The following is a 57,439-nucleotide window of genomic DNA, read 5'->3' as shown; positions in this document are numbered from 1 at the left end:
ACCATAGCTCGTGCCCCTCTCTGTTGCGTGCATTCTCACGTATCTTGCCGTTGTAGGCACAAAGCCTATATCGTCTACACCTCCGTTGCCTGTCGTTGTCGAGTACACATCGGTCCAATTGACCGCATCATCCGATACTTGAATTTTGTAGCTCTTGCCGTAAGCATACTCCCAGTTAAGTTTGACGCGTTTGATGTTGTAGGCTTGCCCGAGATCGACGTAAATCCACTCTGTACTTGAATACTGTTGGCTTGACCACCGTGTACCCGGCAAATTGTCAACAGCTTTAGCAGCGGATAGAGAAGAACTTTGGTTGGAAGAGGCTACTGCCGATTTACCGCTTGCAAGATTAGCTGGAATGGTATACGTTCCTTTAACAAATTTGTAGATATCTTCATACATCTGTCTCCCGTCATAAACTCCGTTTACACCGTTGTTATTCTTGTTTTTATACAAGTTATATATCCCAAAAATATCTTGATACCAACCCTTGACCGCTCCCGTCATGTATCCGTATTCTACGCCGGCCTTTAAGTAATTATCGAATCGGTTTTTAAAATCGGGGTCGAACATCGCTCTTTCGTCAAACTCCATTTCGATGCCCTTATTATATGTTTGAGCTTGGGTCGATACATTCGTCATTCTCGAATAATCAGTCTCCGGAACGAAATAGTGATTGGGCTGCTGGATGCTAAAATCGATTGCATAATTATTCCAGTTATTGCTTTGTCCGGCACCAAAGTATGGAATCCAGGCAAGTTTCAGACCCAGCGTATGAAGATAGTTACCAGAGTTATTAATTGCATTTACTTCACCCGGATTGCCGGGATCAATATCTTCATGGAACCAGTAGAAGCCTTTTAATTCAAGGTTGCTGTATTGGGCTTGATTCCATCTGCTTAATACGGTGTCGATATACCATTTGGTTACCTTCGTCATATTGCTAGGCGTCGAATTCAGATTTTCGCTGATTCCGTCGTTATCGACATCTCCGAAATTGGTGATTTCACTATTAGGATAAGGCATCATAATATATACTTTGGATTTGTAATTTGTTAGGTTTAGTGTGGTTGCAACTTGCTGGGTTGCTTGGTTGAGGGCATCGAGCTGTTGATTAGCGGTGAAAATGCGGTTTATATACCATTCCCAATCCGCCTTATAGGTCCACTTGGCAGGGTCCGCTGTATCACCAAAATCTCTATAGTCAGATGTGTTGATTCCTAGAAATAGAAATGAATCGAAAAAGGTGTCATCCATCACATTATTACTGTTGTAGTGCGCAACATAGGGCAAAAGCGTATTCTTGTCATACGTGCCGATTTCTCTTCCCTCGTATGTCGTTCGTCCACCGTAATATCCAGTATAAAGCAAGGCCATGTTCTTCACATTCCCAGATGCCGCGGTATTTGGTGGGAAATATCCTGTTGCAGCAGCAGCGGCAAGCGGCTGTTCTAAGTTAGACTGGGGTTGTTGCTCGAGATCAGGATCGGACTTTTCTTGTTGTCCCTGCTGATTAGGAACTTGAAGTAAAGGCATTTGATCCTCCTGCCCCTGCGAAATCTTCGGCGACCTATCCCCTTCTCCCTTCACTACTGATGGTTGAACAGAAAAAACAATCGATAAGATTAACAAAAATGATAACAACAAGGAACTTCGTCTTGGACACCTCTGACTTCGCTTCATCTTTCATCCCCATTTCTTAGGTTTAAATGATTTTAACAAGTCTGGTACATGGTCTTGATCCGAGTGTCCATTTTATCCAAGCTCCAAACGGCCTCTTTACGACTAATTCTATGAGGCAATTTTATGCTTGGAAATAGATTTTTGTTTACTTTCATATACACCTTTTTACAAATCAAAAAAATCAACCGATGCACCTTTCTCTCGTTTCTTCGCATGTGACCTAAGCACATATATTCAAACCCATACGCCGCAAGGAATTCACCAAAAAAAACTTGCCCTTATTTGTGGTACGGTTCACCGCGTTTGATCTTAAACTATCCTGCCCGTAAGCTAAATGGCCTGCAGAACATAGTTACAAAATTCAATTAATGCTAATTGAAGGTATTATCAACGAATTCCAAAAAGCACTAAATAAATGAAAAGTCCCTTTTTACCATTTTCTCTTTGTAGTCGATTTTGGTTTGATTGTGAAATATGCAGAACACTTGAAAAAATAGCTCATCGGCAATCGCTATACGTTCTTGGCCTTTTTCGGCATTCGGTACATATTCTTGACATTGCACATTGCCAAGAATATGTACCGATAAAATAAAAAAACCGCGATTTACGCGGTAATTAATCGGCTCATATTCTTGTCATCCGACATTAGCTTGTGTCACAATCTATCTTGTATTCTCAGCATTGTTATTTTGTCACTTCCTCTTAAGTTAGTGATTTTGGCATTTGATTAAACCTCTTCTAATAAAAAAGCTGAATCCATACCCTACCTGGACTCAGCATTTTAATACTAATTATATTTATTGGAATCAGTTATTGATTTGTACTTCAATGGATGTTTTGTTATTGGAAGTTTGAAACCAATTGTTTCAGTTGTAGGATCGCTGGAACGATTCGAATTGAAAAAAATATTGTGCCGTTGGAGTAAGCGGCTGCGGCGAGCGGCGATAGCGTTAAGAAAGACAATGGTAGTTTTTTCGCGCCGCGAGTCAGTGCTTTCGTCTTCATGGAGATTCCCCGTATTCATATCGTTTGACTTAGCGTCCAATTTTGGACTTCATAATGCAACGTCTTATTGCAGTCGGCGACGAACCGCCGCTTCGGGACATCCACCCCCTCCGGGCCTGCTTCCCTTAGACCAGAATGCTCTGAGATGTGAAAAGAAAATCCCGTATTTCTCGGCAGAAAAAGCCGCCTTCGGTAGGAGCGAGGTCCGGACTTCTCCAGTTCCGCCCCCGCGTATACTCTCGCCGTTGCCGAGGTATCGTCTGGTACGACAACTACCAGCTCCACTTCGACCTCCTCGGACAATTCCGGCACGATCCTGATTGTTGTCGATGCGGTCAGCGCATGTCCGCTGTACACGATCTCACATTCCCCCGTCTTGACTGAACGGATCAAGCCTGTCGTATCGACCACCGCTGCGCCTTCGGGCGTAACGCGGAAGCTTGCGTCCAGGTCGACCGACACTAAACCGCTTTCATATGTGACAAGCGGGTACACCCATGCCTCGGCTCCCTCGATCCCGGCGACAGAATCACCGATCAACTCGGCTGAGACTGGCGATCCATTGTCTCCGAAGAAGAAGACAAGCGGCGCGTACACCCTCTGTTCCCAAGCCCCCTCGTTATGCTCTGCCATCGGTTCGTAGCAGAACACGAGGTCATCTCCAGACCGGTAGCCTAGCTTCACGAAATGCTCCGCCATGTGCCTGACGTGATCGACACGCACAGTCATGCCTTCCATGCCGCCCGCATCTATCCATAATTGAAACGGTCCTTTCCCATCGAAAGTCTGAACGATGGGTAGATGCGTCATCGTCACCTCATTGTATTGGGCGAAATAAGGAGAAAGCATGGCAAGCTTGCCAAAAACGTCGAAACGGCGGAAACCGATATGGTAAGTAGCGAGCCCGCCTCTGGACGAACCCATCAGTGCGGTATGGCGGCTCTCATGCTTCGTCCGGTAAGTACGGTCGATGTAGGGTTTTACCTCCTCCACTAGAAAACGCTCATAGAACTCTCCCCGGCAAGGGTAGTCGAGCTCCTCTGCGAACGGGCCTTGATGCGCGAACTCGCTGTCTCGCTCCATCCCCTTATTCGAGACAGCCACGACGATCAATTTTTCAATGCGTCCTTCCGCAATCAGACGGTCGCATACGCGGTGCAGGTTCCATGACTGCCCGTTAAATGCTTCATGGAATACGTTCTGCCCGTCATGGATATAAAGTACCGGATACGTCCTGTCCGCTTCCACCCCGTAGCCGGGCGGCAAATAAACGAAAATGTCCCTTTCGTTGCGCATAATTTCCGATCGGAAATTCGCGATGGTTTCCACTCGCGAAGGCTGCGTCATTCAAACCTCCTCCTCTCTTCCCGTATCTGGCCTTAAGTCTATCCAATTATGAACCGTGTAAACGACTCTCTTGTCCTCGTCCGTGACAATCCTTCTGTAAGGCATCCGCCCGAAATCCCGATCGACTTCTTCCTTATCGTAGCCCCGGGTGATGAGAAAATCAAACGTTAATCCTCTAGGCAAACTGACCGTTCCGCCATACAATCCTTTGCCGAGCTTCGGAACGCCGAACGTCGCATAAATCTCTGCATCATCCGGCGTTGTATCCGGCACGCGAATTTCAAGCTCGACGACGACGGTCTCAGATAGCCGTTCCACGACAGTATACATTCTGGCCGCTTCTTGGCCACCATAGCGGCAGACGATCGTCGCAGTGCCGGGTTTCCGTGGAAGCAGCCTTCCGTCTGTCGAAATCCCGAGGACATCCGGATTATCCGTCTGGTAATCGGCTCTGAGCAAACTGAAGCGTATGCCGTTGTGAAGAGCGGCAACCGCATTAACGACCACTACAGGCCCGTCGACACCGACGATACCGTCCCCTTCAAGCGCGAGGACCGACACATCGGCGGCTTCGCCAAAGAAGTGCAGCAGCGGCATGTGCGCCCGGCGGCTCCAGTCCCATTCGGAATGCGCGGCTTCCATGTCCAGATAATAATAAAGCTCCTCACCTTGCTTCCAGCCAGCTTGCTGCATATTCTCCGCGACGCTCCGCACGTGGGATGGCATGAAGAACCCCTCCGCCCCACCAATGTCCATCCATATTTTTTGCCCATCGTTATAAGGATACAGTCTATACTGCGGCGTTTCTTCCAGAGTGCCGGGATCTACCTGGACGAAAAAAGGCGACAGGATGCCCAGCATGCCGAATACATCCGGACGGCGGAGCCCAATGTTGTACGTTGCGATGCCGGCTGCCGAGGAGCCCATTAAAGCCGTATGCTCCGCATCCGGCAGTGTCCTGAATCCGCGATCTACAATTGGCTTCAGCTCTTCGATCAGAAAATGTTCATAGAGCTCACCGACGCAGCGGATAGGATACGCGTACAGGTCGTGGAAATATTCACTGGTTCCGTCCTCGTACTTATGTTCGACCGCCACGATAATAATTGGCCGAACCAGTCCTTCCGCCACTAGTCGGTCGGCTACGCGATGCATACCCCAGGACTCTCCGGATGGCTTGCTCGGCTCGAATACGTGCTGGCCCACGTGCATGTACAACACCGGATACCTTACGGACGGATCATCGTCATAGCCCGCAGGCAAATAAATGTAGATGTCTCTTTCGTTCCCCAGCCGGGATGCGTGCACCCCGGGTAATACGATCAGCTTCGATTGAGCCGAATTTTCCATATTGCATAGCCCCTTCTGAGAACTTCATTCTTCAAGTTTTAACTTAACCGGTTAAGTGGCTTCAGTATAGGGCGTTTCCTGAGGCTTGTCAACGGCAAGTTTGACATCCTTCCAAGTTCGGACTTATGATTATCTAAACTTTTGATCCTAACGAGGCGGTTACTGATATGATGAAAAAAACGACACTCCGCGACGTAGCCAAAGAAGCCGGCGTCTCCGTCGCTACGGTAAGCTATGTTCTTAATAACGTGAGCACCCAGACGATTCCGGAAGAGACGCGGCAGCGGGTCTTTACAGCAGCGAGCAAGCTCCATTACGTTCAGAATTTGACGGCCAAGTCGCTCTCACTCGGCAAAACCAATGTCCTTGGCGTGCTGTTCGTCAGCACCGGCGACGCCCGCATTCCAAAGCCGGTCAGCTACGGAGTTTTCCTTGACGGATTGGAGCGCCGATGCCGGGAGAAGGGTTATCATCTCCTTGTATCCCAAATCGATCCGGCCAAACCCAATTTCGAGATCATCGCCGAGCGTAAGCTGGACGGCTTCTTTCTGATTGATGCTATGGTCCAATCCTTCCATGCGATATCGAGGAATCTGCAATATGGATCGCCGCTGGTTATCGTGGACAGCTTGATCGACGATTCCTTGTTCCGGCAAGTCAATCCTGATTTCCAACAATTGTTCAGCGATCTGAACGCGTCATTGCCGACCGGACAGCCTTATGCGCTCATTCACGAACACATGTCGAACGAGCGGTATCATGAGATCGTTCGATCCGCTTCGGGATTGGATGAATCTCTCGTATTCGCAGCCACCAGCGACGAAGAGTCGCTTAAGCAATTTATCCAGCAGCACGAGAACAAACCCCTCGTCGTCTTCAACGAATTTTTGGCCTTGCAGGTAATGAAGTACCTAAGCCCGGAGAACCTTGTCGTCGTCTGCACCTCGGAATGCCCGGAACTCCTTCCCGAGCAAGTCACAAAGTTCGTTTTCACTCGTTCCAAGTCCGAGGTCGCTTTCGGCTTGATGAGCGCGCTACTGCACACTCCTTTCGGCACTTCCGAGGATCAGTACATCTCTCTCGGCAAGAAGGACTAAACGACTGGGGCTCGCCATGAAGCTATGAGACATGGAGGATGAGCAGATCCATAGAACGAGTAGCTCGCTCGCTGTATCTTTAAGACGGATTTCGCTAATCATGCGCATTTCCTCGCGGAAGAACAGTTTGACATCGAACCCCATGATTACTATTAAATGACATGGTTATCTTTAATACGTTTGCAGATGATGAATTCTATTATGTTGTGACATGAAGTTAATCCACCAGTTGAACATATACATTTTTCAATTAGTCTTATATTAGAAAAATAGAGTTGCACTTAATCAATTTACAGGAATTCTAAAGGTACCTTAATTAAATAATCTAAAAGAAATGCTCGCCTATGAATTAGGCGAGCATTTCTTTCTTTAAAAAAAGCTTAGGTGTTGTTGTCCTTATCGGGGCGCACACAAGTCATTTTCATAAAATGGGGAACCTACGTGGATCAAATTTTGACAATGATAAGTCATTATGGCTACATCGTACTATTCTTAGCCTTCTGTTTGGGGCCTTTTGGGATTCCAGTACCAAATGAGGTGACAATTATTACCGCTGGGATTATGACATGTCATGAATTGTTCCACCCCTTTTACACCTTTGCTTCTATTCTATTTGGAATGACATCCGCCGTGACGTTAGGGTATTGGATAGGCAATCGGCTCATATTCTTGACATTGCACATTGACAATAATATGTACCGATAATACAAAAAAACCGCGATTTACGCGGTAATTAATCGGCTCATATTCTTGTCATCCGACAATTTACATGGCTTGGCTTGTCTAGTGTCATACACCATATAGCTCGATTTTCGTTATGTTTTATATAAGTTCCCCTTTCTTGCAGTAAAAAAGCAATTCGGATTTAATCCGAATTGCTTTTTCTTTGAATACTGTGCTTCGGTACCGCCAACGGAAAAGCCAAGCGATGTCAAACCCTCTTCGATTGCGGGATTTATCATTCATCCTGGATTCCCGGCATCTCATAACGTTGTTACAAATGACAATCCTAAAACATCAGCTATTGTTCCGCGTTTTGGAAATATTTATCAATTACTCCTTTAATCCTTCTAACTCCAGCAGCAGAAGATTGTTCTTTTTTTATACTGAACTTTCCTAAGTTTGTTGTATCTTCTACATGAGGTCCTCCACATACTTCTCGACTCCAAACTTTCCCTTCGTTATCTTTGATTGTATACACCTTAACGATATCCGGATATTTATCCCAAAAATTCCCTTCAACATTACTTTCTTTCGCTTCAATTTTAGGCAGCTCTGAAATATAGGTAACTGCTTTTGATGAAATCGCATCATTCACATACTTTTCCACCTCAGCTATTTGCTCTGGCGTAAGTTTTTCATCATGGTTGAAGTCAAACCGTAATCGTTCTGAAGTAATATTACTTCCTTGTTGATGAACATGATCACCTAATACTTCCCTTAAACCAGCAAGTAATAAATGAGATACCGTGTGCAGCGCTGTAGTTTCTGTTGAATGTTCAGCTAATCCACCTTTAAATTTACCCGCAGAAGCAGTTCTGCTCTTTTCAGCATGTTTCTTTGCCGCCTCTATATAAGACGCCTTGTCCTCCATCCTATATCCACTTTCAGTTAGAAACTCTTCCGTCAACTCCAAGGGAAACCCATATGTTTCGTAAAAATAAAAGGCATCTGCACCTGTAACTTTACCCTTATTCTTAAGATGTTTTTGTATTTCAAATTCTCCTTGCTGTAAAGTTCTATAGAAAAGATTTTCTTCCTTATTTACTATTTCGATAACTTTCTCTTTTTTACCAATCAAATCTTTATAAACTGTTGCTTCATCTATATAAACTTCAGACAACTCACCCACAAAACTTCCTTGTATACCTATTTTTTTACCTGCACGAATCGCCCTTCTTAATAACCTTCTTGTTATATACCCTGCATCACTATTCGCTGGCTCAGCACCATCATTAATTAGAAAAGTAGCCGCTCTCACATGATCAAGTATGATTCTAAATGACTTTAAATCGTCAGTATATTGTTTACCACTTAACTCCATCAATTTTTTCTTGGGATTAAGGAAAAAAGCCGTATTATAAATATCCTTGTCACCATTAAGGGCTGTTGCAACCCTTTCTAATCCGCCTCCATAATCGATATTGGGATTTTGCATTTTTACAAATCCTGTGTCTTCTTTTTTGTAACACATAAATACGTTGTTCCCAATTTCTAAAAACCTCTCGCTTACAGAAGCAGGATGATCCAGTGAATTACCGCCCGGTTCAAGATCATAGAACATTTCACTATCAGGCCCTCCCGGTTCGCCAACAGGCATATCCAATGGACTTCCAGCTCGACTCCACCAATTTTCTTTTTCATCGTATAAGAATATTTTTCCACCTCTAGATGCCCCATATTGATAGGGATCATCTTCAATGATAGGTTCTATACCAACTGATTTAAATTTTTCTGACCAGATTTGAATGGCTTCCGTATCTTTCTGTATATTCAAATCATCACTTCCTATAAAAGCACTGATATACAGCCTGCCAGGATCAATACCTAATTCGATTATATGCCAATTCCAAATGGCATCGATTTGCTTTTTCTTATAGTTATTTTCATTTGCTTTAAACTCCCATCGACCTATCATTTCAAAAAATGTCAGATGCGACGTATCTCCTACTTCATCAATATCCACTGTCCTTAAACACTTCTGAATATTAGCAATATCATTACTTATCGGATGCTTTTCCCCTAATAAATATGGAACCATAGGTTGCATTCCACTTCCTGTAAACAACGTTGAGGGATCATTTTCTGGTAACAAGCTAGAAGAAGGTACTTGGCTAGCCCCTATTCCTTTCATAAAATCAATATATGATTTTCTTAACTCATCTGGTGTCATTTTCATCATGCTCAATACCTCCATTTCAATTGTTAGTTATTCCCATAAATTATTATGCAAATATTCAAACGAGAAGAAATAAAACAAAAAAAGCCCTAAGCTGACATATTTCTTGTCAACTTAGGGCGAACTATTATGTCCGTGTTACCACCTAATTTCAGATTTCTCTGCACTCTATCAATACGGGATATCTCCGATATTGTTTCCTGAATAACGGTGGAACTCCGTTGAAGCCTACTAAGATTCCTCTGTTCGGTTCACAGCTCCGAGACTGCTTCACTATTAGATCAATGAAGATTCGCACCAACCATCTTCTCTCTGTGAGATCCCTAATAGCTACTATTTCTCATCATAGCCTTTTCGTTTTAAATTAAAACAATGTTATCACACTCAACTTGCTCTGTCAATTAATTCCACTATTTTGTATAAGGTATAAGTCTGTCGATTCTACCATCAGCTTTGGCAATTCGGTTGCTTCGCATCAAAGGCTCTTGAGATGCCATTTATTTTTGCGCTTTAGTTACATGATTGCGTTCGTGGTTGAATTCGTTTGATTCACTGTATTTACAGGAAATTCTTTGGTCTGATCTGCTTTTACTGGATGTCAGGCTGTGGAATTTCACGAATATCATCCATTTTCTTATTCCTCTATATTTACATCTTTTCTGTAACGCTTGGCCTATTTATTGTTTGTTAATTTTTCCAATAATATACGTACGATCGTACTACGCAAGTGTGCTGTGGCTGTTGGCCAAAAAAATCGGCTATGATTAAATGTTCTTGTCCTAATACGGCTGCGGATATATGTTCTTGTCTTTCGCTTTGGACAAGAACATATATCCGCAAAATAAGAAAAACGCCTGATGGCGTCCTTGACGGCTAGTTCCAAAAAAACGGCCCCGCCGAAAATCCGGGGGGATCGTCTTTGGGTCCGTTTATTGTATGGCATCAGTCCTTGAAGCGATAACTTACAAAAGCCAGCTGGCTGCTGTCCGGCGACCATGAATTTACAATCAGCGTTCCTTGACCGCCGAATAACCGGACAAGCGTTTTTGTTTCACTGCCGCTTGGCATCAACCTGATTTCCACGTCTTTATTTGCCGGATGGTCGTCCGGCACGACATCTACTTTGCGCATACTGTCCATAGCGTTCGGCGCAGTAGGAAAGGGTTATTCCGTCCGGGGACCAGCCGTGCAAATAACTGGGGCAAGGCTGTTAGAAGAATAGGATCTCCCCCTTACAGAGGAAATACATAGATACGGGACTTGCCGTCCTCCTGTGTATGCTAACTCACTGCAAGATGGGAATTATCAGGTGAAAGAACATGATCGTTGTTTCACTGTGTGGCATACCCGACTCGATGACAGTTCTTGTACGAGAAGCGATATCAAAGGCAAATATTCTTCCCAAACTGTAATAAATGATCGTCTTGCCGTCGCGGGTTCAGTTGGGCGCTTCAATCAGATCGTCGAATAGGAATAATACCATGCGCTCCCTAGTCTGAACATTCACGGTCTCCAGCATGTTGATGACATGGCGTCTGATTATTTTCTGCGGCTGCTCTAGCGTATTCATGAACAGTCCACTTTTCTTTCCCTGGTAAATCATCTATTATATGCGATTTACCGTCCCTGCAGGAAGTTATGTTGTTTGCCCGGCGCTTTGCTTGAATTTGTATCTGACCGCTGATAACAACCGAACAACTATATAAAGTATCAGAAACAGGACCATGAATCCGGCCGAGATCCGGTACATGAAAGCATAATCGGACATGGATGAAACGGCACCCAAAATCAAGGCTCCGACCGCTATACCCAGATCAGTCGTATTATAGAACATGCTGTTGGCCATGCCGTAGTGCTGCGGCGTGCCGGAACGAAGCATCCATGCCTGCAGCGTGGGCTGAATGGACCCAAAGCCGAGTCCATATAACAGGGCGGACAAAATCAGCATCGGCATCGTTGTTGTGTAGGATAGAACCATTAACGCAGACACAACGCTGATCGCGGCAGGGATGAGAACAGCAGCATGTCCGAAACGATCGAATAATTTGCCTGAAACGGGCCGGATAATGATCACTGCAATCGCATTGAACAAAAAGAACAGGCCGACCTGCTCCAAATGAACAGATTCCCCGAACAAGGCGATAAAGCTGAGCAGACCGCCATAGGTCACAGCCAATATAACATTAAGCAGTCCGGGGATTAATAATTTGGCATGGAATAATTGCTTGGAAGCGGAGCCTGCTGCAGGCGCTGTTTTCTTGCTGGTATCAGGCGGAATCGCCCGCGATAGCAGCAGAATGGGAAAAATAAGCAGGATGGTCGCCGTGCCAAGCATAGCAAGTATCGTGAATCCTGCATGCTTCATCACGCTTAATCCGATAATCGGTCCAACAGACATAGCCAGACTGGTTGAAAGGCCGAAATAACCGATGCCTTCCCCCATCCTTTTGCCTGGAATAATTTGAGATACCAGCGTTGGAATAATCGTACTCGCCATTCCGAACCCGATCCCAAAACCAACCCGCATGACAAGCAGCATACCGACTGAACCCGCGGCAACAGACATTACGGTGAACAGACATGCGGCAGCAAGTCCCGCATACAAAATCACATTGCGACGCACTATACGCATAAGTTGGGCGGTTAATAACCGGGTAATAATTGTTGAACCAGCGAACACGCTAATGATTAGACTTACGGTCAAATCGTCAGCCTGAAAAGCGGATTTCACATAGGCCGGGAAAGCCGCAAGCAGCATCTGCAAATTCAAAAACAACAGCAGGGTGCTAAGGGTCAGAATCAGAAACGGTTTGGTCCAAAGCCTGGAACTACTTTCTTGGGACTGCATATTTTTATGCTCCTTCCGGACATTATGATAATTGGCTCACATGATGATTAATCCGCAGAAGAAGCTTCATGATCATTTCATGCTCCTCAACCGTCATGCATTGTTTGATTTCCTGGTTTACCTGCATTTCAACCGGGAGGGTCTCCATGATCAGCGAAGCGCCTTTCTCTGTGCTGTGTACTTGAAAGGAACGTCTGTCGTTCTCCGCCATCTTGCGGCAGATCAGCCCCTTTTCTTCTAAATGGTCGAGAATCCGGGTCGTCGTCGGCTTATCCTTACCCGCCAACTCGGCAATTTCTTTCTGGATCAAACCCTCTGTCTGATCGACCTGGAACAGCACCGACCACTGCTCCGTTGTAATCTCATAATCCTTAAGGCGGGTCTGAAGGACATTCGTCATCTTGCGGTACGTGATGCCCATCAAAGCACCAAGCGATCGTTCAAGCACATTTTCATTTGCCGTCATAACCATCCTCCTTCTTAATTAGTTGTTTCAACAACTATATACAGAACAACTGCTTTTGTCAACAAAAGAAGAATCGGCTAACACCCTCCTTATCGGCGACAGGACGAAACTTTAAGCTTTCCGATAATTAAGAAAAACCGTCAGGGTAGATCTCCCTGACGGTCCTTTAGGTTCTGTGCACATCGGAAATGTTGTACACATATCCTTTAATTCCTTTGTAATACTCCGGGTACATCTCTCCTCCACAATCCTCGCATGAGAATTGAGGGGCAAAAGGAAGGGGATCCCCTCCGTCCATACGGTCAAAGTCCCGTACCATCTGAAGGGGAATGCGTTCTTCTCCGTTGCAGTTGAGGCATATGTATTTACCTGCCCGTTCGTGAGTGGGTTCTTTTTATTCGTTTTGGCTGGTTTGCGGTTCTTGGACACCGGTGAGATAACGAATCATCCTTTCTAGACAAACGTGGGTTATCCGGCAACGGGCATACTTCACACGCAATTTCCCTTCCTGTAGACAGACCTCCCCCTTGTATTCATAGTCACATTCACATTTTGGGCAGACTAATGGGTCCTTCCCTGCCGTGTGCCTGACTCGTTCACGCCAGGTTCGCCGTCGGAGGATATGCCGGATTCTCACTTTTTGTATGGTAATTCCTTTATCCAACAAGAAAAGGCTTCGAGTGAGGATCTCGCACGCCTTTTCTTCATACATGCTTAAAGTCTCTTCCGATAAACCTATGAATAAAATCCCCCGATTTTGTTGAATTTTTTTCATCTCCTCCACGCTTTAATGTTGCCTAAAATTATGAGTAAAGGATCAATCCTCCATTTACATGAATCACTTGACCTGTGACGTACATGGATATTAGTACGAAAAGTGTTTTCGAGTTGTTCATTGGAAATGTCCATAATACTTCTTGTAAAAGGCTGAACTGCAGCGTTATTGATTACGATGTCCAGTCTATTATAATGACGGAGCGTTTCAGCTATTATATCTGGCGAACTAGCTGGATCGCGAAGATCTCGGGCCAAAAGCAGACAGCGAGCGCCGAATTGCTCAACATACTTTTTGGTTTCTTCCGCGTCAATATGTTCATTCAAATATACAATAACCAAGTCGGCTCCTTCTTTAGCATAAGCAGCTGTAATTGCAAGTCCAAATCCGCTATCGCCTCCAGTAATGATCGCAACCTTTCCTTTTAGCTTGCAGCTACCGACATACCCAGGGTAATCAAAAATTGGACGCGGCACCATGAGATACTCCAGACCAGGAACTTCATCCTGGTGCTGTGGTGGAAATGCTATAGGTTTCTGTACTAACTTGGTTTGATAACCAAAAAAGGGATATACAGGATAGGGTGATTGCATAGTTTGTAACCTCCATCCAAAACCTTTGTCCTCAAAACCTCCAAGCCTCCGTGAAAGCCCATATTTGTTGCCCTCCTCCTGTGTCATGGTGCTATCGTTTCCCGTTAATCATTCTCATTAGTATATTTTTAAGTCTATTTTTTTTATTTAGGATTTCAAATGGTCGCATCATCTCGTAATCTTCATGTTCGAGCATGTGACAATGTCATACAAAAGTTCCAGTAAAAGGAGAAAATCTCGCAATAAAAGAGGTAACGTAACCATTGGGAGCACGAATCGTATCTTTAAATCCTCTTTCGTTAGGTTCAGGAGGAACTGCTGGCCCTGTAAACTTAAGTTCTCTAGTGGCATGAAAATGAGCAACGTTAAAAGGCTGGCGCTCAAGAATTTGCATGTCAACAACATGTAGATGAATGGGGTGGTCATCCTTTGACAAATTGATTAATCGCCATATCTCAATAGTCCCTAAGTCCATTTTCTCGGATATAGGATCATTCCACCTTTTACCATCAAGTAAATTCAGCGATCTACCATATTCATCCTCCACCCTTTCGAGTGTGAGATTTCTTGTTCTTGTTGACATCTCTCTAGAAAGGAAATCAATTTTCGTTAATTGATCAGGAAGGGAGCTGGCATCTTTGCCTTTTAACGGAGTGGTTACTTTAAACTGCATGACATCGGTTGTTTCGGGCGAGGCACCCTTGAAGACATTTTTAAGAATAATCGTCTTGCCAAAGGATCGAGAAAAATCAACGATCACATCCGCACGTTCGGTCGTTAGAAGGAGGATCTCATTCATTTTCACTGGTTTCTCCAGTAAGCCGCGATCTGTTCCAATTTGATAAAATGGCTGTCCAGAGTCCAGTTTGAATGTAATAGCTCGACTATTACAGTAATTTAACATCCGAAATCGGTATTTTCGCGGTTCTACTTCAAGATAGGGGGATACTTTGCCGTTTACCAAAATGTAATCTGCGTCAAAAGGTGTGACAATTGAAGGATAAGGAAGACGTTGATTGTTATTATCGGGAGTAGCAGGGTAAATGAGCGAACCATCCGGGTTAAACGAGCGATCCTGAATCATAAGAGGGATTTCAAATTTTCCCACCGGCAGATTCAGGGATTGTTCATGCTCATCACGAATGATAAAAAAACCTCCAAGTCCCGCATAATTGTTCAATCTCGTAATACCCATGGTGTGGTCATGATAAAATAATGTAGTGGCTTCAAGGTTGGGATACTCGCATACTTTTCTTTGAAACTTAGGTCCAGTTTGTTCAAAATTTCTCGTAAACCAAGCATCAGGGTACCCATCGCTATGGTCATGCTGTTTTCCGCCGTGTAAATGGACCACTGTCCGAACCTGTGGAAGTGTTTTTTCTGCACCATGAATGGTTGTATCGATGGGGAGAAAATGCTTTTTAGGCAGATCATTCACCCATTTGACATATGTCGTTTCATCCTTCATCACGTCGAAAGTAGGACCCGGGTACATTCCGTTGTAACCCTATAAACGGGTAGGCCCAAGATCACGGTGTAGTTTTTGGGTAAATTCCCTCATGGTCACTTCATAATACGAACCTTTCTTGTCTCGTTTTATCGGGAAAATGGTTTTGGGAATCGGCAGACTATCGACGTATTTTTGAAGTTTTACTTTTACGGGCATACGAGTGGAGACCTCCTCACGGTTAATACCATAAGAAAGCGTATGAACGACAGATGTCCCACTATGTTTAATAGTGGATTTTTTCTTAATCTATACCAAACCAATTAATGATTTTATAGATGCAGACCGAGCTATTGGCAATAATGTATTGTCCAAACTCCGCATACGATATATGTTCTTGCCCACCAACAGCTATTGGTGAGATTTAAGGAAGACCTTTTTGATCTGTACACGTCTACATTCAATGATTATTGGGGAATGGGCATGACTACTCTTAAAACGGTTCCCGCCTCACCTTTTCCTATCTGCGTACATAATCTAATACCAAATATGCAGCCCAGAGGTGGATTAGGATGATCTATTTTTGTCCCCAGTACGGTGTTTGGCGTGAATACTGCATGCCATGTAGTCACTGGCTTCATGTGAACTATTACGCTGGAAGAAAGGATTCAACCATCATAGATGAATGGAACGCTGTTCCTGCTCCTCCTCCTCCTCAGCTACAATCCGTTTCAGTGGACCCCAAAACAAGTGCACTCCTAGTTTTGGATATGGAGACCTCTATATGCAATAATCCTCGTTGTATTGCCTCCATCTCTAAAATTAATCAACTATTGGAGAGAAGTCGTGAATGCGGCATGCTTGTCGTCTATAGCCTTACACGAACGGGAAGTCTCTCAGATATTGCCGCGCAGATAGCCCCCTTGCCAAGTGATCCTGTTGTGAAATCAAACGTTGATAAGTTCTACAAAACTGATTTAGAACAAATATTGCATGAGCATGACATTAAAACTATTCTGATTACCGGTTATGCCGCTAATGGCGCAGTCCTTCATACAGCCACTAGTGCTGCATTCCGGGGATACAATGTCATTATTCCAGTTGATGGAATGTCAACTCTCAATCCTTATGCTGAACAGTATACCGCTTGGCATATGTTAAATAGCCCTGGAACCCGAAACCAGGCCACTTTAACAAAAATAAATCTGATACATTTTAGTCATCCAAACCTACCATCCGAGGACGGAGAACTCGGAGTCATCCAGTAAAGCCTATTCCCCCTCATAGGATTGCCTATGCTATGGCTCCAAGAAGTTAACACTCAATCGTTATACTACGCTAATCTGCCCCGTTCGTATTATGAGGTCACCGGATCTTTCTGGTCGACCTCCTTTTTATATGGTCGAGTCATGAACAAGCTTTTTTAGACCGTGGAGTACCTCATGGGAAAATCTTTAGATTTAATCATGATCTAGAGGGATTATCATCTTTTCTTAATTATGTTATAGCAGTGGAAATGAGCCCTTGCATTGTAATGGAGGCAACAGGCCATTATCATAGCCCTGTTGTTCAGTTTCTGGATGAGCACCAGTATCTGTACATCGTCATTAATCCGTAAATCTCATCTGAAGCCAAGAAAATTAATTTGAGATGGATCAAGAAGGATACTGCTGATGCCTATCAACTTGGGACGCTGTTCTATAAAGAAGAGTTTGAACCCATCAAAAAAAGGGGGCAGCATCTCATGAATTTACGATATCTAACACGGCAGCATGAATCTCTAACGGGTGTATATGTACAAGCAAAACTACAATTCCAAGCCATTCTGGATTAAGTTTTTCCCGAATATCCATGTATGATATTCTACTAACGTTACCCGTTAAAATTCATGTAAAACGAATATTTTGAACTTTGCATGAAAAAGAGCGCCTTTGTAATATGGGAGTTGGAAACGGGTCTACAGCCCTTTAATCTCACCATCAGGGCGCCACGCAAGCGATTCACGCAGTGAAATCCTTCGAATTCATGAGTCTGAGTGCGAAACTCTAAAGTCTCCCATTAGCCAAATGGAACTATTACTTCTTTACTTTAATTAATTCTTCATCGTCGCCAACTATTTCAAGAATTGGCTTTTTGAACGCTCCCTTTAGTACTGAATGAATTCATTTTTATTACTATAGATATTGAACATTCTCCCTACATTTGGTTAAACCATACTGCCAGTTAGTTTAATAAACACTGTCGCTGATTTTGTTATCTGCAGCCGTCCAATTGAAAGATCTTATAGGGAGTGTTACAAAGTTCTTGTCACTCATCAGAAATGTTATCACGTTCATGTCATATCATTTTGGCAAGAACTTGATATCATAAAATAAAAAAGCCGCAATTTATGCGGCTTGCAATGTTACTATGTTCTTGTCACCCAATTAAACAATGGTTATGAGCAAGCATTATTATTGATGAGTTATTCTTATGGAATAGTGTCATATTGCCGTTAGCCTCAAAGGCGAAGGCTATGTAGTCGTTAGGATTGATATAACTTTCGAACTCTTCATCATTACTTACATCCGCAATATACGGCGGTTTTTTTATTTTATTCAATCCTGCCGATACTCGAGAATATCTCCAGGCTGGCAAGCGAGTGCTTTGCAGATCGCTTCAAGTGTTGAGATTCGAATGGCTTTCGCTTTTCCATTTTTAAGTATCGACAGGTTCGCCATTGTAATGCCGACTTTCTCGGATAGCTCAGTAACGCTCATTTTCCGCTTTGCAAGCATGACGTCAATGTTAACCACTATCATACGGTCAACTCCTGTTCTTCTTTGAGCTCGATCGCGTTTTTGAGCAATTTCTCAAGAACTGCGGCAAATACTGCGATTACGACTGGCGCACAGGTTATAATTAGCCCGATGACCATGACGCCTGGTGCATCTGCGCCGTCAGCTACAAAGTAGAAAAGCGGGAGATTGCATGCAAACATGAGTGATACAACAACCGCCGCTTGCTTTATTTTCTTAAGCGCTAAAACAGAGGTTTGCGAAAAAGCAGTATTTGTATCAATGTACCTGAGAAGCTTTAATGCCTGAAGTAGCGTAAATAAATACGCAATAGAAGCCACATACGCAGCCAAAGCGGAAAGATAAACTTTAATATCCGGGAAATCCGGCATCATACTATGCGCCATCGCTGGGATTCCATAAAAACACATCACTAATGCAGGAATTGCCATAACAACCAGAACAATTTTTAAAAAGAGCGTCTCTTTTTTCATCTATTTCACCTCATTTTTGATTTTATCACTTTATTTATCGTTTTACAATAAAAATACATTGTTTCCTTCGTTAAACCCAACAAGTTATAAAAAAAAATAAGCCCTACGGCTTATTTGTTCCTCCTTCAAATTTGAGCCGAGATACGGACATATTTATGAACCCACTACTTGAAGTTAATCGCGAAAATGTTTAAACTATCCTGCCTTTAGAATTCCTGTAAAACGAATATTTTGGACTTTGCATGAAAAAGAGCGCCTCTGTAATATGGGAGTTGGAAACGGGTCTACAGCCCTTTTATCTCACCATCAGGAGGTCGCTCTACTGTGAAGTTTAAATCACAGGATAAACAAAATCAACGCATTGAAAACATTTCCTCATTCCATCTTGTTGTCGGAGTAGATATTGCCCAGGAGAATCATGTCGCTCGTGCAGTCAGCTATCGTGGTATTTCTCTGGGTTCGTCGCTAGAATTCGACAGTCATGATGATGGGTTTGGGGGGTTCGGCCTATGAATTCGAGATCTGCTCAAATCATTCAAGCTGAGCAAAGTTATCGTCGGTATGGACCCTACCGGCCACTACTGGTTCAGCCTGGCTCGCTGGCTTTCATCAAAAGGAATTGAGGCTGTTCTCGTAAATCCCCACCTCGTCAAAAAGAACAAGGAAAACCGCGACAATACCCTTTCCAAAAGCGACCACAAAGACGCACTCGTCATCGCAGATATGGTCAAAAATTGTTACTATTCCCCTGTCCGGTTCAACCCAGAAGCCTATGAGGAACTCCGGATTCTCATGGCCAACCGTGACACGGTTACCAAACGACTTAACAGCGCTGTTAATCAGATTCATCGATGGGTAGATATTGTCTTCCCTGAACTATGGCACGTCTTTAAAATCCTTACCTGCACCAGCGCCATTGCTACGTTAAGGCTGTTTCCTCTTCCGAAGGAAATTAGCAGCTTAACGACAGAGAAATTCATTGCCGGCTAGAAGAACTATGTGAAACGCCATGCAGGATTGCATCGAGCCGAGCAGCTCATTGTGCTGTCTAGACGCAGCGTTGGCGCTACGCAGGCACTTAACGCCTACAAGCTTTTAGCCCATTTACTCGAAGAATACGACTTGGCGCACCACCAGCTTGAGCAAATTGAACATGAGCTTCATCATATTCTGGGGCGCATTCCATACGCGCAGAAACTGCTTGAGATTCGCGGTGTAAATGCTGTAAATGCGACCAATCCAAAATTTGATGTTGAATTCTACCTATTTTTTAATGTCTATGCTTCTCCCTTAAACATATCATCACGTTTTTCAATCATCACTTGAAAAAATTTCAGGGAGGCCTGAATTTCAGACTCCGACAATTCATTTAAAACCGATATAAATCTATCCTCCATCAATTCATGCATGGTCGCATGTAATTCATAAATCCTTTTGCCCTTGGGTGAAAGGGTAAAATAGACCTCTTTTTTATTATCAACCATCTGGTTTCGTTTGATAAAACCCTCTTGCAGTAACTTATTACTAATTTTTGAAATGCTGGCTTTGGACAAATTCATTTTTTCTGCAATCGACGTATTGTTAATAGGTTCATTGTTTCCAATGCAATCAATCACATGTACGCTTGTCAAGTTGTTCGGAATGGATGTAATCCCATGTGACTGTGCCAAGCCAGTAAACTCGCTAATCTCTGCTGTAAACATTTGCTCGGTTAGATGAACAAAGTGAAGAAAACGTTCGTATAATGTTCGCTTTAACCCCTCAGACATGATGTTAACTTCCCCTTTACAAAAGCGAATTGCCCCTAGCGATTTTAATATGCGGGCTAACGCTATAAGATTGTCTAAGCCCTATTCCTTATTGTTCACTTATAAATTATTTTATCACGTCATTTCATAGGGATCAACCCTGAAACACCGAATATAAAGAGATATTGACAGCCATTCCGGTTTTATATTATAGTTTCATGGTTAACAATAATAAAAAGAAGGTGTTGCGTTTGACTCGTTCCGATTCATCCACTCAGCCAACTGAAGACTATGCATTTACGATCGAGGGGGTATGACTGTGAATATTGCCAAAACGATAATAGAACGTCGAACCATTCGCAAGTTTAAAGCAGAGCCCGTCCCATTCGAATTGATGAATTCCTTGCTCAAACAAGCTTCAAGTTTATGGAAATCCGAAGCGCCTCAACATTGGCGTTGCATTTATTATGACTCCATGGAATCGCGTTTGCGACTGGCAGAGAGCATGTTTGCCAAAGTAATAGACAGTCAGCTTGGTAAATTGATCCCGTCAAAATTAACGGGATTTCTCACCAAATCCGTGCTTAATACGCCGGTTCATCTGGTTTTTATTGCGGCATCTTCAGAAAATCATCGACAGCGTGACAACAATTATGCCGCCGTCTGCAGCATTATGCAAAACCTTCAATTGGTTGGTTGGGAAAACGGTTTGGGGATGCTCTGGTACACGGACCCATTGCTGAACAATCCGTCATTTTTTAATGAAATTGGCCTGAAGACAGGGGAGAAGTTTGCCGGTATTTTAAATATTGGATACTTTGATAGGTCACCTAAAGGCCGAAAAAGGACACCCGCGGAAATGAACTGGACAGAATTCACAACAGATACAAAACCGCATCTAACTAATGAAGATCGATATATATCTTCTCAAGACATTTTGGAAACATTAAACATCGCTGTTTGGGCACCGAATGATGGACTTCGTGAACCATGGCGTTTTATTTATGTGACCGGCGAAGAAGCCGTTGCTAAACTCGCGCCTTCACATGGGAATACCTCGCTGTCATTACTTATCGTATTGGCAAAAAAAGAAGCTGACCCGCACAAGCAAGGGGAGGATTATGCTGCAGCATGTTGTTTGATTCAGAACTTTCAATTGTTGGCCAACTCTAAAGGCTGGTATGTTCGTCGCACCATGCCGGAATGGATATATGAGCGACGGCTACCGATACCTCTTAAGATAGATCTGCAAGAGAGAATTGTAGCTGTACTGGAAGTTGGGACAGTGGAGCAAATTTCATATTCATCCTCCACTCCCTCTACTTTAAATGTAATACGCCTTTGAATAAATATTAACCTCATTTAAGGAAGCTCTAAAGTGCGATGAAGGGCGAGTGAGCACCCCCGCCGACAAAACAAGTTGGAAACATAAAGGTTTCAAGCTTGGTCAAGCCGATCACAGCTTCAATGATCCAACTCAGTTTTGATTCCCGATTACAAAATAAAAAACTAATCACCGCTGACACCTCGTTTTTATCAATACATCGTTCGGCAATCAAAAGAAAAGGCATTCTCCCGATGCCTTCTCTGCTGCTTATTGTTACTTCTTCACCAATATCAAAGCCAGTGGAGAAGTAAACTTAACTACAGTCAGTGACGGAAATGGGTATCATCAAGCAGGTTCGCCCTCGTCTCCGTCACAAATCCAATATGAAGTTATGTGGTAAAGTAGCGCGAATGCTAGTCGCTTTGGCTAAAAGCAGTACTGCTTACGAACCGATCAAGATATTCCCGCAAGCATATAAAATTAATCCTCATCGGCTCATGTATTCGCAGGATGACAAAACCCGTTGAGACATGGGAGCGAGAATCACTAGGGCGAAGTGGAGACGTGCGCATTATGGAACAATATAGGTGATTCCTATCCACCTTTTATTTCCGCATGCCCAATTCTCCATCCCCCAACCACAGCCTTCTTCATCCTCCTCTTATTTCTTTAACTATAGGATGAAAACCTGCAAATTCATGAGTCCGAGTGAGGAAACTGAATCATTTCGAGGGAGCTTAATAAAAAAAGGCAGCGTTGTGTGCTATTACACTATCGTTACCCGATAGCGGAACTTGAAGTCAGCGTGTACACGTCAGATGATTTGACTTGTTTCGTCTGGTCGCAATACGTACCAACGGAAACCTCATGTAATTTTGCATAAATCACATTATCACGCTGGATGCCATTAACCGCACGGAATAGCGACATTGTGTTTTACTCCAATCCATGGCATACATATTCTTCTCATTCTGGGTCTGCAAAGCAGCTTCGATAACCTTTTCATTTCTTAGATCACTTACATTAACATGAAATTCAAAAGCTTAGTCTTTCATTTCGCTTCCTGCATCAGAGAGCAGTCCGCCCCAATCGTCGCTCGTTTTATATAAGGCTAGTATCATACTGGAACAAACATCCAATCACTACATTCTATCAATACATAGCGTACATGGTAGTCAAAACACAGGGAGGTAAATTGAATAATGCACAATAACATTGGCACGATTCTGGTTCTTTTCATTCTATTAGTCATCATTGCTTGTAGTTGTGGCGTCTTCACCCGTGATGTGCGACGTGATGTGCGACGCGACGAGAGAAGTGACGTGAGAAGTGACGTGAGAAGTGATGTACGTCGGGAAGATAGACGAGAAGAAGGACTAGAAGAGATACCCTTTTTACTACCATTTTTTATTTAATTGCGTAACCTCAGTTCGTTAATTTCTAAAATAGCATTAACGAGAAGGCCCATTCTATGGGCTTTCTTTTTCCAATGAAACTTAACATTCAATGCTGTCCGTCCCTGTAAAAACTGTGGTTCAAACTCTCTAGGTAATCATTCAACAACCGTAAAAATGCCTTTATCCGTTAAGAACTCTATAGCAAAACTAGTCGTCCAGTGGACCTCACAAGGCGAATTCTCCATTTCAATGTTCGTTGCAATACCCCTCGTTAAAAGCGAGAGCGGGTATACAAAACGTTTCATCGTCTCAGTGTGATTTAATAATTCAACCCTTACCCCAACAGCACAGAGTTTCGAACGAGTTTCTTCGTTAAATGCAGCAGTCTTCCCCGCACTGATATTCGACCACCTCTAGGCTGTTCAGTACATTCTAAACCTCTTGTTTGTCCTATCCTTTTATATAAGGCTAATATCATTCAGGAACAAAAATCCAATCACTACATTCTATCAATACATACTCTACATGGTAGTCAAAACACAGGGAGGTGAATTGAATAATGCACAATAACATTGGCACGATTCTGGTTCTTTTCATTCTATTAGTAATCATCGCTTGTAGTTGCAACCGCGACCGCAACCGTAGCAATTACTAATCTATAGACGAAAACTGTGTACGCCAACTATTATAATTTACAAAATACTCAAGACTTAAGGAGGTATAGTGAATAATGCACAATAATATTGGTACGATTCTGGTGCTTTTCATTCTATTAGTGATTATTGCTTGTAGTTGTGGCGTCCTTGGCCGCAATGAGAGAAGAGAAGAAAGAAATGATGAAAGAAGAGTTGAAGGTGTCAACACAGGCTGTAATTACTGAGACTATTAAACTAGCAGCTCTATTTCCACCTTTACCTTCTTACAAAATATAAAATTATTCAAACAGGTTCTATTCAGAAGGCCCATTCTATGGGTCTTTTGCATTCTAATAATTCATATCTAGATCTTCAACATTCAATCTGGTCACTCATTACTGCAAAGCAAACGTCCAATCCCAAAGCATCATCCGCACATATTCTACATAGCGTTTAAAAATTGGGAGGTAATTGATTGATGAGTGAATTTGCAAGTGATTCTAATAGTGTTATTATTCTGGCACTTTTCACTTTGTTCGTGATTATAGCCTTCATTTCATTAATCAGACGGTGTTTATAACTTCAAATCTTTCAAATTAGTTGATATCGCAACATAACCTTCCGGTACAAATGTTTGACTGTCCAATCCTTTTATATAAGGCTAGTATCATACCAGAACAAACATCCAATCACTACGTTCTATTAGCACATACTCTACATGGAATTCAAAACACAGGGAGGCGAATTAAATAATACACAATAAACTTGGCACGATTCTGGTGCTTTTCATTCTATTGGTAATAATCGCTTGTCGTTGCAACGTCCTTGGTCGCAAAGAGAGACGTTACGATAAGCGTGACGAGACAATTTGTTTTCTGAACAACAGCAATGTCTATTAATTGTGTAACATCCATTCGTTAACTCATAACATATCATTAATGAGAAAGTCCATTCTATGGGCCCGTTTCATAAAATATTCGTTGAAAGGAGGACCCTAATGAAAAGTAGAAGGAAACTTAAAGTATGGGTCATGACAAATGAATTTCATCCAAATATTGTTGGGGGGCTCGGTATTGTCGCAACCAGTCTGACTAAAATGCTGAGCAAGATCGACGTAGAAGTTATGGTGTTATGTTCCAGTGGCTTTAAGCAACTTTCGTTTTCGAAACCTGACGGCAGACTGCGAATCATCAGGATTCCCAAAAACTCACGTTACTATAGTCATTACTCTCGAGCGTTCAAAGCGAGTACCGTTCTACGGGCGGCAGTAGCCATGGGCTTCGGCAAACCAGACCTCATTCATGTTCATAGTACGGATTTCGCCGCAGTTGCTTCGGCAGCAGGAAGCTTGTACCGTATCCCGATCATTTATACATGCCATTCATTGGCTTCGAAAGGGATCACTTCGTCGTCTGGAAAAAACCAAGCCAAGCTGTTTCTCACCGCGAAACGGATCGTCGTTCCGAGCAGGTGGCAAGCAAATGAAATCAAGCGGCTGAATACCCGTAAACAAGGCAGAATAACCATCATTCCTCACGGTGTGAAATCCAAGTCAAGGCAAACTAAAGGCTCTCCTACCAACTTGCTCTATGTCGGAAGACTTCTTCCTTCGAAAGGTATTAACCCCTTAATCAAAGCTGTTGCTTTGTTATACCAAAATCACAAGAATGTTAGTTTAACAATCGTCGGAAGCGGCTCAGTGGCTTATCAGAGCAGTCTACATGCCCTCGCAAAACGACATGGCATTGCTGGACGCATTCGTTGGATTAAAAAGAAGCCGAACGAGGCGGTACAGCGGATGTACGCTACTTATGGGGCCGTTATTGTTCCGAGTAAAAAAGAGTCGTTCTGCCTTGTCGCGCTTGAAGCGATGGCGAACGGCGTACCGCTTGTATCCACATTGTCGGGCGGGCTAAAGGAATTTGTGAACACTCGGAATGCCCAAGTTATTCATTCCGTTGATAGCTCCACTATCGCCGGTGCAATCGCAGCGCTGTGGAAAAATCCGGCGAAGAAAAAGCAGCGTTTGACCAACGCCCATTCGACTGCCGCTCGTTATAAATGGCCTACAATCGCTCGCCGCTACAAATCATTATTTATGAACCTGAGGAAGGTGAATTCGCCTTGAGTGAGCAACCGATTTCTAGTATCGCAAAACGATTTGGGATAAAGGCAAGCAGAATAAAGAAAATTCGGAAAGGAATTTATCGGGTCGTAACACCTGGCGGGAAAATATTCAGCTTGAAACGAATGCCAAAGCAGCTTGCGCGTTTACAGTGGACCGACCGAGTCCTGCGACGTGTCCAAAATAGCGGGCCGCTTCTTGCTTGGCGCAATCCACAAATGCCAGAAGGACGAAGGCTTTATGTAATCTCACAAAAAGGAGAGCCTTACGTACTTACACCCTGGATCTCAGGGAGAGAGCCTTCTCCTCGTTCTTTAAGCGATATGCGAGCATGTGGCGTCGCGTTAGCACATTTTCATTTGGCTGGACATTCCGGACTAAGGGGTAAATTCGCTTATAGCAGGATCGGATCATGGCACTCTACTCTTCGTTATCGGCAACGGAATTTACAAAAAAAGATTACCAAGGCAATTAGAAATGGTTTCAGTCCGCCGATTAACCGCTTTGTAAAACAGCACCGCTCAGAAATCTTGCATTATTCGAACCAAGCGGGAGCGTTGCTGCGAAGCAGCGGATATCGATCTTACAGCCGTAATCCGCGCCAAACCGGAGTACTATCACACGGCGATGGGGGTCCCAGCAATTTTATTCTAAATGAGAAAGGAACTTATCTTATCGACTTCGAAACGCTACACGTCGATTTGCGCGCCTACGACCTGTTTCGAGTCATCTATAATTCGTGCAAAGATTACAATTGGAATTTCGAGATTGCTAAGGCTATTCTAACAGGTTACCGCAAGGTAGCAAAACTTAGTAAAACCGATTACGAACTTATTCAAGTCTGGTTACGGTTTCCGTACACTACGTACTTGGTGCTATCTCCTTTTGAGAGGTTTCCTTTAACTACAAGCTGGTTGCAATGGGCGCTTGCATCTGAAAGGAAAATCGGCTCGTTCCTGCAAAAACTTGACAATTATGCCGCAAAGCACAACTAATAGAATTTGTGGAATAATCACTGGTTTGAATTTTTCATTTCCAATGGTCTCGACTTTCTAAAGGGAGTTGTTCTTCCTTTGCAAGCAGTAATTTTAATAGAGTAGGCAGCTCCCAATTCAGTATGCTGTATAAGCGAACTGTTTGGTCAACTTATAAACGAAAATAGCGAGCAAACCAATAAGGTCTACTCGCTCTCTCTCCTTATTCTGTCACTTAGCGTAACGACAAAGGGCTGCCACGCGGATTCTCGATTACCTCTTATAACAAAAGGTTGATCTTCATTGTTGAAGATCAACCTTTTGAGGTGATTCTTTTTGTTTTATTCTTGCATATGACATTTCGGACGTTATATTTGATTCAATCCAGTTTTAAATCCAATAATTTTGTTAAACGGCAACAACCTTTTCGATTTCCGGTCAATAAGCGTTTATATTTGCATGATCTTTATTTTGACCATTACGATTTAAGTATTACACAAAATTATTTAAACAATTACTTTCTCCAATCAGATTCCAACCACATAATCTTCTATGTCATTTTGCCTACCAATCAATTCAAAAGAAAAGCATCCATGTTTAATATAAAAAATGAGCCCTCTTGTATAATAAATTATTGATCATCATATCTGATTCGAATTGATTTGCTCTACTTGGATATTCCACCAATCAACTTCTCTAGATTTTCCCTGTCCAGAAAAGGTGCGAGGCTTATGATTTGGTTCGCATCGATGGTGCCGTCTACAACCCGGTCTACCAAACGATTTAATGTCTCTCTGCTAATAAAGGGTGCCAGACTTTGAACGGAATGCCAGCTCAAGCTGCCCTCTTCTGCTTGTTGTACCAACCGATCTACATGTTCCTTACCCAGGAAAGGTGCGAGGCTAATGATCCGGTCCGCATCGATGGTGCCGTCTACAACCCGGTCTACCAAACGACTTAATGTCTCTCTGCTAATAAAGGGTGCCAGACCTTGAACGGAATGCCAGCTCAAGCTGCCCTCTTCAGCTTTTTGTACAAATCGATCTACATGTTCTCTTCCAAGAAACGGAGCAATTCCAACAAGATTGTGCACTTCTAAGGAACCGTCAATCGATTTATCCACCAGTCGGTTTAATGTGTCACTGCTGACGAACGGAGCGAGTCCGGTAATGACATTCCACACAATCTCGCCCTCTTCTGCCTGACGAACCAGTTCATCCAATGTATCAGTTCCAAGGAACGGAGCCAGCCTCATAATCATGTCTAACTTAAAGACGTTGCTGTCTAATCGTTCAGTAACCTTATTTAGAACGCTTGCCTTTACAAACGGTGCTACTTCTACAAGCTCTTCCACCTCCACCTCTCCGGTATTGACCATCGCTGCAACTTGTTCTGGCCTGTTTTCTGCAATCTCCTCAACGATCGTTCCTAGGTGCTGGTGCTCCCGATTTTCTGCGTTTTCTCCTGCATTAATAATGATGTCTACCGTTTTTCCGAATAACCTCGCAAGCTGCGGAAGCGTTCCGATATCCGGTAGCGAGTCGCCCCGTTCCCATTTCGATACCGCTTGATGACTGACATTCAGTTGATCTGCAAGTTCCAATTGGGTCAGATCCTGGTCTTTGCGTAGCTTCGAAATATAAGCTCCAATTTTACGTAAGTCGAGCATCGTATTACCTCCGTAAAAAAATGTACAGTGCGCACCGTCAAATACAGCATAGCATTTCCGCAAACGTGATTCTATCAAGCGTTGGTTGAATTGTCACATCCGCTTTATTCAACTACCGGTAGAATTGTCCTGAATGAAAATCGCCAGAGAGGTTGCCAGAAAATCCCGTAGCATGTACGAGATCTGGAATCCTCCCGACCTACACTACTTTTGTCACTTTCATCTATAGGTTTTTTCTACAAATCATTTCCATTAAACTGCCCGTTCGTTGGCTGAGGTGAATCTTCTTTAAAATACTTTCATGCTAGATAATCGATTTGTTATGTTACTACACAAACATGCATTAATAAGGTATATCTACTTTTTACTTTCTTCTCTTTTAATTGCTGAAAAAAAGTACCATAATATTTTTTTAAAAAAATTACTGAACCTATATTTCCGATTTGATATCATTTTGACTTAAAAATTTCATTAAATCATTACTCAGCTGCACAATCTCATTGTTAGCATTATTCGCATAATCCGGCAACATCATATCCCTAACCATTTCAGTTCGTAGCCATGTCATAAAGAAAAGATCCAAAAATAAGTTTGGAAATTTAAGCACTATTTTAAGCATTGGTGGATCTATTGAAACGCCTGCTTTTTGTATTGCCCTTAGAAGCGCTTTTAAAGTGACTGTTATTTTGCGTGCCGTTTTTCTGGATCTGGCTGTTTTTTTGTCAATGATCTTATTCTCAGAATGCAAAAAGCTCAACATGGCAATGTCTGATACGGCATGAGTGATTAGATACGCCTGCATATCCTTTTTAATAACGTAGGGAATCTTTGCTGTTTTAAATAATTTTGCTAGGTTTTCTATGCGTTCTGTCACTACACCATTAATTTCCCCAAATGCTGTTGCCATTATTATCTTTGGTAGAAATCGAGCATGCAATACTCCATCTTTAATCTGTCCGCCGAAGCCGGGGAAAGCTGGTAAAAGTCTATCCCCTACGATATGCAGCCACGAAGAAAATCCAAATGAATTACTAGACATCGTAACTATATTTTTACTGTGATTATCTTTTAGCGCTAACAACGCGGATTCGGACCGATCATAACGAACGGTAACGAAAATAAAATCGTATATATCGTCATTTTCGAGCGTGTCAATGACATTCACTTGTATCGATCTAACTGTACCTTTTTCTATATATTGCAGGCCGTTTTCTCTTAATGATTTAAATCTATTAGAATGTGCAAACAGGCTAACGTCAAACCCTGCTTCAATAAGCTTAATTGCGTACATGCTCCCGATGACACCTGCACCAAAAATTAAAATTCTTTCTTGTTTTGCTGGCATTAAAACCACCCCTACTTATTAACATTTCCTTTCGATTATCAGACAACATGTTGTATGATGTGATTATAAATCTTCATTATTCCTTGATCAACCATCAGTTTTTTATTATTTGTCGGATGATATTCTTATTCGCTAGTAGGAGGGTAACATGAACAAGCAACCCCAAATAACGGAGAAAACAAGACAAAAGTTTGTAGAAGTTTTTTGTGAGTTATATAGCCAAAAGCCGATTGAGAAAATTTCGATTCAGGAAATTGCGAATAAGTCAGGATATAACCGCAGCACCTTTTATCAATACTTTATCGACATTTACGAATTGTTAGACTCTGTTGAAAATGACTTATTGAATGACATGAAAAAAGAATTGGCGAATAAAGAGTTATCGATGAATACGGTTCAAGATACGCTCTATTGTCTGGACAAAAGAGAACATCTCCTGGTTCTTAATGCCCTTTTGGGTGATTATGGAAGTGCCCGTTTTTTAAAACGCTTAAAAAATGAAATCACATTCGATCAATTAAAATTAAACGTTCCGCAAAACCATTCCTTAACGCCATACTTAATTGAGTTTTACCTGACAACTTCCCTTTCTTTATTTCGTCTTTGGCTCCAGCGTCAAAAGGATTTATCGCCAGAACAATTTTTAAAGTTAGTGGAGAACCTATATTCAAGCGGGATTACTCCCTATTTTAAAGAATGAGTTTGTCATTCAAACCAAAAGAACAAGAAAAAATCTAATGTAATTTCACATCAAAAGAAGCCCACTACGCCTATACGGGCATTGTGGGCTTCTCTGCTTAATCTTACTTGTAAATTGAAGTATCTAACGGAATAATGAACCCGCCGTCAACAGCTTGTGTCACATTTATTGCGATGTTCTTTACTCCAGAAATATCTACCTCAATCGTCTGGAGATCACTATTAGGCGAAATCTTCTCTACTTTTTTAAGGAGCACATTCTTATCATTATCCCTAATTTCAAGAGACTCCACTTCCTTGCCGACTGCAGCGAATTGAAGAACAAGCTTCTGATATTTGCCGTTAGGGCTGAGCGCGGTATATTTAATATTGGAATTAGGTGCGCTGTACAGAACTTCCTTATAATTCTTGCCGCCGTATTTGGTCAGTGCAGGGTCCTTGGTATGCAGACTGGTGTTAAAATCCTCCTGATTCACGGGTATGCCTACCTGCTGTTCGCCAATAATCACCTCTTTGGCTGTCCCGTCATATTTCACCGGAACATCCAGCAGCTCAGACACAGATCGTACCGGAAGATATGTAGTTCCTTTATAAGTAATAGGAAGTACCGCTTTGCCATTGCCATCTTTGAGAGGAGTAATCTCCCCATTCACTCTGATTTTTAAATCTCCGTTTAACAATGCTTTAATTTCTTGGAGATTCGAGCTCGCGAAAGCACCTGTACCCATGCCCACCAAAAGTATCATGGTACCGCATAAAGTCGTAACAACCTTCTTCTTCATTTCTGTTTTCCTCCTCTTGGGATGTCTTCAAATCTAGGAACTCCGGAACAACGGTTATTGAGAGATAATTTCTCTGAAAGATAACGCTACATGTGGTATAGTCTCTGCGTTTTTGGAGTTGAAGATTTTACCATATTATATCACAAAGTCCAATGCTTCATTTCTATTTCTCCCTTCTTCCAAGCTACTGATTAATTCAGTTCTTTCTAAAAGCATAAGCTCCCGAAGGATCACGCTGGCTGTTTATTTCCCTACTTCTCTCATTCCGGCTGTTCACTCTTGTATAGAAAGGTAGAAGATGATTTCAGGTTTTTCAAATCCAAGCTGAAGGATACAAAATCGGGGTTTCTTCTATGTATTATCATACTTTACACGAAAAAAAGCGCTCGCGGCAGTAGTCCAGGAGCGCCTGCTTCATATTCAATTGTATATGGCCGGAACTATCTACTGGCCTTTATTTATATCCTCCATAAAGCTCCTATAGTTTTCCACGATTTCTTTGGACCTTGTATGGTGTAGATAATGCGTGCCTTCAAATGTCATCAATTTTCCATGCACTAAATCTTTTATCTGTTCTTCATGCAATTGTTCCCAGCCTTCAACATCCGTATTATTCGCTTCTAAAAAGAAAATAACAGGAAGGTCTTTCGGGAATTTCGAATTCTCAACAGCGGCAAAATTAGGCTTGAAATTTTCCCCTTCACTAATGATATTGGGATTCATCATATTTTTGAGAGAGATTATTCTAATCTGCTCTCTCATTTCATCATTAACTTCTGGGGCAATAAGCTGATCGTCGGTTAGTTTCGATAACAATCGCAAGAAACCAGTCTTTTTGAGTATTTTATAAACATCTGATGGAAATGGTTCATCCAAACCGCCTTGTGTTGGAACACTGCTGTCTATCCCAACAAATGATGTAACTTCATTCTCATATTTGTTCACATAATCTAGACCGTAAATACCGGCTATAGAGTGGCCCATTAACGTGTAGCGGTTAATATTTAGCTGTTGCAGCGCTTCATGAATTTCTTTCACTATATTTTCAGTAGTACGTTCTTTTTCTGTAACATCACTTAAGCCATACCCAAATGGCTCAATCACGACTACTTTGTAAAATGGTGCTAACTCATCAATTAGTGGTTTGAAATCAAGCGCTGGCGCTCCTGTTCCGTAACCAGGCAGCAGCACAACCGTTTCTTTGCCATCGCCTTGAATCAAAACATTCATATTTTTTCCTTCTACAGGTACAAGCTGACCATAAGATACGATTTTATCTTTGTCCGTTTTATTGCTGATAATATTAACGATAAAAACGACGGCTAGAAAAACTACAATGGCTATAATAATGACAATTACAGCTTTAAGTAAAAATCTTAATATTTTTTTCATCATTCATTTTCTCCCCTTATTCTACATTGTTTGTTTTAACCCATTCAGTTGAATCTCCGATAAATCACCTGCTTATTTATATAGCTTTGCTTTTGTCTTCCTCATTCTAACAAACCACTCTTAGATCTTGTGTAACTCAGTTTTAACTAGACCTTAACTCTTATTCGTTATTGGAGCCAACAATTAAGCTTCCATTAAGATTACAGCAGATAGGTTCGTTCTTCTTCATATTCGGCGAAATCCATACCTGTTTAAACATGTAAAGACCGCCTTTAATCAAAGACGGTCTCATCAAGAATTGCAACGCTATTTGGTTCATTTTCAACTTGAATCATTCTTTTGGAGAAGAGTTGCTTAATTCCTTAAACGCTTCTATAAAAGACGCTGGATCCGCGAATATCATATACGAGAAAACACCTTGCAGCGTGTGCAAATAGAAAATACCGCCATCCCCGCCAATCGGTTTATACGATAAATCGAATACTTCTGTTATTGGAAACTCGCGGTACTTCGTAACAATTTTCTCTTTGTATAAATACATAAGACGTTCATCCACTATTGTTTTTTGTTCTACACTTGTGATTTCTCTCTTCACTTTATAATAACGCTGGATAGCAATACAATTCATATTTACTCCTCAATGCTTCGTCATTATCGTTAACTTTTCAATTTCCGATTCCGTCTATCGAGTACATACTGATACAAACCAATCGATACAGCAAGCCAAGTCCCACTAGCCAAATATCCACCAACAATATCACTTGGAAAATGAACCCCTAAATAAATCCGGCTAATCCCTATCCCCAGAATCATAACTGAACCAACTAAGATCAAAATGACACGCCAATACGCCTTCGGAATATGCTTCCATAATAGAAAAATGATAATCCCGTAAAAAGTGAAAGCGGCCATGGAATGTCCACTCGGAAAACTATAGCCATTTTCTTCAATAATCCGGTAAATCGTAGGCCTAACACGTTGAAAACTCAATTTCAGCACACTATTTAAAATGGTTGATCCAATTAAGATTCCTGCAAAGAAGTACAGTTCTCTTCTATATTGCAACTGTGCTAATACGACTAACATGATGATGGCTAAAACAGAAACCATAACTCCTGATCCAATAAACGAAAAAAACTTCATTATCGCTGTAAGAGTATCAGATTCCGCTCCTTGAACTTTACTGATGATACTCTGATCAAAATTTGCAATTCGCTGATCGCCAATCCAAATGGATATCCATATGAACCCGATTGCACCCATTAAACTAAACAAAAATGCACGTGTAAAAACGAAAGTAAAATTCATCCTGCAGCACTCTCCATACTCTGAATAATTAGACTTAAAAAATGATGTACATACACTACTACGTCTAATTGGACAAACAGGCTCCAATTCATCGACTTTTTGTGGGTATGAAATGGACAGATCCTGCTCACCCTATAATGCTGGAGGTGATGACATTGACAGGAAGAAACAATAAACCTGATAATGATGGACCAGCTTCAAGTCCATCCAGGCTCGATCAATTTGGCGATAAACAAAGCAGAAACGACGAAGCTATACCGAAGAAAAAGGACAAAAGCTGCTAATCTAATGTTTGGGCAGCTCCGTTAAAAAGAGCTGCCTTTACTATCTGAGCGCTTAAATATAAAAAGGGAACAAATGTTCCCTGCTCGCAAAATGAGCATATTGGGGATAAAAACCATTAGTTTTAGTCAATTCACCCAATTTTTAATGCAATATCTTCTATTAGGTTGGCATTAAAGTCAATTTTGCCCAAGATGATGAAAAATATCATCTAATTAGGCAAAATCGTATGAGAACATTTGTTCCACACCCGTATTTCGGATCATTTTTATACATAAATCGATACAAATATGCTGTATTTTCTCTCAATACCCCAAAAAAACAGCAAGCGATTCAACAAATATAATGCTAAACATTAAATTTCATCAAAAAAAAGACCACGACAGCAATTATTATGCTGACGCAGTCTTTTGAGAAATCAAAAATTAATCCCAAGGATAAGTAACCGTCAAAAAGCCAGCAAACTTTTTGCTTTCATCTCTTCTCACCTTGCGCATGTCCGCTCGGTGTTCCGCTGTCTCGAACAGTTTTATCTCCTCATCCGATTCCGGTACAACGATTGGTACAGGAACGGGCTTCCGATTCTCGTCCAGTGCAACAAAGGTTAAAAAAGAGGTTGCTGCAATTTTACGTTCGCCGCTTAATAAATCCTCTTTGATTACTTTCACAAACACTTCTACTGAGGTTCGGCCTGTCCACGTTACGAATGCTTCTAAACATACCGAATCTGAAGGCCTGATGGGATGCAAAAAATCAACAGAGTCTGTGGAGGCGGTCACGACTGAACGCCGGCAATGCTTGGTTGCTGCAATCGAAGCAATATCGTCGATGTAAGCCATTAGTTTCCCGCCAAACAATGTATTGTGATTGTTGACGTCCGGTGGAAATACTCTTGCCGTTTTGTAACATCTGGACTCGCGTGAATGCCTCTGCTCCATTGATGATTATTCCCCTTTTTTAAATACGGATAATAGCTGGGAGATCGCTCTTTCCTGCTCAACTTCCAAACAGAAATCCACAGGACGGCCTACAACCGAACGTACTCTGCGATCCGTAATGATCATCCCTGCCGTCAAACCTTCACCGCAGTCAATAACCGCATTCATCGTTTCTATTTTCACGATAGAAGGATTAATAGCTACAATAACAGCTAACGGATCATGCATTGCGCATTCGCCGTCAAAGTGATTGGAAAATGCATAAAATTCAAAATAACGCTCTAAAGCGACATTTAAGAAATCAAGGATTTCATGTTTATCATCAGCAATCTCGCGTGATAATTGCTCCATATGTGTTTTTGTAAGACGAGTCTTCTGTGTTACATCCAAGCCGACAATTGTAATTGGAAGCTCTGATTCGAATACTAGCGCTGCTGCCTCTGGATCACCGTACAGATTTGCTTCGCTCACTGGTGTAATGTTGCCTGGCGCGAATACTGTTCCCCCCATAATAACGACCTTTTTGAATTTCGTTACAATGGAAGGATCTAGCTGTAGAGCAAGAGCTAGGTTCGTTTGTCTGCCTACAGTTACAAGAATAAGCTCTCCTGGACTCTCATTCACTTTCTGAACGATGAATTCCGCAGCAGATATACCCTCTAGAGGCTTCTGATGAGTTGACGGCAATTCTGCATCGCCGATGCCATTATGTCCATGAATATGAGCGACAGCGCCTGGAAACACACGCTTGAGTGGACCTGAAGCACCCTTCGCAACGGGAACCTCATAACCGCAATTTGCAACTTGAATGACACGCAGCGTGTTTTCCGTAGCTTGTTCAACATCGATATTCCCAAATCCCGTCGTAATACCCTCTACCTTAATCTCTGGTGAAAGCAGTGCATATAAGATGGCTAAAGCATCATCAATGCCTGTATCAACGTCAAGCAACATCCTGTTTATCTTCGACATATTATGATACCTCCCTTTTCTATCGTTCATTGTAAACGAATAAAGCTTGAAAAACCAATTAAAATATAAAGTTTGTGCTTCCCGTCAAAATTACATCTTGGTTTTGGAATGATTAACCAAAGAAATGACTAATATACACCATCACAAGCAGCCCGATGATAAAAGAATAGGTTGCAGAACGTTCATAACCATGTCCATGTGTCTCAGGAATTAGCTCCTTATAGACGATGAACAACATAGCACCAGATGCAAACGCAAGTCCGTAGCCAATAAGCCCAGCCACATAACTTGCGGCAAAATAACCGACTATCGCAGAGACAACCTCCATTAGACCCGTCAAGGTTACGATTAGCATAAGCTTCAGCTTGCTCACCTTGGAATGAATAAGGAAGATGGCAAGGACGAGCCCTTCCGGCATGTTCTGAGCCCCGATTGCAATAGCTACCATCGGTCCAAGTCCGCCATTCGCACTTGCATAACTAAAGCCGGTGCTTAAGCCCTCCGGAATGTTATGGATGATTAATGCAAATATGACGAGCAGCGACTTGCTGTCAAAGGATGAGATCCCTCTTTTTTGCTCAATATCGATATGGGGTAGATTTTTTTCAATGAGGTCAAGCGCAATCACGCCAATTAAAAGTCCTAACGTCAGTGGGATTAGCCCAGATTCTTTGAGAGCTTGCGGCAGCAAGCCAAAGGTAGACGCAGAAACCATAATGCCAGCTGTAAAAGCAATCAATATATCCTTCCATTTTTCCGAAAGACTTTTGACAAAGAGCAGCGGAACCGCGCCTAGCACAGTAGCCATTGCAGAAATAAAGCTTCCTATGAGTGCTTCTACCATGTTGTCTCTCCTTAGCGGGTCGAACACTACCCAAAAACTGTTTCCTTATTTTATACGAATAAAGCGATTTCCATCCTTTTCTTACTTTGCCAGTCCTTCTTTAACAAGGTTCATAAAATACAATTGATGATCAGGGTGACAAGCAATTAAATAAGGCTCTTCATTTACGCCCTTAAATGGATTGCCATCGTAATCAATGACAACGCCGCCCGCTTCCTGAACCATTATGATACCTGAATATAGATCCTCGCCCTCCGAGTTATAAACGATGATTGCATCCAAATCCCCTCTGGCAAGCATCGTCCATTGCAGCGTTGGAGCCCACAGCCGCATCATCCGCTTCGTGTTAACGTCTATGTAATGTCTAAGCGTCACGGCACGTTGTTCATTTTGCACCGCATGACCTTGTATCCAGCCAACTCTCGCTTTTGCAAAAGGCTTTGATTGTTTCATATGTATTGGCCTAGCATTGCATAAAGTGCCTTCGCCTGAGCTTGCCACGTACAAACGATCTGTCATCGGCTCATAAATGACCGCTAACACAGGCTTTAAGTTATAAGAGAGCGTGATCGAGATGCCGAACAACGGCAATCCAACCGCAAAATTATTAGTTCCATCAAGGGGATCGACCAACCACAGCCATTCGCTAGTCAGATCATTCTCGCCATATTCCTCTGATCGAATGCGATGATCGGGGAATACGCTACTAATTTTATTTAGTATGATGCTCTCTGCCAGATAATCGACTTCCGTAACGATATCGCCATGGTCGCCTTTCTCTTCATAATGATCCAATGTTCCAAACTTCTCACGTGTAAGCCGGCCCGCTTCATAAGCTGCAGCAATAGCAACCTCTCTAGCCGTATTTAAAATCAACTGATCCAATATTTCAGCCCCTTCACATGTCTCTTATTCAACCGTATCTAACTAATTTCCTCAGGCTTAGCAGAATAAAAGTGCAGACGATTGCCAAATGGATCTGTAATGCTCACTTGATTCCATTCTTCATCAAAGCCAGGTCTAGCAAAATTATATTTTTTGGCTAACAAATGCTCTTGAAGCGCCTTGGCATTGTCGACTTCAATGCGGATTGCTGAACCAGGCGTACTATCGCCATAATGCTCCGATAAATGGATGACACAATCTCCATTAGAGATTTGCATATAGAGCGGCAAGTCTGGCTCAAAACGATGCTCCCAATCGCATTTAAATTCCAGAAAATTGAAATAAAAGTCTCGTGCTTTCGCTTCATCAAACATGCGAAGAATCGGTACGGTTGATTTCATATGAAAAGTCATCATTATACAACTCCTTTTCCAGTGTCCTATCTTCCATGATTATACATGGATTTCAAAAGGTACGGAAGGCTTGCCACAGAGAAAAGGACTGTACCCCAATGCACAATTCGCGCGGAGGTACAGCCCTTTGTTCAACTCTACTGCTATTATTTCACAATGCTTTCCAATACATCATCAATGACTTGTGAGTAAGCAATCGTACCTGCGTACAACCAGCTTGATGTGCTTGGGTACTCATAAATTTTACCGTTTTTCACAGCAGGGATGTTTTTCCAGATTGGATCGCTTAATGCTTGCGAATCCGCATCTGTGCCGCTGTTAACGAGGAACAAATGGTCAGCATCAAGTTCAGCTAGTTTTTCTAGAGAAATGGCGTTCCAGTTGCCCGTTCCTGTTGCAGAAACTTCTTTTACTACCTCTGGAACAGTCAAACCTAGTTGATTATAAAGAAGATCACCGCTCGATAGCTTTTCACTTACGATATAAAAGTTTCCTTGTACAAACCAAAGAGCTGCAGCTGATTCACCTGGGATTGTGCTTTGCAATTTTTCTTTAGCAGCTTTTGCTTTTGCATCATACTCATCCAAAGCTTTTTGCGCTTCTGCACTCTTTCCAAAAACCTCTCCGACTTTCAGTAAAGTAGCACGCCAGTCTGCAATCAGTTTATCGCCAATGGTGAAGGTTGGAGCAATTTTTGAGTATTGCGCAAATTTATCGCCTTCCACATTCGCATCATATGCCATAAGAATTAGGTCTGGTTCAAAGCTTGTTACAGCTTCGAATGGAAGATCATACGGTATAGTTGGAACATCAGCAAGCGAATCATGCAAGTAATCTTGAATACCGTTAGGAACGGACCACTGAGCAACTGGCTTAATGCCTATAGCTACCAAGTGATCTTCTAAATAAGAAGCGATGACGCGCTGAGGATTAGCTGGAATGGTAACCTCGTTACCTAATGCATCTGTTAGTTTTCTTTCTGTTGGCGCTTCTGTTGGAGCCACTGTAGCAGCAGGTGTATTATTTGTTTTATTACCTCCGCAAGCTGCTAGACAAATGGATAGGACAATCAAACTCATAAATACAAGTACAAATCTCTTGTTGCGGTTAATCACGATAGTTCCCCCTGTAAGACGATATATGGCTGTGAAGTAAAAATAGTTTCACCTCAAAAGTCACCTAATGATAACAATTATCATTTTCATTGTCAACTGGGTTTTCAAGTTGAACCGCAACCGTCCTACTTTTTCTAACGATGCTTGATAAACTGCTCGATTGTTTGATAGAGCTCTTCCTTTTCGTTACCGCGAATATTATGAGCGGACTCAAAAAACTCTTTAACCGTTATATTGCTGAACAGCTGCTTGTAATGAATTAGTTCCGCATCGCTAAGCAAAGATCCATCTAGCATCCCTCTCATAACAAGAACAGGCAGCTTAAGCTTTACATCCAGCTGCAGCTGTGAAGAGTCCCGCTCAATGCCGATAACCGCTTGTTCTCTTATTTTCTCTTCCCGCTTCATCGGCTTCAAATAATTAAAAATATAATCATGACGCCATTCAGCCGACATTTGTTTATGCTCTGCTGGATAATCTTCTAAAATAAGTGATTCTAAGTGATGCTCGTTCGTTTGAGCATAACCAAGTGCATAAGATACACCGCGAGAGTATCCCATCAGATGAAAGCGATCCACGGCTGCAGCTTCAACAACAGCTGAAAGATCTGCTATGTGATCTTTTAGATCATAATGATTAAACGGCGTATCGCTTTGTCCTCTCCCGCGGAACGAGAGAACGATTGCTCTTCGAGGCAATAAATATAACAATAAATCCTCATATTCTTCAGCTGTTTCCGATAACCCTGGGCATATGATTAATGGGGTTAATTTTTGGTCTGCATCTGGTTTTGAATCTAAGTAATGAATATGAACATCTTGATTTATAGCGATTTTCGACTCGATCACTGACTTCCCCCCCTCTCTACGTTTCTAAATAAACTTAACGTTCTCTTGCTATAACAAAGCCTTTATCCGTAGAGGTAAATCCAATTCTCGGGTAATAGTCGACAGCTGAAGGCGCAGACAACAAGACAAGCGACACTTGCGCACCAAGTGTTTGCCTAAGTCGATCTACCAGCTCCTTGCCGATGCCTAATCTTTGGTAGTCGTGATCAATTGCCAAATCAGACAGATAGCAGCAATAGGAATAGTCTGTAATCGCCCGCGCTATTCCGACCAGTTTAATACCGTCCCATGCACTAATAATGATATCTGCATGATCGATCATTTTTTGCAAGCGTTCTAAATCTTGATAGGGTCTTTTAATCCCAGAGCTCGCAAATACTTGCGACAAGTCTTGCGCGGACAAATTTTTATCGTTCTGATAATGTATCATAACTATTCCTCTCTCCTTTGCTTATTGATTCCCATGATTATACATCTTAAGTTGATTATAGGGTAGATTGTTTTTTATAATCCCTTTTACAAATCAAATCATTTTTGAAAACTATGAGAATACGCCTATCTATCCTCTACACTAGCATAATTGGGGTAATCCCTAGTCCCTTTTCTGGCAAAAAGAAATACATATATAGGAGCGATAGCTTTATAGGAGGGATTATATTTTGCTAGCTTCTGCAAAATCACCCACAGTGCAGCTTCAGACTGTGAGCAAGAAACGGAAAAAAATAGTGAGTAAAAAGAGAAATGTCGTTATTCATGGCAAGCTGCACTTACATCATAGCAATGGCAGTCTAAGCAATACGGAATGTAAACCTAAAGTTGTACGGAAACACAAAAAAAGAAAGACTGATCGCTGTCACCTTAAAGTACAGAAAAAGGGATGTGCAAGCGGGCAAAGAGGTTTGCAAGGCCCTGCCGGTCCATCCGGCCTTACAGGTCCTCAAGGCGCAGCAGGAGCACAAGGAGCGGCTGGTGCTGTTGGTCCTCAAGGCATTCAAGGACTACAAGGCGTACAAGGACCACAAGGCGTCCCCGGTCCATTAGGACCGCAGGGTCTTCAGGGTCTTCAGGGTCTTCAAGGCGTTCAGGGTCCCCCGGGACCGTCAAGCGGGTTTGACTTTACAGAGCTCATTACACTGCTTAACGGCTACCTTATTGTTGGTACTCTCATTAATGTCATGACACCGGGACAGCCGACCGGCTTCACTGGAACAGTAATCAGCGTACAATCAACACTTGTCCAATTAAACACGGTCGCAGGTACTTTGATGTTTATCCCGTTTTCCTTCATCACGAACATTGAAACAATTTCATAACTCCCTATGAGAAGAGGTTTGTGCTCATGTCAACAACGCTTTCGGGCGATTTGATCGCTTTACTCGGCAAAGAAGTGTTTGTCATGACGAATGGTTTTGGTCAGCTTGCTGTAATCGGAAGACTCGATCAGGTTGGTAACGACTTTATACTCGTTTCCTTCGATCAAGATCGTTTTCTTTACGAGCTGCGAATCTTTTATGCAAACATTATTTATGTCCACGAGAATCCAGCTGCTTCATAAACAAGATTCTAAGGAGAGTAGGCTTGCGATGTCTATTATTTCAAATGGAAATCAGATTCTTCCAGGTACTGCTATTTATAGTTTACTCAAGCGCCATATTGGAAGCATTATTTATATAACGACCTCAACAGGAAATGAAGAAGGCCAGTTGATGGCATTTAACGCTAACTTTTTGACCATTACGACAACTGCGTTAGAAACCAAATATGTACTAACAGCAGAGCTAGTCTCTTTCACATTTCGTTCTTAATAAAAAAGCAGGCTGTATCTAAAGGTTTTTAACCATTAGGTACAGCCTGCTATATTAAAGAGCCCCGTTCTCTAGTTCAACAGCATATCTAGCAATCGCTTTTAGAATATCATCGAACATTTCTTCTTGTTCCCAAATGACTTTAAACCCTTGCACTAACAAGTCACCCAATCCCTGCTCCAAAGGTCTATGCAGCCAATCGGTATCTGCAACACCAAAGTCAGCTTCGATTCCACTTGCATACTCTATTTTTAGAGAGGTTAGCAAAACATATTCCTCTTTCGTCGCTTGCTCTATAGCCTCGTATTGGAACTGATATAAAATGGCATCTACTGTTTTTTGCTTCTTATCGGTAACGAGAAGAAAGCTTAAATTCGAATCCTCTTCACTCTCATCGTCCGCACAAGGCCCAACCAAGGCAATACCTGTAATATGCGAATGCCCGCCTGCCCATTTTACAAATTCGTACATAAGCTTATAATGATCCGGTCTCATATTCTTGAACCTCCAAATACCATCGTGGAACTATGCTGTCAAAATAATGATGATCCTCTAACACTCGCTCCAGCTTCTCTACCATAATAGGCAGCTCAACTGGTCGCACCTTCAATATCCAAACGATTGAGGAGATAATCGTCATCGCAAGATAAAGAGAATATAAGGTCCAGAACTTCTCATCAGGCTCTCGATCGCCATGATATCCTTTAATCGTACCAATCGTAAATGGAATGCTGATTTCACTGCTGAACATCCCGGCCTTCAGAAATTCATGTACCGGATCTCCCCAGTCCCATCGATTAAAATCAATGACGCCGGCTAATTTGCCTTCATTTACAATTAAATTGCCCACATGGAAATCATCGTGCTGAAAAACGTTTGGCCGATCCTTCATCAAATACAGATTTTGTTCAATAAAAGATAGAATCTTCGCATCGTTTTTCATTCGAGCCCCACTAGCCATATATTGCTCGATATAGCTTTTATGCTTCGCAAGCTTACGATCATGCCAAGACAAGACTGAAGCAGGAGCATGCCACTTATGCATCTTAGCAAGCTCTTGCCCCGCTTCCAATCCAATTGTATATTGAACCTCAGCGGAATAGGCAGGAATAGCTTCGGTAGCCTCATCGCCATCAATATACGTTAGTAGCATGTAACCCATCTCTGTATTTGGCAAAGTACTCATTTCGATTGGCTTGGAGCAATTAACGTCATATAACTGCATACGCTGCAACACTTCATACTCAGCTTGCTTCGCTGCAAGCTCATCCAACGCGAAGCATTTCAGCAAATAGAGCTGGCCGTTCTTCTCGACTAGAAACTTTTGATCATTCGAATAACCTTTATTTATTTTTGAAATTCGACTGCTGCCATGAAGTGTGTCTATACCTTTGACAATGTTGTCGATGAGCTCCTGCTCATTCATAATCTCACCTCGCAAATCCTAATAAAAGCGATCTAATCATCACGTATTTCTTAACCAAACGTTTTTATAATCGATTTTACCCCATGCGTTTAACGAAATTCCTTGCAGCGTTTGATGATGTCCTACAATCTGCAGGCTATGATATAAGAACAATAAGCTGAAATTTCGTTTGAGCTCCTCTTGTATGCTTATTAAATAACCCATTCTAATATCTGAATTCTCATACCGCAAACAAATCGAAATTTGTTGATTGATATTCATCTTGTCAACCGCACCCAGATGGTTCGTAATAAAACTGTTCTTTGACATATACATCTCAATAAGTGAAATATCGGGCTGCTCTCCGAGTACTTCCCCACTAAGGATCATATCCGCTTTCATTATGATTTCGGGATTAGCAAGCTCTTCGAGCGAAAGCTTTACGATTTCTAGTGAAATGCCTAAACCCTTGTATACCCTTTGCAGCCATTTCGAAGTTTGATCATTCGCAGGCATTTCATAAGTATATAACGTAATGGTCTCGCCCTTATATCCTGACTCTTCAAGCAATGTTGTCGCTAGTTGCGTATCATAATCGTTATAGAAAGCCTTATCCGTATCCTCTAAATTAAAGCCGGTTGAAGGCTTGTGCCTAATCCCGCCTAATTCGTGGATCATTTGCTGCCGATCTATTCCGTAGTGCAAAGCCTGGCGAAACTTCATTTGCTGCGTGATGCCTTTTTTAGCTGTATTGATGGTAATAAAAGTGCTGCCTTTCTCCAATTGGGCAAGCGCTGGCCTTAAACTCTCCTTGATTTGCGCTTCAAAATAAACCAGTTGATCTTCACCGTCTGATTGCAGCTTCTCTTGATTTTCCTCATAGTTTGGCCACACCCACATTTCAATGCGATCCAGATGAGGACAACCTTCCAAATAAAACTCATTGGCTTCTGCAACGAGCATAGACTCATTGTTTTTGGTAATCTTGAACGGTCCAGTCCCAATAGGCATGACGGCAAACTGCTCATCAGAACCAGTACCATCGAGCATTTCAGGCACAATGGAATAACGTTCCGTACAAAGAAAGTGAAGAAACAGCGCGTTAGGCTCGTTTAGCTCAAAGGTAATGCTGTATTTGCTCGTTTCTTTTATTTCCTTAATCTTGGACGTTAACCACTCCGCAGGCGAGCTTGTGAGCAGTCTTTGAAAAGTAAATGCGACGTCTCGCGAGGTCATTATCTTATCATTGTGAAAACGAACGCCCTTGCGTAAAAAAAACGTCCAGCTCGTTTTCATAACGTTGCTTTCCCAGTAATGAGCAAGCTGAGGATGGAATTTACCATCCTGTTTTGAATATCTGACCAATGTATTAAAAACCTGCTCTATCCAATGCGTTTCCATGCGGCGACAGACGAAAGCAGGATCTAAGCGCAAGAGAGGACGATAAAACGGAAACCTCAGTACATCCTTCTCCTCCATATCCCGCTTCACGCCAAACAACTCAGACAACCATGTCATAATTTCGGATTTCACAGCTGGATCCTGAAGCATCTCAAGCATGCTCCAAGCCTCGTTGATCTTCCCCTTCTCGACTAGCCCCTTCGCTTTGCCGAGTACGATATCACGGTATGAAACAAGAAATACGATTTGCGAGAGATTGCCGCGGCCACGACCGGGCAACCATTCGATATAGCTCTTTTCCATCATTTTTGTCAAAAGTATTTGTACATTTCTGCGTGTACAAGACAATATGTCGCAGATCCGTTCCATGGATAAAAAAATAGGCTCGCGTTCTGGGTTTGCTGGAAAAGTGTTTCTTAACCTGCAATAATATTCTTCCACATCCATCCTTAACACCACCTAGGAAACGAAGTCTCAGTTAGCCAGCTTCGTTGCTGTTTTCTCTCTAAGCCTTGTTACTGTAGGCAACAACTTCCTCATAGGATAACTGCCCGCCAAAAATATCAAGCGCACTGCCGATTGTAATATCCAGCTTGCCATTTGAAAGCTCATTAAATTGATCCATATCCGCAATCGACCTTGCCCCGCCGGCATAGGTTGTCGGAATCGTTACCCAATCAGCTAACGAACGAACGAGACTTTGCTGAATGCCGCTCTGCTTGCCTTCCACATCAACAGCATGAACAAGAAACTCATTGCAATATTGCTCAAGGAATAAGATGTTTTGTTGGTTAACAACGAACTCGCTGAATTGCTTCCATTGATTCGTCACAACAAACCATTGCCCGTCCTTCTCCTTGCAGCTTAGATCGATTACTAAACGGTCTTTCCCCACTTCAGCGACGATCTTCGCAAGATGATCCTCATTCAGCTGACCATCTTTAAAAATATATGAGGTCACAATAATATGCGATGCGCCCTTCTCCAAATAAAAGGCAGCATTATCCGCAGTAATTCCACCACCAATTTGCAAGCCGCCGGGATATGCCGCAACAGCCCGAACTGCCGCTTCCTCGTTTCCGCCGCCGAGCATAATCACGTGACCGCCCGTAAGCGCGTCTTTCTTGAACAGTTCTGCATAATAAGCAGAATCTTGTTTGGATACAAAGTTCTCTATAATTTCGGCATTCAACGTTTCACCGACAATTTGTTTCACTTTACCGTCATGCAAATCGATACAAGGTCTAAATTTCAATTTTCATTCCTCAATTCTGTATGTTGTAAGTATGAATATTCTCTTATATGAAAAATAACCTAATCCTCTATGTAAATCAACAATGCTGCGAAATCTTGATGGTTTTATTACTTAACGCTTCTCCACTATACGTGGTGCCTTTAATTCTATCGTTTCAATAAGCTCAGACAAGCTTCGATCTGCCATTGAAGGAATCAATAAATCATAATCCATGAAAGCAAAATCCTTCGTCAGCTCGTTTGGAACGATCACTGTATGTAGTCCAGCTGCTTTAGCTGCCAAAAAGCCATTTAAAGAATCCTCGAATGAAATCGCTTCACTCGCTTCAACTCCAAGCTTCTGCAGCGCCAGCAAATACAGCTCAGGATTAGGTTTGACCCGTTCGACCTCATCAGCCATACTGAAGCTGTCAAAATAATGATCCAATTGATGTTTAACCAAATATGGCTTTATCCAAGAAAGCTGAGAGCTGGATGCGAGACCAACTTTGAGATTCATACGCTTCGCCTCATTCAAGTAGTCCATCACGCCTGGGCGAATATCAGCTGACTTAAGAAGCTCTGCATACACTTCTTTAAATTTTGCTTTAACAGCTGCTAAATCTATCGTTTCAGTTACACAATCGGCAATATAAGTATAAGGGTTAAATTGATCCAGCGACGTCCCTACACATTTGGCATACAGCGACACTGGCAGCTCTACTCCATACTCCTCATAAACTTGACGAAAAGCATAATAGGATGGCGTTTCCGTATCAATAATAAGACCGTCAAAATCAAAGACTAACGCTTTAATCAATCGACTCATCCTCTCTATAGTACATTCATTATCTATGCGATTCTTGTTTGATCGCGTAACTGCTTAAATATAGCTCTCTATTAGAAGTATCTGATTCGATGCTGGAAGAAATCTCTTTATGCATAATATCGATTAAATTCTCATTTTTATAGACGCAATGATGATCGTAACTATTGGCTTCATTCAGCATCATAGGCAGGGTGATTGGAATATTGGACACGATGCCGACATTGTTTTTATCCATAATCCATTCGAATGTTTTCCAATCCAAAATCCCTTCATCTGTTTTCTTAGGTGTCGCATATTCAAAGGAAGCCGGCACTTCTGCTATATACGCATACATGCCGCCAAAATCAAAGTTATCGCCAGACCAGGTAACTAATCCTTTAAAATGCAAATCGTAATGACGAATACCCGTTTCTTCTTCAATCTCTCTAATCATCGCTTCCCTCGGAGACTCCTGCGCTTCGAGCTTGCCGCCAATCCCATTCCAGCAGCCCATCCAGCTGGATTTCTCTCGATTAAGCAACAATATTTCATTTGCGCGTTTAATAAAACAAATATTATATTTCAGCATCATCGTTCTCCTATGTTCGTGTTCTTATATAAAATTTGTACTATTCCTACCTATCATCATAGCTATACTTTACCACATTGCTGTTTTAGAAGAGAACATGTCCACAAAATTAAGAAGATTTCCCAAAAAGCAAGAAAGCACTTTTCAGAAAATCTTCTTTGTCATCGTTTACTTCGGTTTATAGGAGAAGTTTGGATATTTTACGACAGGCCATTTCTCTTTGCGCAGGGCATCCATCAGTTCCGGACCGACATGCAAATTACTTTCAACCAGTTCACACGGAGTTAGCGCCATCCACTGGTTCAATGACACATCAACAAAGCGATCACTTTTGAACATCTCCAAAAACCAAAGTGATTGGCTGCCCGTATTTTGGATATAATGTCCATAAGCAAATGGTACGTATCCAACGTCACCTGCACGATAATCAAAGGTTCGAGCGACACCGTTTCCAGCAAACACGGTCATACGGCCCTGTCCAGCAAGATAATATTGCCACTCATCGTTGTTTGGATGCCAGTGAAGCTCACGCATTCCTCCCGGAAGTATCTCTACGAGGGCGGCAGCAATCGTTTTCGAGATAGGAAAGTTCGAGGAATCCACAATCCGTACACTTCCGCCAGGAGTTTTAAGTGGTGGCTGCGCCAACAAGCGATGTGTAAAAGGAGATGGAACCTCACCATATGGAGATTGCACCTTTTGGCTTTCAATCGACCCTGGCACCTTATCTTGATAAATATAAACCTGATCGGAAGGAATATGTTGAAAAGCACTTTCGGGAACGCCAAAATTTGCAGACAACACGTCTTTTGGCGTATGTGCAAACCAATCGGATATGGATAATGTATTCAAATCAGAGAAGGTGCCATCATCAAAAACAAGCAAAAATTCGCAGCCGCCCTCAAGCCCTTGAATGGAATGAGGGATGCCTGCCGGAAAATACCAAAGATCTCCTTCACCGATGTCAGCGATCATATTGCGTCCAGCTTGATCAACTGAAGTAATTCGCGCTTTACCAAGCAGCATATACGCCCATTCGGCTTGCTGATGCCAGTGCATCTCTCGAACGCCGCCTGCTGTTAGACTCATATTGACTGCTGCGAGAGTTGTTGCAATCGGCAAATCTCGAACGGTTACCTCGCGTGACCAGCCGCCTTTGTTTAATTGCATATGTGTATCCGAGAATGAAAATTTCAAATTAGGAAGCAAACCCGAATCGGTTACGGGGGGAACGAGCATGTTCGGGTTTTCAATATCACGCATAATATCACGCGGACCTTGGTCTATATTTCCCGTTCCGTCACTTTCTCGAATGGGCTGAGGGATAACTGTGCTGCTATTTGGATCTTGGGGATGATCCTCCATCATAGTCCTCCTCGACTTTAAAATAAGTGTAGTAGCTTTCATAACCTATACAGCTTATGATGGGAAAATGAGGAATATTCAAATTGTCAGCAGGCATAAGTCGTGCCAATAAAGGTGATCATGCAACGAGGGAGGAATTTATGATGATAAAAAAAGCAGTTACACTACTAACCCTTTTAATCATTTGTTCAAGTTGCAGCACGGGTAACACTTCAACATCTCCATCACCAACAATAAGTCCAAGTGACCAGCCAACGATTATGCCTAGCCCGAAACCGACTGACAAATCGACAGACAAGCCAGCGGAACAAAATGATCCACTTAAACAAAAAATCGCCAACATGACTTTAGATGAGAAAATTGGCCAAATGGTGATTGTAGGTCTTGAAGGTACTTCAATGGACAAGCAGGGAAAAGAGCTGATTGAAAAATACCGCGTCGGCGGATTTATTTTGTATAAGGACAATATGAACGATGCCGCACAAATATTAAAACTGCTTAATCAGCTAAAAGAAACCAATCAAAAAAACCAAACACCTTTATGGCTAAGTGTCGATCAAGAAGGCGGAAAAGTGAATCGTATGCCCGAAGAGTACATTAAGCTTCCTCCCCCCGCTGAGGTTGGTAAAGCTGGCAATACCGATTACACATTTCAAATTGGACAAGCGCTTGGTGAAGAAGTTCGCTCCATCGGATTTAACATGGATTTTGCGCCTGTATTAGATATTAACAGCAACCCAAAAAATCCTGTCATCGGCAATCGATCCTATGGGTCGAGCGCTGAAGCAGTCATTACACATGGCCTAGAAACGATGAAAGCCATTCAATCTAAGCAAGTGGCTGCAGTCGTCAAGCATTTTCCAGGACACGGCGACACTTCAGTGGATTCTCATCTCGATCTGCCTGTCGTGAATAAATCCTTGGCAGAGCTGAAGGCATTTGAGCTGCTTCCATTCGTCGAAGCGATCCAGCAGGATACCGATGCGATTATGATTGCCCATTTGTTAATTCCGAAGATCGATAAAGACTACCCTGCTTCCCTTTCCAAAAAGATGATTTCGAAATTATTGCGCGAGGAACTCGGTTATGAAGGAGTCGTTATGACTGATGATATGACGATGGGCGGCATAACGGAGCATTTCGATGTTGGGAAAGCTGCAGTCACCTCGATTTTGGCTGGAAGTGATATCATCCTCATCGGACATGATTACAAAACGCAGCTATCCGTCCTCCAATCGCTCAAAAAAAATGCACGCGACGGCGTTATTTCAAGGGATATGCTGGATAAAAGCGTTTATCGCATTTTAAGCTTAAAAGAAAAGTATAAGCTTGAAGATAAAACACTACCTTCTATAGATGTAAAAGCTGTCAATCTTCAAATCAAAGCCGCTATTCAATCAAAATAAAGTGAATTGCAAAAGACAAATCTACCTATTGTTCGAATCGACTCTACCGTATAGGTTAAAATATCCATAAAAAAAGCTCAGGCCTCGTTATGAGTTCTGAGCTTCTTTTATTTTTAACGAATTACAAAGCAAGAATGTGATAACCGGCATCCACGTGAAGAACTTCCCCTGTAATGCCTCTCGACAACTGGCTAAGCAAAAACATCGTTGCATCTCCAACTTCATCCTGATCTATATTGCGACGAAGCGGCGCTCTTTCTTCGATCGTTGACATAATGTCATTAAAGCCTGAAACGCCTTTTGCAGCAAGCGTCCGAATTGGACCTGCAGATACCGCGTTAACACGAATGCCATATTTACCCAAATCCTCAGCAAGGTACATTACACTGGCTTCAAGCGCGGCTTTCGCAACGCCCATAACATTATAGTTTTTTACCACTCGTTCTGCGCCGATATATGTTTGCGTAACGATGCTCCCGCCTTCGGTCATAAGCTTCTTCGCTTCACGCGCAACGGCTACTAACGAGTAGGAGCTGGAGTTTTGCGCAAGCAGATAACCTTCTCTTGTTGTGTCTACATATTCCCCTTGCAGCTCATCCTTCTCAGCAAACGCGACGGAATGAACTACGCCATGAATAACGCCAACCTTCTGCTCCAATTGCTTAAATGCCTCAATAACACTATTGTCATCAAGCACATCGCAGGAAACGGCTTCCAACGCTTCTATTTGATGCTGCTCGAGCAGTTTTTTGAGTTTTTCCAATGATCTTTCCTTACGGTAAGTGAAAACCAGCTTAGCACCTTGATTATGAAGTGATTTAGCTACTCCCCAAGCTATGCTGCGTTCATTGGCTACACCCATAATTACGATTACTTTGTTGTTCATTAAGTTAGACATGATGTTCCTCCCAGTTTCCTAAGTTCTTTTTCTTAAAATCGAATGTGCTTCACCTGCGTGATCACGCGGTCAAATGATCTTTTTAACGAGTTTCTTTGGTCGGGCAGCAATTGAATATTCGACAGCGCAGCGATATGCTCCACATTATCCATGATGGATGAATGATCCGTTTGCAGATGGTGACCAAACCTTTCATCCGAAAGAGCTGCCACACATCTCTTTATTTGCTGTATCGGCCAAGAGTTTTTCCGCTCGCCTCTGCCCCGAAGTCGTTTCATTAAAGTCTCTTCCGTTGCACACAGAGCATAGTGAATAATTTCCACTCCATCTCCCCGCAGGCGACCAATGATCTCCTCAAAATATTGCGGATTTACGACTGTCATCGGTACGATTATGATGCCATCATAGGTTTCATCGAGATGCTTCAGCATCGCATAATTAAAGTCACGCCACATCGGATTTTGTTGAAAATCACTCGTATGAGTTGAACGCGGCGTATTTTTACGAATAAAATAACCAACATTCTCTGGATCGTATACAAATGAATGTTCCGCTCTTTTATGCAGTTCATACGCAGTTTGTGTCTTCCCAGCGCCAAACGCGCCATTAATCCATATAATCATGACTGTCACCTCGACATCATTCTCATATCATTGTTCTATACTAACGATTCGCTTCGTCATATTCAACTTCTATTTCGAAATTGGCATACTTTTTTCTATTAAAGCTGCCTGTCGCTCATAGATAATATAATCTGTAAGTATCGGTTCTGCTCCAGCTTGCCTAAGCAATAAAGCGATTTGTCCACGGTGGTAGCTGCCATGCAAAACAACCTGCGTAAGGATATCGCTTATTTTTGTAGTAAACGGATTTCCTTTACTGTCTGAGTAATTACTTTCATTCCCATAGTCCGATTCAACCAGCTTGGAGAACAAAATTTCATAGTCCGCTTTATTTTGCTCAGCGAAACGTTCACATTGCTCTAAGGTGTGCGTCGGCCAAATCACCATCCCCGCACTATCTTCTCCATTAATACGGGTTAGCCATACCTTCTCAGCAGCAAGGACATGACTAAGCAAGCTTAATGTCTTCTCCATTGGAAGGTCACTCAATTTGAGCGCCATAATAACTTGAGCATTCGCCCACGCGATATGTTGGAAACACTTCACAAAATGGTTATGTAAATGCCCTTCATTAGATTTGCCAACTGTAACAATATGAAGCGGCATCGAGAGAGTCGATGACAATGTGATTTCGAGCTGCTGCCCAGGAACTAACTCATTTAAAATTTCAGGATAAATGATTCTAATTCGTTTCACTTTGCCGTTTTCGTTTAAAACATAAATAATATTTTTATGCTTGCTAACCATTTTGGCATGGATAATTTGGTAGTTTTTGTTGAATACATCCACGACGTATACTATAAAAAAAACAATCATTACAAAACCCATAAAGAAGAAAAAGAAACCTAGAACCTCAGGGCCATCATTCATATAAATGTTTATAAATTGAATAACGGCATTCATGCCAAGTACAAAGCTTGTCAAAAGCCCCATATAGAAAGACTTCATCGGTTTAAGATTCATATGCTCAACCTCCTCCATGTTGTTGTCAACGTACAACTTATCCTATCTTTCGGACGACAAAAGTGATGCAATCACTGCTCAGCAAAATATCCCTTTCATTTCTAACGATTGCAAATTCCAACTGTTTGACATGGTGGTCAATAACTTCCCAGCTCGTATATGCTTTGCTTAACAAATGCTCCATCGCTTGTGTTTCCATATTTACTTCAATAAGAACTTCTAGACTTTCGCCGCTTCGTATATCTGTTTCGCGAATATTGGTGTTTATGATGATACAATTGATTCCATTATCTTTTGTACCCGCAGTCATATGATGCAGTGTATGACGCAACATCGCTTCAGTATTCACATGTTCCAACGAGGATACTGCTACAATATAATCATATTCTTTCTCTGAAATTGTAAAATTGCCTATATCGCTTGCAACCGGCTTTAGTAGATGATGCACGCCAAATTGCTCGCCATAACTCATTAGCTTACTCAGGGCTGACTCCAAGAGATCCACGCATACCACTTGTCCCTGAATATGATGTTCTTGCAATACCTTCGCTAGCGGTATGCTATTTCTACCTACTCCGCAGCCTAAATCAAGAACAGATAGTGGGCCTGGTTGATCAAGTAAGTCAAGATTTTTCATAACCGTCAGCACAGGCTTATGCAGCCACGAGCCTTCCTCAAACAATTTATAATCATCATAGCAGGCTTCGTGATATTTTTTCTCTTCCTCTCTAATTCTCGCTACCCTCTCATCCATAAAATAACCCTCTCTCTTTTTATGTGGCGTACTGGGTAATATTGATAGGTATACTTAAATCCTGACATAACGATGAAGTGGAAGCAACAAAATTTTACAAAGGTATCGCATAATTAATGGGTATATAAAAAAAAGGATTTGCTGACTCGCGCCGAGCAATCCCTTTAGATTTATTATGGCTCAATGGAAATGAGTGTAGGTCTTTCCCATTTTCGATGTTCATATTTAATATAATAATCATGATCCACTTCAATTAGTTTATAGATGCCTTTAGGAATTTGAATCATGTCTTGCTGTCCGCTCAAGTCCTGAATTTTGATGGCTGTTTCATGAACCTCAATCACTTTCACCTGTGCTCCTGTTACATTCGAGTAAGAATTCCATACCGCTAATGCAAACAAAAGCAATATGATCATTCCGATGGTAACAAGCCTATTAGTCTTTTTCATATCTACCTCCAAAATTAAGCTTGTTGATCCTCAGCAAGCATTTCTTTTATTATCTCAATATTTACTGCTGCTCTATGATTCAAGGACTTTTTGTCCTTTAGGTTTAACGATTTTAAATCATGACCCGGATCGATGATCAACGCACTCGACATAACGTCATCCAGAAGCTGAGCGGCTGACTTATACGCATGATGACGCAGCTCGGTACTCGCATTACTTCTAACTAGTTTAATTATTTCGATCATATTTTCAGCATACATCAGCTTTACGATACTATCGGACGACTTGACGTGACGATTAGCGAAAGCCATAACATGCTCAACTATTATTGGATCTGGTTTGTTTTTGGCGATCGACAGCAGCTCAAGAACAGCGTCCCAGTTTCTAATGGACAGCTCACTGGCGTTTTTGGCAATCATAACATCGTACCATGCCGTTTCCGTTTCTTTTGCAATCTCGTAAGACTTGTACTCCTCTAACTCTCCCGCGCGATGCATTTGAAAATAATTGCCGTAGTAGGCAATGAATAACTCTTGTGCACGACTATTCGTGTCTACCATTCTATCTCCACCTTCAAATTATACCTATAAACAAATGTCCAACTAGTATAGCAACTATACGATGATTTCGATACCTCATTCTTGCTTCTTATCATTTATTGTTTTCTTCGTTTGTCCAATCATGCGAAATTGCGACGGCGTAAGTCCCGTTACTTCCTTAAATTGATGGCTGAAATAATGTATGCTTTTGAATCCGAGCCTTATCGAAAGCGACTCCATCTTCTCCCCTAGAAGAAGAGCCTGCTTCGCCTTCTTAATCCGTTCTCTAATAATAAAATGCTTCGGTGTAAGACCCGCTTCTTCCTTAAACAGTTTAGAGAAATGGATAGGATGATAGCCGCATAATGCAGCAAGCTCCGCTACCGACCAGTTGTAATCGGGCTGTAGCTGCATCGCTTGAATAGCAGGTTCTATTTTATGATTGGCATTAGCCGACAAACTGCCTTCCAGCATATGCCGATACATTACCGTGATTGCTTGGATCATTAAGGCACGCAGTGCCATGGTATACCCTGGCTGCTCCCCTTTGTACTCCTTAACCATACGCGTCCATATCGCTTCTAGCCCAGGCACTTCAAACAATGTGGGCATAAGAAGCTGGCTTGCCGTCCCGCACACAAGTACCGGGTTGTTAGAAACACCCTGAGGCGGCCATGAATTGAAAAACCGAATGCCAAGTCCAGGATGCACAGGCTCTGGAGAATCATGCTGCCAACTGAAATGAATGCTGTAAAAGTCCGTTTTCTCCGTTGCTTTCAAATAGGACTGACAATCAGGACCGTAGTACACGCATTCTCCAGGGCCGATCGTATAGGTCTGATTATTGATATATAGCTCGGCACAGCCCGAAATGACGTTCATGATTTGGCAGTCGGGAATGACTCGAACTCCCCAATTCTCGCCTGCTTCCGCCGTTTGTCTAACGGCGAAGTTGACTGTTGGCGCTATTTTCTCAAGCTCGATAGTAGACATATGCGCTCCTTTTCTCCACATTATAAGAAAAACACAAATGATTCATTGATTTAGGAAAATACAATGCTTCACGCTTTCATTATGATTAGGTTATCAACAATCATAATCAAGCTTGAGGAGAGGTGCAAGAGTATGTTGAATGCTGCACAGTTAGCTGAATTCGAGAAAAATGGTTTTTTGAAAGGCGATGTGGTCTTAAACGATGCTGAGGTTGAACGTTTACGCGAGGAACTAGATTTGGTTATGGAAGGAAAAGCGGTCAAGAAACCAATTCTTAACCACAATATGCGAGAGGAAGAAGCTGACTCTTTATACAAAGGCATGAAGATGAGCGTCAGTGAAAAGGTAGTCCAAATCGTAAATATATGGATGGCTAGCGATGCTTATTTGCAGCATGCCGGACATTCGGTCATTTGCGAAGAGATCGCACAATTATGCAAAACCGATACCCTTCGTGTCTGGCATGATCAGATCCAGTATAAACCACCGGTAACGGGTGGACCGACACCATGGCATCAGGATCATCCGTTGTGGCCGGTTATTCAGCCAGCTGACCTCGTCAGTGCATGGGTTGCCCTTGACGATGCAGTCATCGAAAACGGCTGCATGTGGATGGTACCCGGCAGTCATAGGTGGGGCGATCACCAGAAATATCTCGCAAGTACGCCTGACTTTATGCCTTTTCATCGCAAGCCCGAGTTGCTGCCTGAAGGCGCAGTCGTTGAAGCTGTACCGTTCGAGATTAAGAAAGGGCAGGTCGGCTACCATCACAGCCTCACTTGGCATGGCAGCCCGCACAACCGTTCCGAGCTTAAACGCAGAGCTATCGCTGTTCATTACATGCCTGGCCACACCATCTATTCGCCAACAAGCAATCATCCCATGGTGCCTTATGTAACGGTAAATGAAGGAGATATTTTATCAGGCGAGCACTTCCCTGTTGTTTATAGCGCAGCTGCTGCAATGAAATAATGTACTGATAATTAAAAAATATATCTAAAATGTTAAAGGCGAATTTTCATTCTATTAGGAATGAAAGTTCGCCTTTTTTATGCTTTTCTATATGTAAGCTAATTCAATCGTATTCATAGTAAAATCATTTTTTTTGCAATTTGGCTGTCTTTGCTGGGTTTTTTAGTAAAAAGAGATTTTTCTCCTATCCAAAGTCCTAGAATATCTTCCAAAATCAATGTAAAAATGATAATAATACCTTACACAATTCAACGAAAAAGCCTTTATCCATGCGGCATAAGCGTCATTTTATAATCGTTTTAATCCTTTATTTGTGATATTCAATCAAAAGTTTGATTAAATGCTCCAAAATACACTCATAATTGTCGCGAAAATGTAGTACACTGAGTTCAGCGACAAAGACATTATACATTTGTCCCCCCTAAACACCCGTAATGACCTCCTAAAATGATTTAGCCATTCATCAATCTAGAGCCAATTGCCCTTTTGAACAGCGCAGAATACACAAACTAAACTGGATATGAACTCTTCAGAGTTTATATATACAATCTCTATGAACAGGAGGTTTGTTCCCGCACGTTTGCTCAAATGCAACACGAAACGAATAAGCGTTGGTCATACCAGCTCTTAGACGTGACGGCAATTCCATCTTCCCCAAATTTGAAGGAGGCTACTGCATTGTCAACTATTCGTTCATCACATTTTAAGGTAAAACATCTTCGTACTTACATTGGCATTCTGCTTATTACTGCTCTAG

At 42.2% G+C, this 57,439-nt stretch carries 62 protein-coding genes, 2 pseudogenes and 1 other annotated feature (2 of these 65 running past the window's edge); of the genes and pseudogenes, 19 read left to right on the top strand and 45 right to left on the bottom strand.

Features of this window, described 5'->3' with window-relative positions; all coding sequences use genetic code 11:
* The 4 genes from BK120_RS20615 to BK120_RS20605 form a co-directional block, all read right to left on the bottom strand.
* A protein-coding gene (locus BK120_RS20615; protein WP_076269369.1) for a discoidin domain-containing protein crosses the window boundary here: on the bottom strand, positions 1–1,536 show its 5' portion. Its footprint begins 828 nt before the window's first position; only the first 1,536 of its 2,364 coding nucleotides appear in the window; the start codon lies at positions 1,534–1,536; the stop codon falls past the left edge of the window.
* A 987-nt stretch (positions 1,537–2,523) separates the two neighbouring features.
* Entirely contained in the window at positions 2,524–2,688 is a 165-nt protein-coding gene (locus BK120_RS35375) for a hypothetical protein (RefSeq protein WP_179089842.1), read from the bottom strand.
* 15 nt (positions 2,689–2,703) lie between these two features.
* On the bottom strand, positions 2,704–4,035 hold the full coding sequence (locus tag BK120_RS20610; RefSeq protein ID WP_076269368.1) for an alpha/beta hydrolase: 1,332 nt from the start codon (positions 4,033–4,035) through the stop codon (positions 2,704–2,706).
* Positions 4,036–5,385, bottom strand: coding sequence for an alpha/beta hydrolase (locus tag BK120_RS20605; RefSeq protein ID WP_076269367.1), 1,350 nt, complete (start codon positions 5,383–5,385; stop codon positions 4,036–4,038).
* Positions 5,386–5,552: 167 nt separating this feature from the next.
* Here BK120_RS20605 and BK120_RS20600 point away from each other — a divergent pair, with 167 nt between their 5' ends.
* Positions 5,553–6,482, top strand: a complete 930-nt coding sequence (locus tag BK120_RS20600) for a LacI family DNA-binding transcriptional regulator (protein ID WP_076269366.1) — start codon at positions 5,553–5,555, stop codon at positions 6,480–6,482.
* A gap of 1,021 nt (positions 6,483–7,503) precedes the next feature.
* Here BK120_RS20600 and BK120_RS20595 read toward each other — a convergent pair.
* From BK120_RS20595 to BK120_RS20565, 7 genes and pseudogenes are all read right to left on the bottom strand, one after another.
* Positions 7,504–9,384 carry an alanine--tRNA ligase gene (locus BK120_RS20595; RefSeq protein ID WP_076269365.1) on the bottom strand — a complete coding sequence of 627 codons (1,881 nt, stop codon included), beginning with the start codon at positions 9,382–9,384 and terminating at the stop codon, positions 7,504–7,506.
* A 109-nt stretch (positions 9,385–9,493) separates the two neighbouring features.
* Positions 9,494–9,737, bottom strand: a binding site (T-box leader).
* Between the two features lie 586 nt (positions 9,738–10,323).
* A complete protein-coding gene (locus tag BK120_RS36045) occupies positions 10,324–10,521 on the bottom strand; it encodes a TolB-like translocation protein (RefSeq protein WP_076269364.1) in 198 nt (65 codons plus the stop codon).
* A gap of 298 nt (positions 10,522–10,819) precedes the next feature.
* Positions 10,820–10,951: a hypothetical protein gene (locus BK120_RS36040; RefSeq protein ID WP_256710964.1), complete on the bottom strand. Its 132-nt coding sequence runs from the start codon at positions 10,949–10,951 to the stop codon at positions 10,820–10,822.
* Positions 10,952–11,017: 66 nt separating this feature from the next.
* A complete protein-coding gene (locus tag BK120_RS20585) occupies positions 11,018–12,229 on the bottom strand; it encodes an MFS transporter (RefSeq protein ID WP_076269363.1) in 1,212 nt (403 codons plus the stop codon).
* Positions 12,230–12,251: 22 nt separating this feature from the next.
* Positions 12,252–12,695, bottom strand: a complete 444-nt coding sequence (locus BK120_RS20580; protein ID WP_076269362.1) for a MarR family winged helix-turn-helix transcriptional regulator — start codon at positions 12,693–12,695, stop codon at positions 12,252–12,254.
* A gap of 771 nt (positions 12,696–13,466) precedes the next feature.
* Positions 13,467–14,063 carry an SDR family NAD(P)-dependent oxidoreductase gene (locus BK120_RS20570; RefSeq protein WP_076269360.1) on the bottom strand — a complete coding sequence of 199 codons (597 nt, stop codon included), beginning with the start codon at positions 14,061–14,063 and terminating at the stop codon, positions 13,467–13,469.
* 91 nt (positions 14,064–14,154) lie between these two features.
* Positions 14,155–15,729: pseudogene (locus tag BK120_RS20565) on the bottom strand (multicopper oxidase family protein).
* Between the two features lie 353 nt (positions 15,730–16,082).
* On the opposite strand from BK120_RS20565, the gene BK120_RS20560 reads away from it, so the two are divergent.
* Together BK120_RS20560 and BK120_RS34650 are read left to right on the top strand one after the other, a co-directional pair.
* Positions 16,083–16,778, top strand: coding sequence for a cysteine hydrolase family protein (locus tag BK120_RS20560; protein WP_076269359.1), 696 nt, complete (start codon positions 16,083–16,085; stop codon positions 16,776–16,778).
* A 104-nt stretch (positions 16,779–16,882) separates the two neighbouring features.
* Positions 16,883–17,344 (top strand): annotated as a pseudogene (locus BK120_RS34650) (IS110 family transposase).
* 763 nt (positions 17,345–18,107) lie between these two features.
* On the opposite strand, the gene BK120_RS20540 reads toward BK120_RS34650, so the two are convergent.
* Positions 18,108–18,311: a helix-turn-helix domain-containing protein gene (locus BK120_RS20540; RefSeq protein ID WP_076269356.1), complete on the bottom strand. Its 204-nt coding sequence runs from the start codon at positions 18,309–18,311 to the stop codon at positions 18,108–18,110.
* Positions 18,308–18,781: a DUF2975 domain-containing protein gene (locus tag BK120_RS20535; RefSeq protein WP_076269355.1), complete on the bottom strand. Its 474-nt coding sequence runs from the start codon at positions 18,779–18,781 to the stop codon at positions 18,308–18,310. Before BK120_RS20535 ends, BK120_RS20540 begins: the two co-directional genes overlap by 4 nt.
* Before the next feature lie 324 nt (positions 18,782–19,105).
* Between BK120_RS20535 and BK120_RS36035 the strand changes: the two genes are divergently transcribed.
* From BK120_RS36035 to BK120_RS36025, 3 genes are read left to right on the top strand one after another with little or no spacing between them, the layout of a single operon-like run.
* The gene (locus tag BK120_RS36035) at positions 19,106–19,294 is read left to right on the top strand and encodes a hypothetical protein (protein WP_256710963.1); all 189 of its coding nucleotides are present in this window, start codon (positions 19,106–19,108) and stop codon (positions 19,292–19,294) included.
* Positions 19,295–19,771 carry an IS110 family transposase gene (locus BK120_RS36030; protein ID WP_305953897.1) on the top strand — a complete coding sequence of 159 codons (477 nt, stop codon included), beginning with the start codon at positions 19,295–19,297 and terminating at the stop codon, positions 19,769–19,771.
* Positions 19,772–19,780: 9 nt separating this feature from the next.
* A complete protein-coding gene (locus BK120_RS36025) occupies positions 19,781–20,107 on the top strand; it encodes a hypothetical protein (protein ID WP_256710962.1) in 327 nt (108 codons plus the stop codon).
* Here BK120_RS36025 and BK120_RS20525 read toward each other — a convergent pair.
* Positions 20,059–20,550, bottom strand: coding sequence for a MarR family transcriptional regulator (locus BK120_RS20525; RefSeq protein WP_076269354.1), 492 nt, complete (start codon positions 20,548–20,550; stop codon positions 20,059–20,061). The genes BK120_RS36025 and BK120_RS20525 overlap by 49 nt on opposite strands.
* A 298-nt stretch (positions 20,551–20,848) precedes the next feature.
* Here BK120_RS20525 and BK120_RS20520 point away from each other — a divergent pair, with 298 nt between their 5' ends.
* Positions 20,849–21,874 carry a nitroreductase family protein gene (locus BK120_RS20520; RefSeq protein WP_144376806.1) on the top strand — a complete coding sequence of 342 codons (1,026 nt, stop codon included), beginning with the start codon at positions 20,849–20,851 and terminating at the stop codon, positions 21,872–21,874.
* A 28-nt stretch (positions 21,875–21,902) separates the two neighbouring features.
* Here the strand turns inward: BK120_RS20520 and BK120_RS20515 are convergent, their stop codons facing one another.
* Positions 21,903–22,088: a hypothetical protein gene (locus BK120_RS20515; protein ID WP_144376805.1), complete on the bottom strand. Its 186-nt coding sequence runs from the start codon at positions 22,086–22,088 to the stop codon at positions 21,903–21,905.
* A gap of 545 nt (positions 22,089–22,633) precedes the next feature.
* Positions 22,634–22,786 (bottom strand): hypothetical protein, encoded by a 153-nt coding sequence (locus BK120_RS35370; RefSeq protein ID WP_179089841.1) that lies wholly within the window; start codon positions 22,784–22,786, stop codon positions 22,634–22,636.
* Positions 22,787–23,812: 1,026 nt separating this feature from the next.
* Between BK120_RS35370 and yjcZ the strand changes: the two genes are divergently transcribed.
* Together yjcZ and BK120_RS35365 are read left to right on the top strand one after the other, a co-directional pair.
* Positions 23,813–23,908 carry a sporulation protein YjcZ gene (gene yjcZ, locus BK120_RS34945; protein ID WP_144376804.1) on the top strand — a complete coding sequence of 32 codons (96 nt, stop codon included), beginning with the start codon at positions 23,813–23,815 and terminating at the stop codon, positions 23,906–23,908.
* A gap of 75 nt (positions 23,909–23,983) precedes the next feature.
* Positions 23,984–24,133 carry a hypothetical protein gene (locus tag BK120_RS35365; RefSeq protein WP_179089840.1) on the top strand — a complete coding sequence of 50 codons (150 nt, stop codon included), beginning with the start codon at positions 23,984–23,986 and terminating at the stop codon, positions 24,131–24,133.
* A 546-nt stretch (positions 24,134–24,679) separates the two neighbouring features.
* Here the strand turns inward: BK120_RS35365 and BK120_RS36020 are convergent.
* The gene (locus tag BK120_RS36020) at positions 24,680–24,802 is read right to left on the bottom strand and encodes a hypothetical protein (RefSeq protein ID WP_256710961.1); all 123 of its coding nucleotides are present in this window, start codon (positions 24,800–24,802) and stop codon (positions 24,680–24,682) included.
* An 83-nt stretch (positions 24,803–24,885) separates the two neighbouring features.
* Between BK120_RS36020 and BK120_RS20505 the strand changes: the two genes are divergently transcribed.
* Together BK120_RS20505 and BK120_RS20500 are read left to right on the top strand one after the other, a co-directional pair.
* A complete protein-coding gene (locus BK120_RS20505) occupies positions 24,886–26,016 on the top strand; it encodes a glycosyltransferase family 4 protein (RefSeq protein WP_076269350.1) in 1,131 nt (376 codons plus the stop codon).
* Positions 26,013–27,008, top strand: coding sequence for a phosphotransferase (locus BK120_RS20500; protein ID WP_076269349.1), 996 nt, complete (start codon positions 26,013–26,015; stop codon positions 27,006–27,008). The genes BK120_RS20505 and BK120_RS20500 overlap by 4 nt, the downstream gene beginning before the upstream one ends.
* A gap of 646 nt (positions 27,009–27,654) precedes the next feature.
* On the opposite strand, the gene BK120_RS20495 is transcribed toward BK120_RS20500, so the two are convergent.
* Both BK120_RS20495 and BK120_RS20490 read right to left on the bottom strand, forming a co-directional pair.
* The gene (locus tag BK120_RS20495) at positions 27,655–28,656 is read right to left on the bottom strand and encodes a helix-turn-helix transcriptional regulator (RefSeq protein WP_076269348.1); all 1,002 of its coding nucleotides are present in this window, start codon (positions 28,654–28,656) and stop codon (positions 27,655–27,657) included.
* A 430-nt stretch (positions 28,657–29,086) separates the two neighbouring features.
* Positions 29,087–30,001 carry a ketopantoate reductase family protein gene (locus BK120_RS20490; protein ID WP_076269347.1) on the bottom strand — a complete coding sequence of 305 codons (915 nt, stop codon included), beginning with the start codon at positions 29,999–30,001 and terminating at the stop codon, positions 29,087–29,089.
* Positions 30,002–30,149: 148 nt separating this feature from the next.
* On the opposite strand from BK120_RS20490, the gene BK120_RS20485 reads away from it, so the two are divergent.
* Entirely contained in the window at positions 30,150–30,701 is a 552-nt protein-coding gene (locus BK120_RS20485; RefSeq protein ID WP_076269346.1) for a TetR/AcrR family transcriptional regulator, read from the top strand.
* Between the two features lie 103 nt (positions 30,702–30,804).
* Here BK120_RS20485 and BK120_RS20480 read toward each other — a convergent pair whose 3' ends face one another.
* From BK120_RS20480 to BK120_RS20465, 4 genes are all read right to left on the bottom strand, one after another.
* Positions 30,805–31,482: a stalk domain-containing protein gene (locus BK120_RS20480; RefSeq protein ID WP_076269345.1), complete on the bottom strand. Its 678-nt coding sequence runs from the start codon at positions 31,480–31,482 to the stop codon at positions 30,805–30,807.
* Positions 31,483–31,926: 444 nt separating this feature from the next.
* Positions 31,927–32,877 (bottom strand): alpha/beta fold hydrolase, encoded by a 951-nt coding sequence (locus tag BK120_RS20475; RefSeq protein WP_076269344.1) that lies wholly within the window; start codon positions 32,875–32,877, stop codon positions 31,927–31,929.
* A 328-nt stretch (positions 32,878–33,205) separates the two neighbouring features.
* Positions 33,206–33,502, bottom strand: coding sequence for a hypothetical protein (locus tag BK120_RS20470; protein WP_076269343.1), 297 nt, complete (start codon positions 33,500–33,502; stop codon positions 33,206–33,208).
* Positions 33,503–33,531: 29 nt separating this feature from the next.
* Positions 33,532–34,182 (bottom strand): phosphatase PAP2 family protein, encoded by a 651-nt coding sequence (locus BK120_RS20465; protein WP_076269342.1) that lies wholly within the window; start codon positions 34,180–34,182, stop codon positions 33,532–33,534.
* A gap of 155 nt (positions 34,183–34,337) precedes the next feature.
* Between BK120_RS20465 and BK120_RS36015 the strand changes: the two genes are divergently transcribed.
* On the top strand, positions 34,338–34,466 hold the full coding sequence (locus BK120_RS36015) for a hypothetical protein (protein ID WP_256710960.1): 129 nt from the start codon (positions 34,338–34,340) through the stop codon (positions 34,464–34,466).
* Between the two features lie 423 nt (positions 34,467–34,889).
* Here BK120_RS36015 and BK120_RS20460 read toward each other — a convergent pair whose 3' ends face one another.
* The 8 genes from BK120_RS20460 to BK120_RS20425 all read right to left on the bottom strand — a co-directional run bounded on the left by BK120_RS20460 (position 34,890) and on the right by BK120_RS20425 (position 40,909).
* Positions 34,890–35,402 (bottom strand): acyl-CoA thioesterase, encoded by a 513-nt coding sequence (locus BK120_RS20460; protein WP_076269341.1) that lies wholly within the window; start codon positions 35,400–35,402, stop codon positions 34,890–34,892.
* A 6-nt stretch (positions 35,403–35,408) separates the two neighbouring features.
* Positions 35,409–36,374 (bottom strand): nucleoside hydrolase, encoded by a 966-nt coding sequence (locus BK120_RS20455; RefSeq protein WP_083682225.1) that lies wholly within the window; start codon positions 36,372–36,374, stop codon positions 35,409–35,411.
* 112 nt (positions 36,375–36,486) lie between these two features.
* Positions 36,487–37,218 carry a ZIP family metal transporter gene (locus tag BK120_RS20450; RefSeq protein ID WP_054024887.1) on the bottom strand — a complete coding sequence of 244 codons (732 nt, stop codon included), beginning with the start codon at positions 37,216–37,218 and terminating at the stop codon, positions 36,487–36,489.
* Between the two features lie 81 nt (positions 37,219–37,299).
* On the bottom strand, positions 37,300–38,103 hold the full coding sequence (locus BK120_RS20445) for an inositol monophosphatase family protein (RefSeq protein WP_076269340.1): 804 nt from the start codon (positions 38,101–38,103) through the stop codon (positions 37,300–37,302).
* A gap of 38 nt (positions 38,104–38,141) precedes the next feature.
* Entirely contained in the window at positions 38,142–38,519 is a 378-nt protein-coding gene (locus BK120_RS20440; protein WP_256710959.1) for a glyoxalase superfamily protein, read from the bottom strand.
* Positions 38,520–38,662: 143 nt separating this feature from the next.
* The gene (locus BK120_RS20435; RefSeq protein ID WP_076269339.1) at positions 38,663–39,631 is read right to left on the bottom strand and encodes an ABC transporter substrate-binding protein; all 969 of its coding nucleotides are present in this window, start codon (positions 39,629–39,631) and stop codon (positions 38,663–38,665) included.
* A gap of 134 nt (positions 39,632–39,765) precedes the next feature.
* Positions 39,766–40,479: an alpha/beta fold hydrolase gene (locus BK120_RS20430; protein ID WP_076269338.1), complete on the bottom strand. Its 714-nt coding sequence runs from the start codon at positions 40,477–40,479 to the stop codon at positions 39,766–39,768.
* Positions 40,480–40,513: 34 nt separating this feature from the next.
* On the bottom strand, positions 40,514–40,909 hold the full coding sequence (locus BK120_RS20425; RefSeq protein WP_076269337.1) for a GNAT family N-acetyltransferase: 396 nt from the start codon (positions 40,907–40,909) through the stop codon (positions 40,514–40,516).
* 229 nt (positions 40,910–41,138) lie between these two features.
* Here BK120_RS20425 and BK120_RS36290 point away from each other — a divergent pair, with 229 nt between their 5' ends.
* The 3 genes from BK120_RS36290 to BK120_RS20410 are packed head-to-tail and all read left to right on the top strand — an operon-like array spanning position 41,139 to position 42,284.
* On the top strand, positions 41,139–41,792 hold the full coding sequence (locus BK120_RS36290) for a hypothetical protein (RefSeq protein ID WP_076269336.1): 654 nt from the start codon (positions 41,139–41,141) through the stop codon (positions 41,790–41,792).
* A gap of 26 nt (positions 41,793–41,818) precedes the next feature.
* Positions 41,819–42,034 carry a hypothetical protein gene (locus BK120_RS20415; RefSeq protein ID WP_076269335.1) on the top strand — a complete coding sequence of 72 codons (216 nt, stop codon included), beginning with the start codon at positions 41,819–41,821 and terminating at the stop codon, positions 42,032–42,034.
* Positions 42,035–42,062: 28 nt separating this feature from the next.
* The gene (locus BK120_RS20410; protein ID WP_076269334.1) at positions 42,063–42,284 is read left to right on the top strand and encodes a DUF2642 domain-containing protein; all 222 of its coding nucleotides are present in this window, start codon (positions 42,063–42,065) and stop codon (positions 42,282–42,284) included.
* Positions 42,285–42,338: 54 nt separating this feature from the next.
* On the opposite strand, the gene BK120_RS20405 is transcribed toward BK120_RS20410, so the two are convergent.
* The 7 genes from BK120_RS20405 to BK120_RS20375 form a co-directional block, all read right to left on the bottom strand.
* On the bottom strand, positions 42,339–42,779 hold the full coding sequence (locus tag BK120_RS20405) for a hypothetical protein (RefSeq protein ID WP_076269333.1): 441 nt from the start codon (positions 42,777–42,779) through the stop codon (positions 42,339–42,341).
* Positions 42,760–43,710, bottom strand: coding sequence for an aminoglycoside phosphotransferase family protein (locus BK120_RS20400; RefSeq protein ID WP_076269332.1), 951 nt, complete (start codon positions 43,708–43,710; stop codon positions 42,760–42,762). Before BK120_RS20400 ends, BK120_RS20405 begins: the two co-directional genes overlap by 20 nt.
* 39 nt (positions 43,711–43,749) lie before the next feature.
* Positions 43,750–45,537: an SgrR family transcriptional regulator gene (locus BK120_RS20395; protein ID WP_076269331.1), complete on the bottom strand. Its 1,788-nt coding sequence runs from the start codon at positions 45,535–45,537 to the stop codon at positions 43,750–43,752.
* Positions 45,538–45,595: 58 nt separating this feature from the next.
* A complete protein-coding gene (gene hisA, locus BK120_RS20390) occupies positions 45,596–46,345 on the bottom strand; it encodes a phosphoribosylformimino-5-aminoimidazole carboxamide ribotide isomerase (RefSeq protein ID WP_076269330.1) in 750 nt (249 codons plus the stop codon).
* 111 nt (positions 46,346–46,456) lie between these two features.
* Positions 46,457–47,143 carry an HAD family hydrolase gene (locus BK120_RS20385; RefSeq protein WP_076269329.1) on the bottom strand — a complete coding sequence of 229 codons (687 nt, stop codon included), beginning with the start codon at positions 47,141–47,143 and terminating at the stop codon, positions 46,457–46,459.
* A gap of 28 nt (positions 47,144–47,171) precedes the next feature.
* Complete coding sequence (locus tag BK120_RS20380) at positions 47,172–47,723, bottom strand: NUDIX hydrolase (RefSeq protein WP_305953896.1); 552 nt, start codon at positions 47,721–47,723, stop codon at positions 47,172–47,174.
* 165 nt (positions 47,724–47,888) lie between these two features.
* Positions 47,889–49,088, bottom strand: a complete 1,200-nt coding sequence (locus BK120_RS20375; RefSeq protein WP_076269327.1) for an oxalate decarboxylase family bicupin — start codon at positions 49,086–49,088, stop codon at positions 47,889–47,891.
* Positions 49,089–49,225: 137 nt separating this feature from the next.
* On the opposite strand from BK120_RS20375, the gene nagZ reads away from it, so the two are divergent.
* Positions 49,226–50,491 carry a beta-N-acetylhexosaminidase gene (nagZ, locus tag BK120_RS20370; protein ID WP_076269396.1) on the top strand — a complete coding sequence of 422 codons (1,266 nt, stop codon included), beginning with the start codon at positions 49,226–49,228 and terminating at the stop codon, positions 50,489–50,491.
* A 121-nt stretch (positions 50,492–50,612) separates the two neighbouring features.
* Here nagZ and fabI read toward each other — a convergent pair whose 3' ends face one another.
* The 7 genes from fabI to BK120_RS20335 form a co-directional block, all read right to left on the bottom strand.
* Positions 50,613–51,389 carry an enoyl-ACP reductase FabI gene (fabI, locus tag BK120_RS20365; RefSeq protein ID WP_076269326.1) on the bottom strand — a complete coding sequence of 259 codons (777 nt, stop codon included), beginning with the start codon at positions 51,387–51,389 and terminating at the stop codon, positions 50,613–50,615.
* A gap of 32 nt (positions 51,390–51,421) precedes the next feature.
* The gene (locus tag BK120_RS20360; RefSeq protein ID WP_076269325.1) at positions 51,422–52,012 is read right to left on the bottom strand and encodes an AAA family ATPase; all 591 of its coding nucleotides are present in this window, start codon (positions 52,010–52,012) and stop codon (positions 51,422–51,424) included.
* A gap of 69 nt (positions 52,013–52,081) precedes the next feature.
* Positions 52,082–52,975 carry a DinB family protein gene (locus tag BK120_RS34645; RefSeq protein WP_179089839.1) on the bottom strand — a complete coding sequence of 298 codons (894 nt, stop codon included), beginning with the start codon at positions 52,973–52,975 and terminating at the stop codon, positions 52,082–52,084.
* Positions 52,976–53,012: 37 nt separating this feature from the next.
* Positions 53,013–53,729: a class I SAM-dependent methyltransferase gene (locus tag BK120_RS20350; RefSeq protein WP_076269324.1), complete on the bottom strand. Its 717-nt coding sequence runs from the start codon at positions 53,727–53,729 to the stop codon at positions 53,013–53,015.
* A gap of 173 nt (positions 53,730–53,902) precedes the next feature.
* Positions 53,903–54,178, bottom strand: a complete 276-nt coding sequence (locus tag BK120_RS20345; RefSeq protein ID WP_076269323.1) for a hypothetical protein — start codon at positions 54,176–54,178, stop codon at positions 53,903–53,905.
* Positions 54,179–54,192: 14 nt separating this feature from the next.
* Complete coding sequence (locus BK120_RS20340; protein ID WP_076269322.1) at positions 54,193–54,738, bottom strand: hypothetical protein; 546 nt, start codon at positions 54,736–54,738, stop codon at positions 54,193–54,195.
* A 75-nt stretch (positions 54,739–54,813) separates the two neighbouring features.
* Positions 54,814–55,710 (bottom strand): AraC family transcriptional regulator, encoded by an 897-nt coding sequence (locus tag BK120_RS20335; protein ID WP_076269321.1) that lies wholly within the window; start codon positions 55,708–55,710, stop codon positions 54,814–54,816.
* A 132-nt stretch (positions 55,711–55,842) separates the two neighbouring features.
* On the opposite strand from BK120_RS20335, the gene BK120_RS20330 reads away from it, so the two are divergent.
* On the top strand, positions 55,843–56,682 hold the full coding sequence (locus tag BK120_RS20330) for a phytanoyl-CoA dioxygenase family protein (RefSeq protein ID WP_076269320.1): 840 nt from the start codon (positions 55,843–55,845) through the stop codon (positions 56,680–56,682).
* A 678-nt stretch (positions 56,683–57,360) separates the two neighbouring features.
* Positions 57,361–57,439 carry the start of a lytic polysaccharide monooxygenase gene (locus BK120_RS20325; RefSeq protein WP_076269394.1) on the top strand. The gene runs 1,271 nt beyond the window's last position, so only the first 79 of its 1,350 coding nucleotides appear in the window; it begins with the start codon at positions 57,361–57,363; its stop codon lies beyond the right edge, outside the window.

The sequence above is a fragment of the Paenibacillus sp. FSL A5-0031 genome (assembly GCF_001956295.1).
In the GTDB taxonomy this organism is placed as follows: Bacteria; Bacillota; Bacilli; order Paenibacillales; family Paenibacillaceae; genus Pristimantibacillus.
This window is presented reverse-complemented; position numbering and strand designations above follow the sequence as displayed.

What these genes read in the sequence shown, in the direction of transcription:
- BK120_RS35375 (WP_179089842.1), bottom strand. Translation starts at nt 2,688, where the DNA reads ATGAAGACGAAAGCACTGACTCGCGGCGCGAAAAAACTACCATTGTCT.
- BK120_RS20610 (WP_076269368.1), bottom strand. Translation starts at nt 4,035, where the DNA reads ATGACGCAGCCTTCGCGAGTGGAAACCATCGCGAATTTCCGATCGGAA.
- BK120_RS20605 (WP_076269367.1), bottom strand. Translation starts at nt 5,385, where the DNA reads ATGGAAAATTCGGCTCAATCGAAGCTGATCGTATTACCCGGGGTGCAC.
- BK120_RS20600 (WP_076269366.1), top strand. Translation starts at nt 5,553, where the DNA reads ATGATGAAAAAAACGACACTCCGCGACGTAGCCAAAGAAGCCGGCGTC.
- BK120_RS20595 (WP_076269365.1), bottom strand. Translation starts at nt 9,384, where the DNA reads ATGATGAAAATGACACCAGATGAGTTAAGAAAATCATATATTGATTTT.
- BK120_RS36045 (WP_076269364.1), bottom strand. Translation starts at nt 10,521, where the DNA reads ATGGACAGTATGCGCAAAGTAGATGTCGTGCCGGACGACCATCCGGCA.
- BK120_RS36040 (WP_256710964.1), bottom strand. Translation starts at nt 10,951, where the DNA reads ATGAATACGCTAGAGCAGCCGCAGAAAATAATCAGACGCCATGTCATC.
- BK120_RS20585 (WP_076269363.1), bottom strand. Translation starts at nt 12,229, where the DNA reads ATGCAGTCCCAAGAAAGTAGTTCCAGGCTTTGGACCAAACCGTTTCTG.
- BK120_RS20580 (WP_076269362.1), bottom strand. Translation starts at nt 12,695, where the DNA reads ATGACGGCAAATGAAAATGTGCTTGAACGATCGCTTGGTGCTTTGATG.
- BK120_RS20570 (WP_076269360.1), bottom strand. Translation starts at nt 14,063, where the DNA reads ATGCAATCACCCTATCCTGTATATCCCTTTTTTGGTTATCAAACCAAG.
- BK120_RS20560 (WP_076269359.1), top strand. Translation starts at nt 16,083, where the DNA reads ATGATCTATTTTTGTCCCCAGTACGGTGTTTGGCGTGAATACTGCATG.
- BK120_RS20540 (WP_076269356.1), bottom strand. Translation starts at nt 18,311, where the DNA reads ATGATAGTGGTTAACATTGACGTCATGCTTGCAAAGCGGAAAATGAGC.
- BK120_RS20535 (WP_076269355.1), bottom strand. Translation starts at nt 18,781, where the DNA reads ATGAAAAAAGAGACGCTCTTTTTAAAAATTGTTCTGGTTGTTATGGCA.
- BK120_RS20525 (WP_076269354.1), bottom strand. Translation starts at nt 20,550, where the DNA reads ATGTCTGAGGGGTTAAAGCGAACATTATACGAACGTTTTCTTCACTTT.
- BK120_RS35370 (WP_179089841.1), bottom strand. Translation starts at nt 22,786, where the DNA reads ATGTCGCTATTCCGTGCGGTTAATGGCATCCAGCGTGATAATGTGATT.
- yjcZ (WP_144376804.1), top strand. Translation starts at nt 23,813, where the DNA reads ATGCACAATAACATTGGCACGATTCTGGTTCTTTTCATTCTATTAGTA.
- BK120_RS35365 (WP_179089840.1), top strand. Translation starts at nt 23,984, where the DNA reads ATGCACAATAATATTGGTACGATTCTGGTGCTTTTCATTCTATTAGTG.
- BK120_RS36020 (WP_256710961.1), bottom strand. Translation starts at nt 24,802, where the DNA reads ATGGATGTTACACAATTAATAGACATTGCTGTTGTTCAGAAAACAAAT.
- BK120_RS20505 (WP_076269350.1), top strand. Translation starts at nt 24,886, where the DNA reads ATGAAAAGTAGAAGGAAACTTAAAGTATGGGTCATGACAAATGAATTT.
- BK120_RS20495 (WP_076269348.1), bottom strand. Translation starts at nt 28,656, where the DNA reads ATGCTCGACTTACGTAAAATTGGAGCTTATATTTCGAAGCTACGCAAA.
- BK120_RS20490 (WP_076269347.1), bottom strand. Translation starts at nt 30,001, where the DNA reads ATGCCAGCAAAACAAGAAAGAATTTTAATTTTTGGTGCAGGTGTCATC.
- BK120_RS20485 (WP_076269346.1), top strand. Translation starts at nt 30,150, where the DNA reads ATGAACAAGCAACCCCAAATAACGGAGAAAACAAGACAAAAGTTTGTA.
- BK120_RS20480 (WP_076269345.1), bottom strand. Translation starts at nt 31,482, where the DNA reads ATGAAGAAGAAGGTTGTTACGACTTTATGCGGTACCATGATACTTTTG.
- BK120_RS20475 (WP_076269344.1), bottom strand. Translation starts at nt 32,877, where the DNA reads ATGATGAAAAAAATATTAAGATTTTTACTTAAAGCTGTAATTGTCATT.
- BK120_RS20470 (WP_076269343.1), bottom strand. Translation starts at nt 33,502, where the DNA reads ATGAATTGTATTGCTATCCAGCGTTATTATAAAGTGAAGAGAGAAATC.
- BK120_RS20465 (WP_076269342.1), bottom strand. Translation starts at nt 34,182, where the DNA reads ATGAATTTTACTTTCGTTTTTACACGTGCATTTTTGTTTAGTTTAATG.
- BK120_RS20460 (WP_076269341.1), bottom strand. Translation starts at nt 35,402, where the DNA reads ATGGAGCAGAGGCATTCACGCGAGTCCAGATGTTACAAAACGGCAAGA.
- BK120_RS20455 (WP_083682225.1), bottom strand. Translation starts at nt 36,374, where the DNA reads ATGTCGAAGATAAACAGGATGTTGCTTGACGTTGATACAGGCATTGAT.
- BK120_RS20450 (WP_054024887.1), bottom strand. Translation starts at nt 37,218, where the DNA reads ATGGTAGAAGCACTCATAGGAAGCTTTATTTCTGCAATGGCTACTGTG.
- BK120_RS20440 (WP_256710959.1), bottom strand. Translation starts at nt 38,519, where the DNA reads ATGATGACTTTTCATATGAAATCAACCGTACCGATTCTTCGCATGTTT.
- BK120_RS20425 (WP_076269337.1), bottom strand. Translation starts at nt 40,909, where the DNA reads ATGATACATTATCAGAACGATAAAAATTTGTCCGCGCAAGACTTGTCG.
- BK120_RS20415 (WP_076269335.1), top strand. Translation starts at nt 41,819, where the DNA reads ATGTCAACAACGCTTTCGGGCGATTTGATCGCTTTACTCGGCAAAGAA.
- BK120_RS20410 (WP_076269334.1), top strand. Translation starts at nt 42,063, where the DNA reads ATGTCTATTATTTCAAATGGAAATCAGATTCTTCCAGGTACTGCTATT.
- BK120_RS20405 (WP_076269333.1), bottom strand. Translation starts at nt 42,779, where the DNA reads ATGAGACCGGATCATTATAAGCTTATGTACGAATTTGTAAAATGGGCA.
- BK120_RS20400 (WP_076269332.1), bottom strand. Translation starts at nt 43,710, where the DNA reads ATGAATGAGCAGGAGCTCATCGACAACATTGTCAAAGGTATAGACACA.
- BK120_RS20395 (WP_076269331.1), bottom strand. Translation starts at nt 45,537, where the DNA reads ATGGATGTGGAAGAATATTATTGCAGGTTAAGAAACACTTTTCCAGCA.
- BK120_RS20380 (WP_305953896.1), bottom strand. Translation starts at nt 47,723, where the DNA reads ATGATGCTGAAATATAATATTTGTTTTATTAAACGCGCAAATGAAATA.
- BK120_RS20375 (WP_076269327.1), bottom strand. Translation starts at nt 49,088, where the DNA reads ATGATGGAGGATCATCCCCAAGATCCAAATAGCAGCACAGTTATCCCT.
- nagZ (WP_076269396.1), top strand. Translation starts at nt 49,226, where the DNA reads ATGATGATAAAAAAAGCAGTTACACTACTAACCCTTTTAATCATTTGT.
- fabI (WP_076269326.1), bottom strand. Translation starts at nt 51,389, where the DNA reads ATGTCTAACTTAATGAACAACAAAGTAATCGTAATTATGGGTGTAGCC.
- BK120_RS20360 (WP_076269325.1), bottom strand. Translation starts at nt 52,012, where the DNA reads ATGATTATATGGATTAATGGCGCGTTTGGCGCTGGGAAGACACAAACT.
- BK120_RS34645 (WP_179089839.1), bottom strand. Translation starts at nt 52,975, where the DNA reads ATGAATCTTAAACCGATGAAGTCTTTCTATATGGGGCTTTTGACAAGC.
- BK120_RS20350 (WP_076269324.1), bottom strand. Translation starts at nt 53,729, where the DNA reads ATGGATGAGAGGGTAGCGAGAATTAGAGAGGAAGAGAAAAAATATCAC.
- BK120_RS20345 (WP_076269323.1), bottom strand. Translation starts at nt 54,178, where the DNA reads ATGAAAAAGACTAATAGGCTTGTTACCATCGGAATGATCATATTGCTT.
- BK120_RS20340 (WP_076269322.1), bottom strand. Translation starts at nt 54,738, where the DNA reads ATGGTAGACACGAATAGTCGTGCACAAGAGTTATTCATTGCCTACTAC.
- BK120_RS20335 (WP_076269321.1), bottom strand. Translation starts at nt 55,710, where the DNA reads ATGTCTACTATCGAGCTTGAGAAAATAGCGCCAACAGTCAACTTCGCC.
- BK120_RS20330 (WP_076269320.1), top strand. Translation starts at nt 55,843, where the DNA reads ATGTTGAATGCTGCACAGTTAGCTGAATTCGAGAAAAATGGTTTTTTG.